Source organism: Actinocrinis puniceicyclus, from assembly GCF_018283645.1.
GTDB classification, from domain to species: Bacteria; Actinomycetota; Actinomycetes; order Streptomycetales; family Catenulisporaceae; genus Actinocrinis; species Actinocrinis puniceicyclus.
In genome coordinates this window covers 1-57,671 of the sequence record NZ_JAGSXH010000027.1, presented here as the reverse complement: position 1 = coordinate 57,671, position 57,671 = coordinate 1, and the positions used below count along the sequence as shown (strand labels likewise).

Sequence of the window (57,671 nt, the reverse complement as noted above, 5' to 3'; positions counted from 1 at the left end):
AGCCGCGGCGGCCGGCTCGACCCCTGGCCGACGCCGATCAGGCCGCCGTAGCCCCCCTCGCGCAGCGCCGCGTCGTCGAGCACTTCGATCGTCAGCCCCTCGACCCCGGCGGCCTGCACCGCGGCCTGGGCCGCCTGCGCGAACGCCTGCGGGAACAGGTGCGACGGTGGGGTGTTGACCAGGTCCCGGGCGGCCTTCACCGCGTCGGCGACCACCTGGGCGCGCTCGCCGGCGGCGATCGCCTCCGCACCTGGTTCGCCCGGGGTGACCAGCACCACGTGCGCCACCGGCGCCTTGCGGTCCGCTCCGTCGCCGGTCTTGAGCCCGTCGAACGAGTACGCCGCCAGCGCCGCGCCCAGCGCCGTGGCCTCCACCACCTCGGCTCCGCTCACCGGGGTGACCAGCGCGACCGTGCCGAACCCGGCCAGCGAGCGCAGCGCGGACCCGGCCGCCCGGCGCAGGTCTTCGAGGCCGGTCACCCCGACCACTTCGCCGTCCCCGGCCGAGCCGAGGCCGAGTCCGACCACCACCGGCGCGCGCAGGCCGCCCTGCGCCGGAACCCGGGTCACCTCGTCCGCCGCCCCCGTCGCGCCGAGCGCCTTGAAGGTGTGCGCGAGGCGGCCGCCGAAGGCCTCGTCCACCGGTTCGGCGCCCGGGGCGAGCATCACGCCGTCCTCGCCCTGGTAGAGGCCGATGACGAGCGCGTCGGCTTCGACACCGGCCGGCGGGCCGGACTGCAGTGAGATCGTGGTCACGTCGTGTCCTGTCCTGAGTTTGCGGGATGAGCCGCATCGTAATCGCACGCCCCCGGAGCGGGCGCCGAGGTCCCTGCCGCCGAAGCGCCGTCCCGGATACTGGACGGTAGGCTCGTCGCCATGTCACAGACGCCGCCGTCCCCGCACCTGCTCACCTCGCCGTTGCACGCCAGGCACGTCGCCCTCGGCGCGAAGCTGGCGGACTTCGGCGGCTGGCTGATGCCGATCGAGTACTCCGGGGTCGTCGGAGAACACGCGGCGGTGCGCACCGGCGTGGGCGTGTTCGACGTCAGTCACCTGGGCAAGGCGACCGTCGCCGGGAGCGCGACGGACGGCAGCGGCGCGACCGCGTTCGACTTCGTCAACGCCACGCTCGCCAACGACCTGCGCCGGATCGGGCCGGGTCGCGCGCAGTACACCCTCGCCTGCGACGAGGCGAGCGGCGGGGTGGTCGACGACCTGATCGCCTACGTGAAGTCCGAGCAGGAGATCTTCCTGATCCCGAACGCCGCGAACACCGCCGAGGTGGTGCGCCGGCTCGCTGCCGCGGCTCCGCCCGGGATCACCGTGACGAATCAGCACGCCGATTTCGCGGTGCTGGCGGTGCAGGGGCCGCGTTCCGCGGACCTGCTCGCCGCTCTCGGCCTGCCGGCCGGCCACGACTACATGGCCTTCGCGACGGCAGTGTGGAACGGCGGGCCGCTGACCGTCTGCCGCACCGGCTATACCGGTGAGCACGGATACGAACTGGTCTGCCGCCAGCCGGACGCCGACGAGCTGTGGACCGCGATCCTGCGTGCCGGGGAGCCCTTCGACGTCAAGCCGTGCGGTCTCGGCGCCCGCGACACCCTGCGCACCGAGATGGGCTATCCGCTGCACGGCCAGGACCTGTCGCTCGACATCACCCCGGTGCAGGCCCGGGTCGGCTGGGCGGTCGGCTGGAAGAAGGACGCGTTCTGGGGCCGCGAGGCGCTGCTGGCGGAGAAGGCCGAGGGTCCGCGCCGGCTGCTGTGGGGGCTGCGGCAGGTGGACCGGGCCATTCCGCGACCGCACATGGCGGTGTGGGACGCACCGGGACCGGACGATCAGGGCTCGGTGATCGGGGAGGTGACCAGCGGGACCTTCTCGCCGACGCTGAAGATCGGCATCGCGCTGGCACTGCTGTCACCCACCGCGGCCGAAGGCGACACGGTGTACCTCGACGTGCGCGGCCGGCGCGCGGCCTTCAGTGTCACCAAGCCACCGTTCGTGACCGCGTCCACCCGGTGAAGGCGGGCCGCGCCGGGTGAGCATGGCCACCCGCGCCGGTTGACTTCCGGGCGGGCAGCGCTCGGCCGCAGGCCATCAGGGTACCGACCATATGTAGGCACCCTGATGTTCTCGTGGGCTCATCTATATCGTGCCACTGATGCTTACAGGGTGACACGTGGCAATCGGGCCCCGGAGCGGACGCTGACTCCGGCCTCGTGCCGCGCTGCATCAGAAGCCGACCAGGGGAAGGCGGCGGCCACGACGGCGCCGATCACTCGTTCAGGCGTTCCGGGTGGCCCGCGGTCGTGGAGCCGGTGGACATTGGATCTCGCGGCCGACAAATACCTATATGTCCTGTCTACGATCGGAGATCGACGGATGCGACGTCCCCTGAGTCTCGCGCTCACCCCGCTCATCGCCCTTGCCGCGGCGCTGGCCACGACGCCCGCCAGCGCCGCCATGACCGCCACCGTCAGCGTGGTGCACGGGATCCCCAAGACCCCCGTGAACGTGTTCGTCAACGGCAAGGATCTGCTGCCCGACTTCCAGCCCGGCACGGTCGCCGGCCCGTTGTCGCTGCCGCCCGGCACCTATCACATCGCCGTGTTCCCGGCCGCCGACACCGCCGGTACCGGCACCCCTGTGATCACCGCGACCGAGAACCTGACCGCGGGTGAGAACGCCTCCCTGGTCGCCCACCTGACGAGCGCGGGCGCGCCCACCCTGACCGCCTATGCCAACGACACCAGCCCGGTCCCGGCCGGCCAGGCCCGCATCGTGGTGCGGCACGACGCCGCGGCGCCCGCCGTGGACGTCCGCGTCAACGGCCACGCGGCCTTCACCGGCCTGACCAACCCCGGTCAGGTCAGCGCACTGCTACCCGCCGGCACCGTGACCGCAGACGTCGTGCTCGCCGGTACCTCAACCGTCGTCATCGGCCCGGCCACGCTGAACCTGCAGGCAGGCACCGAGACGATCGTGTACGCCATCGGTTCCGCGACCGACAAGACCCTCGGCCTGGTCACCCAGACGATCACCGGACTCGGCGGGGCCCCGGTGGCCGTGCCCGCGGGCAGCGGCGGTCTGGCGGCCCCGGCCGCGCCCGCCACCGCTTCCTGGGTGTGGGGCCTGGCAGCCGCCGGCGCTCTCCTGCTTTTCGCCGGCTTGTTCAGCACGATCCGCCGCACCGTGCGCGCCCGCGGGTAGCCCGTGTTCCAGCGCAGTTCAGCGCCGCGCCGACGGCCGCTGCGGCCCACCCCCGGGTCGGCCGCGGTCGCCGGCGCGGCGCTCATCGCGGCGGCGCTCGCGGCGCACGCTGCGAGCGACCACCCGACGCAGCCTCCCTCGCTCAATCCCGGCGTCGCCACGTCCCTGGCCGCGCAATCGCCGCCGACAAGCGCCGGCCGCATGTCTGCCGCGACGGGCCGGTTGTCCCGGCCCGACCGGCTCGCCATCGCTTCACTGGGCATCGGCGCTCCGGTCGTGCCCATCGGCGTCACCGCGAACGGCGCCCTGGCCATCCCCTCGGACATCCACACCGTCGGCTGGTACCGGTACGGCCCGGCGCCCGGCGCCCTTGCCGGCTCGGTCGTCATCGCCGGACACGTCGACTCCGCCGGTCAGGGGCCAGGCGCGCTCTTCCCGCTGCGCGCCATCACGGTCGGCGCAGCCGTCACCGTGACGACAGCCGACGGACGCGCGTGGCACTATCGCGTCATCGGCCGCCAGGAATACCCGAAAGCCGCCCTTCCGCTGTCCGCGCTCTTCTCTCCCGCAGGCACTTCCCGGCTCACCCTGCTCACCTGTGGCGGACCCTTCAACCACCACACCGGCTCCTACCTCGACAACCTCGTGGTCACGGCCGTACCGGTGCCGTGACAGAGTGTTTCAAGCCGGGTTCGGCCATTGACGTGACCTGAGGCGGCCGGGCCGCGGGCGTTTCGCCAGCGCCCGCAGAGCATTGATATGACTGGCCCTGACACTGCGAAGGCGAGGCCCGCGCCGATCTGCACGGGGGCGCAAGCCGCGAGCCATGCCACGTGCACGCCGAGAGCCGGCAATTCTGCCGGAGCCGCGACAGTGCCACGCAAAATCGCGACAGCGGGAATTCGTGTCTGCGTATTCTGCTTCCGTCCCGGATATGGCCACGCGGGGCCGCAACCCGAGGAGTTCGCGAAATCCCCGATTCCGACATACCTCACCCGATCGGATGAACACGCGCCGGGTACTGGACAGACGCTGACTTCATGGTGATGCTGAGCCTTGTTTTCCACCGGAGGTTTGAGTGGTCACTGATACGGCACGTCACACAATGGCCGAGGCGGTCGGCGCCGACGCGGGAATGAGCCCGGCAATAGGCATGGCGGCGAGCGCCGCCGGAGGTCTCGTCGTGCTGCGCGACGAACTCGGAATTCTGTCCGTGATGCGTTGCCTGGACGCGGACCTGACCGTGGATCCCGGCTTCCAGTACGGCTTTCCCGCCGAAAGCGCGGCGCTGGCGGGGCTGAGCGATCCGCGCCTCGCACCGCCGCTCAGCTATGTGGCCGACGCCGCCGGGCAGATCGTCGCCACGGTGTGCCGGCACGTGACCGGAGTGCGGCTGTCGAAGGTGCTCGCGCAACTGCCGCGCGGACTCGACGTGCAGACCGCGTCGGTGGTGCTCAAGGACGTGCTGGCGGCCCTGGCCGCGCTGCACGCGCGCGGGGTGCCGCATCGGCGACCCGACGCCGGCCACGTCATCATCGAGCCCAGCGGCAACTGCGTCCTGGTCGACGTCGGCCTCGTCGCCCGCCCCGAGCCGCACGACCCGGCCGCGGCGATGGCCGCCGACCTGGAACTGGCCGCAGAGCTCTTCGTCACCTGCATGGTGACCGGTCGGCGGCTGCCGGACCATACCGCCCGGACCGGCTACTTCGCCCAGGGTGAGCTGGAAGGGGTCGCCGCGCGCATCTACGACGCAGTGCTCGAAGACGCGGGCGTGGCGCGCGGGCACGACGGCGAGGTGAAGGACCGCGTCCCGCGCACCGCGGCCTCGACGCTCAGCGCGCTGGAGGCCGCCGCCGCGGACTGCTTCGACGCGGGATGGGACGGGCGCGGCCGGGAACGGCTCGCTGCCGCGGCCAAGGATCACCGCTCCTCGCGCCGCCGCTTCCTGGAGTTCCGGCCCACGGGTCCCACCGACCATCGCTGGTCCCTGCGCGGCTGGCACGCCGGCGCGCCGCGGGCGCGCCGCAACACCCACCGGCTGGTCGCCTCCGCCGCGGTCGTGCGGCAAGCCCGCGAGCAGTTGGCCGAGCTGTGGTCCTGCCGGCTGCGGGCGCGCGGCGCGGGCAGCCACGCTGCGGGCGGGCGCGCAGGATCGACACTGCTGCGTTATCTCATCCCCCTGATCGCATTCCTGCTCGCCTTCGGCGTGGCCCTGATCCTGCTGGGCCTCTCCTCGCCCGCGCCGGCGCGCGGCACGATGGACCGGCCGGACCGGGGACACTGGGCCGGCGCGGCGAGCCACGTGGTTGCGAGCTCCTACCTGCGCAGCGACAACACGCAGTCAGGTAGCTGCGACGTGGCGCCGACGCCGGGACCGGCGGACCGTTGAACGCGGGCGGTCGGTAGCAGGCTGATGTCCTCGCAACGCCAACCGTTCTCCTCGAAGGCGCGCACGTCGGTGAGTCCGTACATGGTCAGCTTCGAGCCGGCGCCGCGCGACGCCCGGGTGAGAACCCGGGCGGAGTCGGTGGACAGCGCGTCGCAGATCCAGGACGCCGACGCGCCGAATCCGGCGAGCGTCCTGGCCAACCCGGCGAGTTGAGGCTCCGGCAGGTACGTCAGCAGCCCCTCGGCGAGCAGCAGGAGCCGCTCACCTTCCGTGCGCGGGCGCAGCGCCCGATCGAGATCGCCGAGGAACCGCAGGTCGCAGCGTACGCGCTCGATCGGGACGGCGGCCTCGGCCGGTGGCAGCAGACGGTCCTTGACGTCCAGAATCGACGCGACGTCGACTTCCACCACCCGGCAGCCGGGTGGCCACGCGCCGGGGTCAAGCCGGTAAGGCCGCGCGTCGAAACCCGCACCGAGATTGACGAACACGCCGGGAGCGCGGCGTTCCAGAGCCCGAGTCAGCATCGCGTCGATCGTGGTGGTTCGCGCCGCGACGACGGACAAGCCGCCGGTGTGCGCAGTGATGGCGCGCACGGAGGGCGGGCAGAGTTCTGCGAAACGTGCCGCGTATTCGTCCACCAGGTCGCACGCGGGGTCCAGTGTGGCCTCGGCGCGTGCCACGGCGGTCAGGTAGGCGGTCGCGGGGAGTTGCTCGTTCATCGGCGGCGGTCCGCCTCGGCCGTCCTCACGCTATTCCCACCGGAAGAATCGCACCGCGATGCCCGCGCCGACGACGCTCACGGCCAGCAGCACCGCGATGTCGAGCACCGTGTTCGTCGAGGTGCCCAGCCATGCGTGTTGGAGCAGTCTGACCGCATACGTGGCCGGGAGCGCGTCGCTGATGTCCTTCATCACCGGGGGGAAGAGGCCCAGGGGGATGGTGGCCCCGGACAGGAAGATCATCGGGAAGTAGACGAGGTTCGCGACCGCGGTCGAGGCCCGTTCGGTCGGTGCGACGGCCGCTATAAGGCAGCCGATCGCGTACATCGTCACCGTGCCCAGGACGAGCGCTGCGATCGCCGCCGCAGGCGAGCGCGGCGCGTGCATCCCGAAGAAGGCGCCGCCCGTGAGCACGAGCAGCAGCGCTCCGATCAGGCTGAGCGCCAGGTTCACCGCGCCCTGCGCCGCGAGGAACACCCACGCGGGTGCGGGCGTGGCCCGGAAACCCTTCAGGATCCCGCGATCCCGGTACTCGGCCAGGCCGAGTGGAAAGCTCATCAACCCGGTGACCGCGACCACCAGGACCAGGTAGGCCGGGACGGACGAGTCCACCACGCCCCTGCCGTCGAACTGGCTCGACGGCTTGTTGCCGTAGATGCCGCCGAAGATGCACAGCATCATGACCGGGAACGCCAGCGCGAAGAACACCGGCGCGAAGTTGCGGGCCATCCGGCGGCCCTCGAAGCCGACGGTCGTCGTCAGCAGGGTCATGTCATTCCTCCTGAGCCGCGACCAGGCCGAGATAGGCGTCCTCGAACGTCGGCGCCCGGTGCGTCACCGCGGACGGCGGCAGCCCCACGGCGGAGACCGCCTCGATGATCCGGTTGTAATCCTCTGGGAAGCTCCCGGTCAGCACCGCCGTACCCTCCCGAGTCGGCGCGGGCGCGGCCACGCGGCGCAGGCCCAGCCGGTCGAGCTTCTCGCGCGCGGCGCCGTCGCGCCCGACGTCCACGGTGAAGGTCGCGGGGCCGCCGTGCTGCACGGTGATCCGGGCCGGGCTGTCGTACGCCACCGTCCGGCCTTCCCGCAGGACGACGACCTTGCTGCACAGGGCCTCGACCTCGTCCATGTAGTGCGAGGTGAGCAGGACCGCGACCCCTCGCTCGGCCAACTCGCGCACCGAGCGCCAGGTGCCGCGGCGCTGCTCCGGATCCAGGCCGGTGGTCAGCTCGTCCAGGATCACCAGTCGCACCGCGCCGATCTGCGCGAGGACCAGCGCGAGGCGCTGGCGCATCCCGCCTGACAGGGAGCTGATGAAGCTGCGGCGCCGGTCGGCCAGGCCGTAGGAGGCCAGCAGTCCGTCGGCAGCCGCGGGCGCGTGGTAGATCGCCTCATACAGGTCGCACAGTTCGCCGACCTTCGTCCGGCTGGGGAACGAGGACTCCTGGAGCTGCATGCCGATCAGGGAGCGCACGGCCGCGCGATCGCGCAGCGGGTCGAGCCCGCAGACCGAGACCGAGCCGCCGGCGACCGCGTCGCGGATCCCCCCGACGGTCTCGGCGACGGAGGTCTTGCCCGCCCCGTTCGGGCCGACGAGCCCGACGATCTGCCCCGCCGCCACGGTGAACGACACCTCGCTGACCGCGGTGCGCGCACCGTAGGCGATGGTCAGGCGCTCGACACGGACGACAGGCTCCTGACCTTGATCCGCGACGGCGGAGTCGTGGCTCTGATTCATGGGAACGCTCCTCGGGGCGGCCCGGTGGGGCGCGCGCCCGACCCGCCGCGCGCCGATCCGGTGCTGACCGTGGTGTAGAACCCCGCGAACGAGGCGTGCAGGACGACGGCGGGCAGGATACTACCGGTGGCGGCGACGAGCAGGCAGCCGACCAGGCCGAGGGTGAGACCTGAGGTGCCCATCACAAATGCCTGGACCGGCGTGGAGACCAGCACGATCTGGCCTATCGTGAAGATCGCCGTGCTGACCGCGCAGGCGAGCGCGAATCCGCCGCCGCGGGCGCCGAGGCCGACGAAGACGGCGCCGCGGAAGACCAACTCCTCCACGACCGCGGCGGCCGCGGGCACGGCCCAGCGCGCGGATCCCGGCAGCGAGAGGATGGACGCGATCCAGCGGATCCGGGCGATCTCGCCCGGCACGTCCACGATCGGCCTGGCGCGGTAGAGCATTGATATGCACAGGATGTTCAGGCTCGACGTGCCGAAAAGGGCCAGCAGCAGGGTCAGCGCGTCCGAGGCCGTCGGCGCGCCGACCAACCGGTGCACCGAGAGGTGCGCCGCGGCGGCGAGCGCGAAAAGCACCGCCAGGCCCAGGCCCAGATAGAGCGCGGTGGCGAAGACGGCGAACGCGGCGTCGGGACGGCTGCCCGACCGGTCCGCCAACCACAGAGCCATGCGACGCCTGCGTGAGGCGTCGGCGAACGGAAGCCGGTAGAGCGCCAGCCAGGAGGCGACGGCGACGCAGCACCAGAGCACATATACCGGGACGCTCATGCTCTGGCCGCCTGTCTGGCACCGAGAGCTGATACGACAAGGTTCTGCGTGACGTGGGCGAGGAGCGGCACCACGACGCTGCCCGACGAGACCAACAGCACGCCGAACACGGCGCCCGTGGTTGCCTTCTGCGCGACGACGTTCATCCCGAAGAACACGTGTCCGAGCGCATACGCGCACGCCGCGGCGAGTATGGCCGCGGGGAGGACGAGGCCGAGACGCTCGTGCAGAATACCGATCCACAAACCGCGGTACAGCAACTCCTCGGCGATACCGGTTGCCACGACCGATGCCACGAAAGCGGCGTCCACGGAGCCCGACGCCAGCATGACTCCCAGGCGCAATCCGCGCTTTCCCCGCAGCAGGTACGGCGCGGCACCGAGCCCGAACTCCAGCGCCACGACGGCGCAGCCGGCGACCACCGCGCCCACGACCCACAGTGCGCCGACGGACCACGAGCTCAGATATCCGGGGCTGAATCCGCCGGTCGCCGCAACGGCGATCGCCGCCGCGCACACCGCCGAATAAGCTGCGGGAACGCCGTACGTGGCGGTGCGTGCCGCCCGGGCGGCGCCGTGTCCGCGCATGCCGAAGGCCGTCGCCACGCGGACGAGTTCGGCCGGGGCGATCGTCGCGGCAAGCACGAGGCACTCAAGGCAGAGGGTGCGGGACCACATGGGTCGCCCCTCCGTGGGCGCGCATGCGAGGGTGACCCTTGGCCGGGAAGCCGGGCAGGCACATGCTCAACAGCTCGGGGATCAGGACCCTGACCACCTTCCACGGGGTGTCGGCGAGCTCCGGCGGCGTGATGTCGAGGTAGCCGGCCCATTGGCTCACCCCGGCGATGTCCGCGATCAGGCGCCTGATCGCCGTCTCGTCGTCGACGGCGTAGGGGGTGAGGTCGCGAAAGGCGGCGCTTGCGCTGGTACGGCTCTCGACGGCGGCGAGCTTGCGCTCGGCGTCGCCGGGCCCGGCGAAGTAGAGCACGTTCGTGTCGAGGTCCGTGTACGACGAGCCGTTCTGCGCGAGATGCACGCTCGGCAGATCGAAGACCGTGCTGAACATGCCGATCCCGAGGATCGCCGTGGCCTCGGCCGCCCCGCGCAGCAGCGCGTACCGCGGATCGGGGTCGGCCTGGAGGCCGAACGCGATGTACGGGAGCTTACGGTCGCGGCGCACCAGCGTGACCCCGACGTTCGGCAGCGGCAGCTCGGGCCGGCTCAAGTAGGCGGCCCGCACGTCGTACGGGCCGTCGGGGGCGAGTCCGCTGGCGGCGAGCAGGCCGCGCTCGGCGTCTTCGAGCTCGAGCAGCGGCACCTTGGCCTCGGTGTACCAGTTGAGGATGAACGCGTCGATCTGCACCGCTTCGATCAGCGCGCTGAGAAGAGCCTTGTCGAGTGAGACGTGCGCCGCGGTGCCGGTGGAGAAGGAGGGTGCGAACATCCGGTCGCCGTGCTTCTCGTCGGTGCGGAACCCGAGGAACATCAGCTGCGCGGGAACATACACGTCGCGACCCGGCTTCGTCAGCGACGGACACGCGATCCACGCGATGACGTCGTCCTCGGTCGGCGGATCCGGCGCGTAGCGGTGCAGCATGGCGCTCAGCCGGCGCTGTTGCTCGGCGTCGAAGAGCGCCAGGTACTGCGGCGGAACGCAGTCGTTGCGGGACGAGAGCGCGCGGTAGGAGGCGAACTCGACGCGGTGCCGGAACAGAGTCATCGCCATGATCGCCGCGTAGCGCTCGACGGACTCACCGGTCAGCCGCGTGATCGCCTCCTCGTGCGTGGACCCGTAGCCCGCGAGGTGGTACTGCATCTGCATGTGCGGATCGGCCATCGCCAACCGGTGGTACTGGGGCATCGCGGCCGTCGCGGAACGCAGGTACGGCTCGCCCCGGACCGCCGCGACCGAGACCAGCATGCCCGGCAGGATTCCGCCCTGGTTGCCGCCGAGCCTGGCGTACCGGCTCAGGGCGGCGGACATACCCGGGTATCCGCGCAACGGGATCCGGCTCACCGCGCCACCCCGAGCGCGTCGCGCACGTGACGGTCGATCACGACGCGGCTGTTGAAGTTGATCTCCTGGGCGATGTCCCGGGCCACGTGGCCGCAGGCCGGGCAGGTCGCGATCCGCAGCACGTCCTGGGCCTGCATCTCGTAGGTCGGCAGGTAGATGCTCAGAGCGCGGCCGATGAAACGCGAGGTGTCGACGGAGCGCAACAGCACGACCTCGTTGACCAGAAACGCGCACAGCAGCGACTCGACGCCGTTCGCGCCGCCCCCGGCCGGCTGCCGTGTGCCGGCCGCCGACCCGGCTCCGACGAAGGCGTGGTACCCGATGTGGTCCTCAAGCCGGGCCAGGGAGCGTTGCTCGAAGCATTCCAGGCAGCCGGTGCGGGGGCTATCGGCGCCGACGACGGTGGCGAACGGACCGTCGATCAGTCCCACGACGACCGGCTTCTCCAGGTGGCATGCCAACCGGTTGAGGTTGCGCAGGGTGAGCACCGAGGCACGGCTGATGCAGGCGACCAGCGAGGCGCACTGGTCGACGTGGGCGGTGAGGCGGGCGAGTGCGTCGGCCGCCGCCAGCCCGCCCATGCCGGAGGTCAGGTCGGCCGTACGCAACTCGTGCATGAACTCCTCCGGGAGTATCTGCACCTTGACGCCGAGGGCGGCGGTCTGTCCGGACACGTACTCGACGGCCGAGGGAGCGTCGGAGAAGAATCCGACCCCCGCGTCGACGGACGGCGCCGAGCCGTACAGGTCGAGGTTGCCCAGCAGCACCTTGGCCATGTCCGAGCCCCGGTCCGCGGGGCGGTCGTAGGCCAGGAACCCGCTCTGGCGCAGCTCCTGCAGCACCAGGCGGAGGTTGGCACGCTCGACCGGGGAGAGGCCGGGCGCGTCGTCGAAGCCGCCGGGAGCGGCCGCGCCGGTGGCGAGCGCGCCGAGGAAGGCGCCGAGGGCCTGCTGCACCGCCGGCGACTCGCCGCGCAGATCGACGGTGGCCTCCTGGAAGTTCCAGATGCCCCAGCGCAGCCGGAAGACGAGCGGCTCCGCGACGAGCAGGCGGACCGACGCCGCGAGAGTGAGCTCTGGTTCGACGGGGTGTTCGCCCGATCGATCGACGAGTTGAGCGGTCACTGGGGGTCAGACCTCTCCGTGTCCGAGGAGCGTGAAGTGGACCACGTGCCGTGTGGTGCCGTCGCAGTGCAGCAGGCGTTCCAGGCGCTGTTTGTCGTAGCCACCCTGGTCGCAGCCGATCATGCCGAGCGCTGTGCGCGCGAGGTGGATGTTCTGCGAGATCGCGCCCACCTCGATCAGCGCGAAGATCAGTCCGCTGTCGCCGTACTTCTGCGAATTGACATAAAGGTCGTACACATAGGCCAGCGCGAACGAGACGCCGTTCAGGTCGACGTCCGCGGCCCACAGCTGGTCGGACAGCGCCACCGGTCCCGGGCGGACCGGGAACAGGGTGTGACTGTGCGGCTGGTACTCGTAGCAGCCCGGGTTCAGCCCCTTGACGTTCTGCGCGATCACGGCCACCCGCACCGGATACAGGCCGCCGCCAGACGGCGCGTTGCGCAGCGGCACGGCCGCGTCAGGGTCCTGCGGCGAACCGACCGGAAGGCTTCCCGAGACGCCCTGTCCGTGCCAGAGGACGGTCGCCATTTCCTCGGTGGTCGCGGGCTTGCCGGAGAACGCGCGCTCGCTGCGCCTGGCCACGACCGTGGAGGTGAGCGCGCTCTTGAGCCGGCGGCGCTCTGGCAGCGCGATCGCGCCGTCGAGCCGCTCTGCCAGGTCGCTGTGCGCGCTGGACAGTACGGCGTCGTGCGCATAGTAGCGGGAGACTCCGAGGTTCATCCCCATGTCGCGTGAGCTGCGGCGGTGGTTGAGCAGCAGTTCCTCGCCCACGAAGGCGTTCACGGACGGGCTCCAGCGGCCCCGCACGACGGCTTCCGGCGCGCGGACCACGGTGGTGGCGCTGTGCAGGGAAACGGAGGTGTGCTGCTGGGAGAAGCCCGCAGCAGAGCTCAGATACGGGTGCTCGGCGAGATAACCGGAGACGGCTTCCTCGGAGTCCTTCATCGACATCTGCGTTCTTCGCCTCTCGATTCGAGTCCGTCATCCCCTGCGTCATCCCGTCAGGCGCCGACGGGAGCACTGCGAGACCGGGCGGGGCCCGGTGCCGGTCCCCCGCCCGGATGAGCTGTGGAACCGTGACTACCAGCTACAGCAGGACGTGCAACAGCAGTTGCCGCCGCCGCACGTCGTGCTGGCACCCGGTGCCACCTGGATGAAAGCACCGCCGGTGGCGGTGCTCCCGATCTGGCCGGAGAAACTCAACACAATGACTCACCTCCTCTTGAAATCGGCATCGCAGAAGCCATATGTCGCCGGATGACGGGCCGGAAACCTCGAACGATATAACGATTCGCATTCGCCGGACGTCGCGCATCATTGAACGACGTCTGTCTTTCCCGCGTTCGGCGCAGACGTTACACACGAGCGCATACCGGTGGTCGCGCACCTTGCGGCTGGATACGTTTCCTCCCGAAAAGCCGCAACCGATGCGAAATTAGCTGTCGAGCGCTCTTTCCGGGTAGTCACCATATTCGCGATGTCTCGCGGTCCGATTTCTCCTGACCGCTCTCGCTTGGTGAGCCAGTGCCCGGATTGTTCTGCGCTTGAAACGCCCGTCCAGGTCATCGGGGTCAACGGTTCGACTGATCACGATCGTAGACGTGGACTGACGCACTCGGGCCGCGGCCCCGCGGCCACGGACCACCGGCCCGCGGCCGGTGACCGGAGTCGTTCCGAGCGGATCCCCGCTCACAACTTCACGGCGAGCACGAGCATCGCGACCGAGCCGGCGGTCTCGACGAGTGCGCCGAGCACGTCGCCGGTGATGCCGCCGAACCGGACGACACAGCGCGCGAGCAGCAGCAGCGCGGCCGCGACGCCGAGCGGCACCGCCGCTGCGGCCAGCACGGCCGTCCGCGGATCGACGATCAGCCCCAGCGCCGCACAGGCCGCGGTCACCGCGAGCCCGGCGAGGACCGCGGCCGGTACGCGCACGGATCCCGCGACCCACATGCCGAGCCCACCGGGCCGCGCTGCCGGGACCGGCCTCGTACAGCCGGCCGTGATGGCGAGCCGCCCGGTCATCCCGGCGGCCAGCAGCGCGATCGCGCCGCGGTGCACGAAATAGTCCGCCGCCAGCGCACTGATCTGCACGGCGAGCACCAGGACCAGCGCGACCACGCCGAACGGGCCGACATCGGAACGCTTCATCACGGCCAGCGCCTGCTCGGCCGGCTGATTCGAGCCCAGGCCGTCGGCGGTGTCGGCCAGACCGTCGAGATGCAGCGCCCGGGTCTGCGCCGCCATCGCCGCGACCGCGACGACCGCGGCGATGACCGGCGAGCCGGTCAGCCAGTGCGCCAGTTGCGCGACCCCCGCCGCGACCGCGCCGACTCCGAGACCCACCGCGGGCGCGGCCGTCATCGCGACCCGCACCGTCGCCGGGTCGGCCCGCGGCGCTCCGGCCCGCACGATCGTCAGGGTACTGATTGATAGGCGCAGCCCGTCCGACAGCAGCCGGGAACGGCTCACCGCCTCGCCGTCCGCGGCGCCGGCATCATCGGCGGTGTCGGCGTCGGTGTCGGTGTCGGTGCCATCTGCGCGTTCCGTACCGTCCGCATCCGCATCCGCATCCGCGCCCGGCACCGGCTCCGCTATCCCTCCGTCTTCGTGCGCTTCAGTACTCATATCCGCCCGGACGGCCGATCAGAGCCGCGAACGCATCAACGGCTCGGGCAACCCCTCGTCCGCATACGAACCGGTCTCGGCGAGGATCGTGACCGCCGAGCGCAGCAACGGAAGCGCAAGCAGCGCGGCGCAGCCGCCGTCCGCACGCACCTTGAAGTCCAGCAGCGGCTCCAGTCCGAGCCGGTCGATCGCCTTCTGAAGCGCCGGCTCCGCAGACGCGTGCGCCGCCAGCTGCCAGTCCGGAGTGCGGAAGGCGATGCGCTGCGCCAGCAGCGCGCACGCCAAGCTGCCGATCCCGTCCAGCAGCACCGGGGTCCGGCGGATCGCCGCCTGCAGGATGAACCCGGTCGCCGCCGCGAAGTCGGGGCCCGCGGCCGTCGCCAGCAACTCGATCTGGTCCGCGATCGCCGGCCGCGCCGCGCGCATCGCGTCACGCACCGCCGCACACTTGCGGATCCAAGCCCTGTCATCGATGCCGCTGCCGCGACCGGTCACCGCAGCCGCGTCCGCACCGGTGAGCACGCCGATCAGCACTCCGGCCGGGGTGGAATGCCCGACGCCGAGCAGCGAGGGCATCAGCAGGTCGGCGCCCGAGTCGATCTCAGCGTCCGCGAGCGTGATCCCGAGCCGGAAAGCGGCCGCCGCCTCGTCCCTGCCGCAGGCCCGCTCCTGGTCGATGCGCCCGGTGCCGCGCCGGATCCGGCCCGCGGTCACCTCCGCGGGCAGATCGGCGAAGGCCGATGTGTCGCAGTCCACGGATACGTCCACCACGCGCACCGACGCCTGGTGCGTCCGGGCCAGCGCCTGTACCGGCCCGCCACCCAGCGAGATCCGGCGCACCAGGGCGGCGGTCGCTTCCGGCGGATTGGCGCTCACACCGTGCCGCGCGATGCCGTGATCGCCGGCGAACAGCACCACGCGCGCCTGTTCCAGCTGCCGGGGCGGGCACGCGCCCTGGACCGCGGCGAGCCACTGCGCCAGCGTCTCGATCCGGCCGAACGACCGCGGCGGCAGCGCGACCGTCTCCGCCCACCGCACCCGCGCCGCCTCGCGGGCCGCCTCGTCCGGCCGCGTCACACCCTCGGCGAACTTCTCCAGCTCAGTCGTGTCCATCGTCCGGGAGCCTAGCGCCTCAGCCGGAGCCCAGGGCGCCCGGACCCGGCTTCAGCCGCACCGCGATCCCGGCCACGACCAGCGACACCTCGTCGGCCACCGCGGCCACCGCCTGGTTCAGCCGGCCGAGCTCGTCGCGGAAGCGGCGCGTCCCGGCCGATTCGGGCACCACCCCGAAACCGACCTCGTCGCTGACGAGCACCACCGAGCGCGCCGAGTTCTCGAACGCGTCGACGAGGCCGGATGTCAAGCCGTCGAGCGCTTGCCGCGCGCCGCCTTCACGCCAGGCATCGTCGTCCCAGGCGTGCACCGCATCCATCGCGGCGGTCAGCCAAAGCGTGAGCGAATCGACCAGCACCGTCCGATCGGCGCGGATCAGCAGGTCGGCGAGCCCGGCCGGCGACTGGCCCAGTTCGACCGTGCCCCACGACGCCGGGCGCCGCTGCCGATGCCGCGCGATCCGTTCGGCCCACTCGTCATCCGCGTCGTAATGGGGAGCCGTCGCCGCATATAGCACCTCGTCGTCGTCCGCGAGCAGACGCTCGGCGAACGCTGACTTGCCTGATCGAGCCCCGCCGAGCACGAGGGCACGCCACTGTGCTTCGTTGGAATGCTGCGCCGCCTTCTGACGTAGCGGTGTCCAGGAATGCATTCGCTCGCCGCCTAGCTAAGGTAGGGGCCATGGCTTTCACATGGCGGTACGAGAACGCTGCCGGCGCCGAGGTCGAGCCGGTCGTCCCGGTCGAGGGCGAGCACGCCGCCTTCTCGACCCAGGGCGACGCGGAGACCTGGATCGGCGAGAACTGGCCGGAGCTGCTGGCCGCCGAGGTCGAGCAGGTCACCCTCCTGGAGGATGGGGCCGTGGTGTACGGCCCCATGTCGCTCCAGGAGTCCCCGCCCGCCTGAGCCGGGTGGCGGCGAAGCGGCCCAGGGGGCTTCGAAGCGGGCGCTTGGTCTGGTTTCAACCAGACCAAACTCCCGCTAAGGCCGCTTGGGCGGAGACACCGTCAGCTTGGGGTCGCGCCGCACGACCGGCTCAAGGATCTCGTCGATCCGCTTGAGCAGACCGTCGTCCAGCTTCACGCCGGCGGCCTTGACGTTCTCCTCGACCTGCCCGGGCCGGGAGGCGCCGATGATCGCCGCCGAGACGTTCCGGTTCTGCAACACCCACGCCACGGCGAGCTGAGCCATCGTCAGACCGGCCTCCTGCGCCAGCGGCGCCAACTGCCGCACCCGCGCGAGCACGTCGTCGTTCAGCAGTTCCTTGACGAAGTTGCCGCCGACCGGGTCGGTGGCGCGCGAGCCGGCCGGCGGCGGCTTACCGGGCAGGTACTTGCCGGTGAGCACACCCTGCGCGATCGGCGACCAGACGATCTGGCCGATGCCGAGTTCCTCGCAGGCAGGCACGACCTCGGCCTCGATCACCCGCCACAGCATGCTGTACTGCGGCTGCGAGGAGATCAGCGGGACACCCAGCTGCCGGGCCAGGTCCGCCGCCGCGCGGATCTGCGCGGCGTTCCACTCGGACACCCCGATGTAGAGCGCTTTGCCCGAGCGCACGACGTCGGCGAAGGCCTGCATCGTCTCTTCGAGCGGGGTCGAGTGGTCGTAACGGTGCGCCTGGTAGAGGTCGACGTAGTCCGTCTGCAGCCGGCGCAGTGAGCCGTTGATCGACTCCAGGATGTGCTTTCGGGACAGACCCCGGTCGTTGCGGCCCGGACCGGTAGGCCAGAAGACCTTGGTGAAGATCTCCAGGCCTTCCCGCCGCTGCCCCTTGAGCGCGTCGCCGAGGACGGTCTCCGCCCTGGTGCCCGCGTAGACATCCGCGGTGTCGAACGTGGTTATGCCGGCTTCGAGGGCGGCTCGCACGCAGGCGTGCGCGGCCTCCGCTTCCACCTGGTTGCCGTGGGTGATCCAGTTGCCGTACGCGATCTCGCTGATGACAAGGCCGCTGCGGCCGAGGTGTCGGAACTCCATGGGCCCAACGTACTCCGCCGCCGCAGCGTGGCTACTTCGCTTTCCCGGTGAAGGTCACGGTCGGCCGCGGCTGGCGCAGGAAGCGCGGCATCGCGGCGCGGGAGAAGGCGTAGAACCCGGATCCGCGCACGTTTTCCTCGCCGAAACGGGTCCGCACCTCGCGCTTGACCCGGAAGTTCAGCAGGATGCCGAACACGATCCCGACGACGACCACCAGTTCCATCGCGAACGAGGCGTAGATGTAGATCGAGGCGCTGCGCAGGATCAGGGTGAACCAGGCGACGACGACGATCGGCATCAGGAACTCCAGCATCCGCAGCCGGCCGTCCACGTAGTCGCGGATGAACGCGCGCGCCGGACCCTGGTCTCGCGCCGGGAAGTTCCTGGCGTCACCGCTGCGCAGCGCCTTGCGCTGCCGCTGATAAGCCTCGTTGCGCGCGGAACGCTCCGCGCGCCGGCGCTCCCGCGGGTCCGTCGGCAGCTGACCGAGCCGCGCCTTGCGGGCGGCCTCGGCTTCGCGCCTGGTCGGCGTGGGGCGGCCCTTGGGCTGGCTGTAGCGCTGGCCGGTCGTCGCGGACTGCGGCGCGGACTCTCGGGGCGCGTCGTCGGCCACGGCTTCGTCGGCAGAACGTCGTCGGAACACGAGGGAAGCGTAAACGGTCGGCGGCCTGGCACATAACCCGCACCCGCTGCGCAGCGCCGCGACGTCCCGGTGGCAGGATTCACTCAGCCTCCCGATCACTGTCGCGCGAGGGCGGTGCGGTCGGCCCGGTTTGGTTGGCCCAGCGTGGATGCAAAGAACTATCGTGGTCACTGACCGCAAAAGCCGCCGCACGGCGCCGCTTAAGGGGGACCTGGAGGGCCCATGGCCGATGGAGTCATGAAGCGCATGTCCTTGATCTTCAAGTCCAAGGCGAACAAAGCCCTGGACAAGTATGAGGATCCGCGCGAGACGCTGGACTACGCGTACCAGAAGCAGTTGGAGAACATGACCCAGCTGCGCCGCTCGCTCGCTGACGTCGCCACCGCGCGTAAGCGGATCGAGCTGCAGATCAAGCAGGTCCAGCAGGACGCCGGCAAGCGCGAGCAGCAAGCCCGCCGGGCACTGGAGATGGGCCGCGAGGACCTGGCCCGTGACGCGCTGACGCGGCGCGCCGAGGTGCAGCAGCAGATCGCCACGCTCACCCCGCAGCACGAGAACCTGGTCAAGCAGGAGGAGAATCTGACCAGGGCCGTGAAGGGCGCGCAGGCCAAGGTGGACGCGTTCCGTACGCAGAAGGAGACGATCAAGGCCAACTACACCGCCGCCCAGGCGCAGACCCGAATCGCCGAGACCCTCACCGGCATCTCCGAGGAGATGGGCGACGTCGGCATGGCGATCCAGCGGGCGCAGGACAAGACCGCCCAGCTCCAGGCCCGCGCCGACGCGATGACCGAACTGACCGCGTCCGGTGCGCTGGACGACCAGCTGGCGGCGCTGACCACCGGCGACGACATCGACGCCGAGCTCAACCGCCTCTCCGGCGGCGCCGGCGTGGACAACGAACTGGAGCGGATGAAGCTGGAACTGGCCGGCGGCGCGACCAAGCAGCTGGAGCCCGGCGCCTCGGGCGTGGCCAAGCCCGGCACGATCCAGGACGCGGAAGAGGTCAAGGAGGGCGACGCCAAGTGATCGTCCGCATCCTCGGCGAGGGACAGCTGACCCTCCAGCAGGACCACCTCGACGAGCTGAACAAGCTCGACAACGAGCTGTTGGCAGCCGTCCGTGACGGCGAGGACGCCAAGTTCCGCGCCGCCATGGACGCGCTGCTGGCGCGCGTGCGCGAACTGGGCGAACCAATGCCGGTAGAGGAGATCAAGCCGAGCGACTTCATCCTGCCCAGCGCCGACTCCTCGCTCGACGAGGTGCGGGACCTGCTTTCCAGCGACGGGCTCATCCCCGGTTAGGCCGGGGCCTGGGCGCTCGCCCCCGCGCCCGGGCTTCCGCATGCCCTCCACCCGGTCCGGGCGGGGAACTTCCCCGCCCGAAAGCCCGTTGTGCCTGATGACAGCACGGACCGATTCGATTCAGTCGGTCCGCGGACAGTTTCGGAAGGACGGCGACATCCGTGGCCAGGACGAGGTTCGCGCCAGACCGGGGTCTGACCTCCCGGATGGTCTTCGTCATGTTCCTCATCGGCGCGCTGGCCGTGGCGTTCGTCGCGGCCCTCGTCGCGTTCGTGCCCGCGCGCAGCCTGCCGGTGGTGCTGGTCATCGCCGGCGTGATCCTGTTCCTCCAGTTCTTCTTCTCGGACAAGATCGCCGCCTTCGCCATGGGCGCCCGCGAGGTGACCCCGCAGCAGTACCCCGACCTGCACGGTGTGGTTGACCGGCTGTGCGCGATGGCGGACATGCCCAAGCCGCGCGTCGCCGTCGCCCAGACCCCGATGCCCAACGCCTTCGCCACCGGGCGCAGCCCGAAGAACGCGGTGATCTGCGTGACCACCGGGCTCTACGACCAGTGGCGCACCGGCCGGCTGACCGAGCAGGAGTTCGAGGGCGTCCTCGCGCACGAACTCTCCCACGTCGCGCACCGGGACGTGCTGGTCATCACGATCGCCTCGTTCCTCGGCATCCTGGCGGGCCTGGTGGCGCGCATGGCGTTCTGGTTCGGCCTGGGCGGCGACCGGCGCGACGACCGGGACGGCGGGGTGCCGGTGCAGCTGATCATCCTGCTGGTCTCCATGATCACCTACGCGATCTCGTTCCTGCTGACGATGGCGCTCTCGCGCTACCGCGAACTGGCGGCCGACCGGGCCGGGGCCCTGCTGACCGGCAATCCCTCGGCGCTGGCCTCCGCGCTGCAGAAGATCACCGGCGACGTGGCCAGGATCCCCACCCAGGACCTGCGCCAGGCGCAGCCGTTCAACGCGTTCTACTTCACGCCGGCGTTCAACCGGGATACGGCCAAGACGCTGCTGTCCTCGCACCCGAGCACGGAGAAGCGCATCGCGCAGCTGTCCAAGATCTCCCAGCAGCTCGGTCACTGAGCCGCCGCCAGCCGCGTCCCAACCCGTCCGACCCACTCGACCAAGGGGCCCGCCCGTCATGGGATTCCTCGACACGCTGCTCGGCCGCACCAAGCCGGTGCAGCCCAACCTGGACCACCTGTTCGCGGTGCCCAACGCCGCGCTCACCCTGGAGGTCTCGCTCGGCTTCAAGCCGACCGGTTACGGCGCGGTCTGCTACCGCAAGGCGGAGGGCGGCGCCTTCGCGCAGGTCGAGGCCGACGTCGAGCAGCTGATCGAGGGCTTCGACGGTCCGAAGGTCGAGGTCTCCAAGGACAAGTACGGCTACACCTGGCTGCTGGTGCACCGCGAACCGGAGCAGATCTCGGACCTGGTGACGGACGTGCACGCGGTCAACTCCTCGTTGCAGGACAACGGCTTCGGCCCGTACCTGCTGTGCACCCTGCTCTCTTTTGAGGATCCGCAGGGCCGCCGGCTGGGCCTGGTGTACCTGTACAAGAAGGGCACCTTCTACCCCTTCGCCCCGCAGGGCGAGCCGCACCGCGACAACGCCCTCGAACTCCAGGTCAAGACGGAGATCGGCGCGGACCTGCCGCTGGAGAAGGACCTGGCGCGCTGGTTCCCGGTCTGGGGCGCTCCGGGTCTGTGACAGGGTCTGTGGCGGGCACGGCGTGGCGGAAACGGCCGGCCGGCGCGCCACGCCCCGTGTGACGGCCTCGTGACCGCGTCACACCTCTGCCACGATTCCCGCCGCGCGCTTGGCACCGTGCGCCGGTCAACCGCTACGCTCGTGCTCGACTTCGGCGATTGGCGGAGGGAAGCGCAGTGTCGGTCGAGCCGCAGCGGGCAGCCGGCGGTGTGGAACAGGGGACTCCGATCCTCCCGGGCCAGCGCAGTGGCGAGGACGGTGTGGATCCCAGCGACTCCTACGGATACGAGCCGACGCTGCCTTACGGCGTGGAGCCGCCGGCTCCGGGGCCGGGGCCCGTCGTCGGGGAAGGCCGTCCCTGGCCGTCCGCGCGCCGGCAGATAGGCACCGCGGTCGCGGTGCTCGGCTGGGCCATCGCCGCCTTCCTGATCGGTCACCGGTTCCTGCCCGACAGTGCCGGTATCGCCTCGCTGCTGGAGACCTGGCTGCCGTGGCTCGCGGTGCCCACCGCGCTGCTGCTGATCGCCGCGCTGGCTGCGCGTTCGCTACGCGCGCTGTTCGCCACCGTGGCGGCCACCGCGGTCTGGCTCGGCGGCTACGGCCCGCAGCTGTTCCCCCGCGGCGACCCGATCCCCGCGAACCTGCGGGTGATCAGCGAGGACGTCAACGCCTCCAGCGTGGAGTTGGCCGGGGTCGGGCAACTGGGCCCGAACCAGCACGCGGACGTGGTAGCGCTTGAGCACCTGACGCCCGCACTCGCGACGTCGTCGGCGTCGCAGAACCTGAATGCGGCGTACGGCTACCACGTCACGCAGTACGAGTTCGGAGTGTGGAGCCGCTATCCGATCGCGGACGCTCGCGGGGTCGACCTGGCGACCAGCACCACGGCCGCCGCGGACGACGCGAACGACGCGAATCCGAGTCTGGTCGCCGCGGTCCCGCACGTCGTGGTCGGCGCGCTGCGTGTGACGGTCACCACGCCGCAGGGCCCGCTCGTGTTCTACGTGGTGCACATCCCCCAGCCGGTGCTCGGCGACCAGGGTTTCGCGAAAGTGCGCGACGAGGCGGTCACCAGGCTGGCGAAGACGGTATCCGCGGACGCGGCGCCGAGGCTGGCCGTGGTCGGCGACATCAACGTCGCGCAGACCGACCGGCGCTTCTCCCAGCTCAGCTCCGGGCTCGGCCTGACCTCGGCGCAGGCGGCCGCGGGCAGCGGCTTCGGCTTCACCTGGCCCGCCGAGTTCCCGGCCGTGCGCCTCGACGACCTGCTGCTGCGCGGCGGCACGCCGGTGCGGTCCGTGGTGCTGCCGGCCCTCTCGGGAGGCAAGTCGCATCTTCCGATCGAGATCGACCTGCATCTGTAGCCGGCCCGGCCGGACCCGCTACGGCAGCGCGAGCATCTGCTCCAGCGCGAGCCGCGAGTAGCGCGCCGTCTCCGGGTCGACCGTGATCCGGTTGACCACCTTGCCGGCGACCAGCGATTCGAGAGTCCACACCAGGTGCGGCAGGTCGATCCGGTTCATCGTCGAGCAGTAGCACACCGACTTGTCCAGGAAGACGATCCGCTTGTCGGGATGCGCGTCGGCCAGGCGACGCACCAGGTTCAGCTCCGTGCCGATCGCCCACGCGGTACCGGGCGCGGCCGCTTCCAGCGTCTTGATGATGTACTCCGTCGAGCCGACGTAGTCCGCCTTCTGCACGACCTCGTGGCGGCACTCCGGATGTACGAGCACGTTCACGTCCGGAATCAGTTCGCGCACCTCGTCCACGCACTGCTCCGTGAAGCGGCCGTGCACCGAACAGTGCCCGCGCCACAGGATCAGCTTCGCCTCGCGCAGCTGAGCGTCCGTCAGCCCGCCGTTCGGCTTGTACGGGTTGTAGAGCACGCAATCGCTCGGCGCGAAGCCCAGCTGCCGGATCGCGGTGTTGCGGCCGAGGTGCTGGTCGGGCAGGAACAGGACCTGCTCGCCCTGCTCGTAGGCCCAGCGCAGGGCGCGCTCGGCGTTGGAGGAGGTGCAGATCGTGCCACCGTGCCGTCCGGTGAACGCCTTGATGTCGGCTGAGGAGTTCATGTACGAGACCGGGATCACCCGTTCGATACCGCGTCCGTCGCGTTCGGCGAGTGCGGTCAGCGTGTCCCAGCACTGCTCGACCTGCTCCGCGGTGGCCATGTCCGCCATGGAGCAGCCCGCGGCCAGGTCCGGCAACACCACCTGCTGGTCCGGCCCGGTCAGGATGTCCGCGGACTCGGCCATGAAGTGCACACCGCAGAACACGACGTACTCGGCCTGCGGGCGCGCCGCGGCGTCCCTGGCCAGTTTGAACGAGTCGCCGGTCACGTCGGCGAACTGCACCACCTCGTCGCGCTGGTAGTGGTGCCCGAGCACGAAAACGCGCTCGCCCAGCGCCGCTTTCGCCGCCGCGGCGCGCTGCACCAGGTCGGGGTCGCTCGGCGCGGGCAGGTCGCCCGGGCATTCCACGCCGCGTTCGCTGTGCGGGTCGGCGGCCTGCCCGAGCAGCAACAGCGCCAGCGGCGTCGCCGAGGGCTCGGCGAAGACCCCTTCGGCTTCGGTGGTGACGGTCACGGTGCCTCCCGCGCGTGCGGCACGCGGGAGAACGCCCCCTCATGCCTTTATCGTCGATCTGACGCTAACCATCGTACCTCAGCCGTCCGCCGTGCCGCGCTACCGGGCGGTAGACCGAAGCGGGTACCGCCGCAGCCGTTGGATTGTGCGACCATGGGGGAGAAGACAAATGGGCAACCGGCTCGCGGGGTAGTGGAATATTGGCTCCGGGCGGTCGCGTTGACTCTGGGAGCCCATGTCCGCGGACTTCGAAGGCAGGCAGAGAGCATGACGGTTGACACCACCACTACGCAGGACGGCATTATCCTGACTGAGACCGCCGCGACCAAGGTCAAGAACCTGCTCGACCAGGAGGGCCGCGACGACCTGTCGTTGCGTGTCCAGGTCCAGCCGGGTGGCTGCTCGGGTCTGCGCTACCAGCTCTTCTTCGACGACCGCGCGCTGGACGGCGACGTGGTCAGCGACTTCGGCGGTGTGAAGGTCGTCACCGACCGGATGAGCGCCCCGTACCTGGTCGGCGCGACCGTGGACTTCGTCGACACGATCGAGAAGCAGGGCTTCACGATCGACAACCCGAACGCCACCGGCTCCTGCGCCTGCGGCGAGAGCTTCAACTAGTCCTCTGCTCGTCAAGAGCAGTCGTCTCGTCGCTATAACGAAGCGGCGGTCGCGCGGCACTTCCGCGTCGGCCGTCGCTTCGTCGCTTCGTTTCGTCGCGTCCCGGAGCGTGTCATCCGTGCGGCGCGATCCGTGGACGACGCCCGGGGCCGACCTGCCGCCGACGCGCCGCGGCTCACATTCTGGCCCTGACGGAGGCGATCGTGAGGTAGGCCAGTTCGAACATCGTGCCACCCCATCGACTGTCTGTTTCATCCCGGTTTGCACTCCCACGCTAGTTCCCCGGCCTCAGTTGTCACGGGGTTAATACATCTCGGTTCGGTACACGTCAGCAGCTCTTTCCGAACTTCGCAGCGCGAGCTGGCGTTGGCCGAGGTCGACGACACCGACGACACCGATGTCAGCGGGGGAGAGGAAGCCTGAACCAGGCGACGGCCGTTGCCGCGTATTTGTCGCGATCAACGCGCGACAGTGGGATTCAGCGGGACGTAGTTGGAAGTCCACGCTCGCTCGGCTGAGGGCCGGAAACGGCTGCTGAGCTGCAAACTTCTGGAGACGCAGCAGGACCCCCGACCGTCACTACCCACAAATGACGGCGGGGGTCCTGCCTTTGTGCGCCGGATCCCGCATCCGTGCGCCGACGGATGGCTGCCCGGGATCCGCTACAGCGTCCGCAGGGCCGGGGGGAGAGCCCTGCGGGCGCGAGTCTTGTCAACCAACACCCCATCAGCAAGTCCTGCATCACTGAGTGTAATGCGGCTTCCTGCCTTCTGTAGAGTTAAACGGCCGTAAAGCCAGGCTGGTTCCCTGCTCCGACAAGATTTTTCGGCGCGCATTTGTCACGAAGAGTCACCAGCGTCCGGCTTGTCGGCCGCTCGCGCCGGTCAGGGGGCGAGACGGGCGCCGTTGGAAAGGTCGACGACGGGCCTGACGCCGACCGGGGCCGTCAGTTGAGCGGTGAAGATGCGCGGGCCGATGAACATCGGGCACATCACGCCCTTGCGCACCGGCAACTGAGCCAGCCCGACGTTGACCTGCGCCGCCGACTGCTGCACGACCAGCACGTAATTGCCGCAGGCACCGCCGCGCGCCATGATCTCGAGAGAGAGGGTGCGCCCGTCAGGAGACTTGGTCGCCTGTTCGATCGGCACATACTTGGCGTTCGGCGGCGGCGCGGTGACCTGAGTCGGCGTAGGCGTGGGCGTCGGCGCCGGACTCATCGGGCCGCCCGGATTGACCGAGGACGACGGGTTCGGCGAGGCGGTGGCGGAATGCGCCGGGACCAACGGCGCCGACCCGGCCGCGCTCGCGCCTGCCGCCTGCGCGGCCGGGGAATCGGCGGAGTTGCTGCTCGCGCAACCGGCCAGAGCGCCGGCAAGCGCGATCACGGCGAGCGCGGCCGCGAGTGAGGCGGCTCTTCGCCGGGGATTGTGGGCCATTGCGAACCATCCGTCCTTCTGTGGGTGCTGCTGCGTGGGCATCACGAACCCGTGGGCCGGGTCCGTCTCGATTTGGACGGCGGCCGGCGGCGGCGGGTTCCCCAAAGCCGCGCGCGCAGAACTCAGTGTTCGCGGCGCACCAGATAAGCCACCGCGCTCTCGCCACGCTCCGGGACCGGAGTCTCGCCGAGGTAACTGTGGCGGCGCAGTTCACTCCACGCCGGGATGTCGAGGCGCGCGGCCGGATCGTCGGCCAGCACCCTGATCGTCGCGCCGAGCGGTACCCGGGCGATCCGCCTGGCCAGTTCGATGACCGGGATCGGGCACATACGACCGAGCGCGTCGACCGTCTCGGGTTCGGCCCCGCCCGATCCGACCGCCTCCGGCACGCCGGCGCCGCTGCGGCTCTCCGCAGCCCCGGTTCCGTTACTCGGTTGGCCCCCCGCTTCGCGCACACCACCGGGCGCCTCGGCCCGCACCCGCGCGACCGTAGTCGGCAGCGCCGCGAGGAACCGGTCCACCTCCTCGTCCGTGATCCGCCACGGCAGCGAGACGCGGACGTTGCCGTGGCTGATCACGCCCATCGCTTCGAGCACATGACTCGGCGTGAGCGTCGAGGCGGTGCAGGACGAACCGGAGGAAACCGAGAATCCGGCGCGGTCCAACTCCAGCAAGAGCGCCTCGCCCGCAGCGTAGAGACACGAGAAGGTCACGATGTGGGGCAGCCGCCGCTCGGGATCGCCGACGATCTCCACATCGGGTACCGTGCGCCCGACCTCGGCACGGATCCGCTCGACCAGGGCGCGTTGGCGCGCAGCCACTGTTTCCCGCTCAGCCTCCCGCGCGCGCAGCGCGGCCGCGGCGGCGAGGACCGCCGGCACGTTCACCGGGCCGGGCGCGCGGCCCTGCTCCCGCTCGTCCTGCGGCCAGGCTGCGGCGAACCGCGTCCCCTTGCGCACCGCCAGCACCCCCACCCCGGCCGGTCCACCCCACTTGCGGGCCGACGCGCACAGCGCCGACCAGTGCTCTGGCGGCGGGATCCGGCCGAGCGCCGCCGCGGCGTCCACCAGCAAGGCGACCGGGCCGCCCGGCTGTCCTGCGGCATCGAGGCACGCCTCCCAGGCCTGCTCGACCGGTTGCACCGTCCCGACCTCGTGATTGGCGTGCTGCACGCAGGCCAAGGCCGCGCCGCCGCGCAGCGCCTGCGCGAACTCTTCCACCCGCAGTCGACCGAGCCGCGTCACCGCGACGGCGACATGCTCACCCCCAAGCCGCGCCGCCGTGTACTCGGCCGCGTGCAGCACCGCCGAGTGCTCGACCGCGCTGGTCACGATCCTCCGGCTCACCCGCGACCGACCCTGGGCCAGCCCGGCGACCGCGAGATGGAGGGCGGCCGTGCCGGACGTGGTGAAAACCGTCTCGTCCGGGCGCGCCCGCAGCACCTCGGCGACCGCCTCCCGCGCCGCGTCCAGCAGCATCCGGGCCCGGCGCCCCTCGCGATACAACCGGTCGGGATCCGCCCAGCCGTCCTCCAGCGCCGCGAGATACGCCTCGCGCGCCACCGGATCCATCGGCTCGCCCGAGGCCGCGTCAAGGAAGACCGGCGTCCCGGCGGCACTCATCGCAGCAGCATTACGCACAGCACCATTCAACACGCCGCCGTCCACCGTGGTACCGGACGGGTTGACGTATCGTCATCTCCGCGCAATTGCGGACGAAAAGCCCGCATCCGGTCTGCAATTAGCCCGTTCGCATGAGCCCGCGCCGCAGCCTCCCGGTACGGGGGGTACCTGCTCGCGGAGGCCGTGAACCGCTGGAGTAGGGTTTGGCCGCAGAACTGAACCCCTGCCCGCACTCCGGGGCCCGCGTCCGAGCTGTCGAAGGCGTGTAGGTGCCGGTGAGCAGGGCGAGACTCCGGGAAGGGTACGTTGAGTCAGTACGGCTCCGAACGCAGGCCGCGCGCGCTGAGCGATCCCGCTCGCGGGCGGCGGACCGCTGCGTCAAGACAGCGTCAAAGTGGCGGCGCTCCGGCCGCGAAGCGGCGACTGATCGCCCGCGCGGCGCTGGCCGGCGCCGTGCTGGTCGCGGCCTCCGGCTGCGCGAACAGCACCTTCACCCGGCTCGGCTTCCCCGACCCGGCCAGCGCCGAGGCGCCCACGATCCTGCACCTGTGGCAGGGATCCTGGATCGCGGCGTTCGCCGTCGGCGCCCTGGTGTGGGGGCTGATCCTCTGGACGTCCTTCTTCCACCGGCGTTCGCGGCACGGCATCGAGGTGCCGCCGCAGACCAAATACAACATCCCGATCGAGCTGCTGTACACGGCCGTTCCGACGATCATGGTCGCGGTGCTGTTCTACTTCACCGCGAAGGACGAGTCGCAGCTGCTCAAGATCACCTCGGACCAGGCCACCAGCATCAACGTGGTCGGGCGGCAGTGGAGCTGGTCGTTCAACTACAACTACGACGCCGCCACCGGGCAGCAGTTCTCGGCCGGCGGTCCGTCGGTGTACGAGGCGGGTACCCCCGGCCAGCCGCCGCATCTGTATCTGCCGCTCGGCGAGAAGGTCAAGTTCACGCTGACCTCGCCGGACGTCATCCACTCGTTCTGGGTGCCGGCCTTCCTGTTCAAGCTGGACGTGGTGCCGGGCCGGGTCAACCAGTTCGAGCTGACGCCGACCAAGCAGGGCGAGTTCATCGGTGAATGCGCCGAGCTGTGCGGCGTGGACCACTCCCGGATGCTGTTCTGGGTCGACGTGGTGCCGCCGGACCAGTACAAGGCGCACCTCGCCCAGCTCCAGCAGAAGGGCAACAACGGCCAGCTGCCGATCGGCTGCGGCCCGAACGCCGGAGTCGGCGAAGAGGGCATCCCGTGCCGTGTCGGCCCGATGACTGGCATCAAGGGAAAGAACGCTACCGGAGGGACCGGCTGGTGACCGCGATCAATGACCCGGTGGCCGCCGTACCCTCGGTGACGGCCTACCGCACCCGGCAACCCGGCTCGACCGTGGTCAAGTGGATCACCTCCACCGACCACAAGGTCATCGGGTTCCTCTACCTGATCACCTCGTGCGTCTTCTTCGGCTTCGGCGGGCTGCTCGCGCTGCTCATCCGTACCGAGCTGGCCCGCCCCGGCCTGCAGTTCCTCACGCCGGAGCAGTTCAACCAGGCGTTCACGATGCACGGCACGATCATGCTGCTGATGTTCGCGACGCCGCTGTTCGCCGGGTTCGCCAACGCGATCATGCCGCTGCAGATAGGCGCGCCGGACGTGGCTTTCCCGCGGCTGAACGCGTTCGCCTACTGGCTGTTCCTGTTCGGTTCGCTGATCGCGGTCAGCGGCTTCCTCACCCCGCAGGGCGCGGCGGACTTCGGCTGGTTCGCCTACTCACCGCTGTCCAACGCGATCCACTCCCCGGGCGTCGGCGGTGACCTGTGGATCATGGGCCTGGCCCTGTCCGGTTTCGGCACCATCCTCGGCTCGGTGAACTTCATCACCACCATCATCACCATGCGCATGCCCGGCATGACGATGTTCCGGATGCCGATCTTCGTGTGGAACACCCTGCTGACCTCGGTGCTGGTGCTGCTGGCGTTCCCGGTGCTGGCCGCGGCGCTGTTCGCGCTGGAGGTCGACCGGCGCCTTGGCGCGCACATCTTCGACGCGGCCAACGGCGGCGCGATCCTGTGGCAGCACCTGTTCTGGTTCTTCGGGCACCCCGAGGTGTACATCGTGGCGCTGCCGTTCTTCGGCATCGTCTCGGAGATCTTCCCGGTCTTCAGCCGCAAGCCGATCTTCGGCTACAGCGGCCTGGTGTTCGCGACCATGTCGATCGCGGGCCTCTCGGTGACCGTGTGGGCACACCACATGTTCACCACCGGCGCGGTCATGCTCCCGTTCTTCGCCTTCATGACCTACCTGATCGCGGTGCCCACCGGGGTGAAGTTCTTCAACTGGATCGGCACCATGTGGCGCGGGTCGCTCTCCTTCGACACCCCGCTGCTGTGGTCGGTCGGCTTCCTGGTGACCTTCCTGTTCGGCGGCCTGACCGGCATCCTGCTGGCCTCCCCGCCGATCGACTTCCAGGTGCAGGACTCCTACTTCGTGGTCGCGCACTTCCACTACGTGCTGTTCGGCACGGTGGTGTTCGCGATGTTCGCAGGGTTCTACTTCTGGTGGCCCAAGTGGACCGGCAAGATGCTCGACGAACGGCTCGGGAAGATCCACTTCTGGACGCTGTTCATCGGCTTCCACACCACCTTCCTGGTGCAGCACTGGCTCGGCGCGGAGGGCATGCCCCGGCGTTACGCCGACTACATGGCCTCCAACGGCTGGACCACGCTGAACACGATCTCGACGATCGGCGCGTACCTGCTGGGCATGTCGACCGTCCCGTTCCTGTACAACGTCTACAAGACGGCGAAGTCCGGCAAGAGGGTGACCGTGGACGACCCGTGGGGCTGGGGCCGCTCGCTGGAGTGGGCGACCAGTTGCCCGCCGCCGCGGCACAACTTCAGCTCACTGCCGCGGGTGCGTTCCGAGTCCCCGGCCTTCGACCTGCACCACCCCGAGGTGGCGCTGCGCGAGATCGAACTGGGCGAGCGCGGCCACGGCGCGAAGAAGGCGCTGGTGCGCCAGCGCTCGGCGGAGAAGGGCGAGTGACGCTGTGAAACTCACGGCTCGGATGTTCCTGATCATCGCGGTCTTCTTCTTCCTCGACGTGCCGCTCTACTGGTGGCTGTCGCACGACCCGACCGGCACCGCGGCGCTGACCATGGCCTTCGGGCTGTGCGGGATGATCTACTTCTACCTCGCCTTCACCGTGCGGCGAATCGGCCCGGGTCCGGAGGACCGCGACGACGCCGAACCGCACGAGGGCGCGGGGGAGCAGGGTTTCTTCTCTCCGCACAGCTGGTGGCCGTTCGTCCTGGCGGCCGGTGGCGCGGCGATGTTCACCGGTATCGCGGTCGGGTTCTGGATGTGCTACTTCGCTGCGCCGTTCCTGGCCTACGGGGTCTACGGCCTGGTTTTCGAGTACTACCGGGGCGAGAACAAGCACTACTGAGGCGGCCGTGGCCGGTCGTGGCGAGTAAACCTGAGCCCAGGCTGAATGCCAGGTCAGAGCGCGATCGCGGCGAGGTCGTGGGTGTGTAACAACTGTGCTTGAGGGCCGGTGCGGATCTACCGCACCGGCCCTGGCTCATTATGCTGGCGTCCGTGGGTAACCGCAGGTAGGTGGTCGGCGGCGCGAGCCAGGGGAGTTGTAGCGCGATGACGGATGGGGCCGGCTCCGGCATACCCGCAGAGGGCCGCGACGGACACGACCGGCACTATGGCGGACACGGTTCCAGGCAGGCGCCCGAAGACGGGCAGCAGCAGGAACGTGGCGACGCCGGACGACCCCCGGCCGGTCCGGAAGCCGAATCGGGTGATGCGGCGCTGTCGCCGGATGCGGAAGGAAACCACGATCAGGCGGCCCGTGACGACGCGCGACACGACCCGGCACCCGATGCGCCTACACGGCTGTTACCACCCGTAGGCGCGCAACCCCCCGCCGCCGACCCAAGCGCGCAGACGGCCGCCATACGGCACGTGCCGGTGCTTCCGGCCGCCACCTATTTCACTGCGCCCGCCCCGAACCACGCACCCGTTCCATACGCCGCGCAGTCCGCGTCGGAGCCTCCGGGCAGCTTCACCAGGGTGCACCGCCGCGGGATCATCGCCGCCGGAAGCCTGCTCGGTCTCGCCGCACTCGGCGGCGTCGCCGCGGCCGTGACCGGTTCGGGCAGCGGCCGGCGCAACGCCGGCTCCGGCGCGGGCGGCGGAAGCGGCGTGGCAGGCACGGGCTCCAGCGCAAGCCCCTCGCCCTCGCCGACATACCCGGCCCCGAGCTTCACCACCGTTCCCGCCAACGGCGAGTCGGGCGTGGACCCCTCCAAGCCGGTGACGGTCACCGTCGCGAACGGCACCATCACCTCGGTCCAGCTTTCCGGCGGCCAGGAGACCAGCGGCACGCTCTCCGGCGACAAGTCCACTTGGACGTCCAACGGCGTGCTGCATCTGAGCACCTCGTACCAGTTGCAGATCCAGGCCGCGGACAAGGGCGGCAAGTCCGTCACCAAAACCATCTCGTTCGCCACGCTCAAGCCCTCCGCGACCATAGGCGTGCTGGAAATGTGGCCGGGCAGCAGCGTCACCGTCGGCGTCGGGCAGCCGATCCGCGTGCAGTTCACCAACTACGTACCGGGCGCATACCGCGCCGATGTCGAGAAGGCGTGCGTCGTCAGCACCAACCCGCCGGTGGCGGGCGCCTGGCACTGGGTCGACTCGGACACGATGGACTGGCGGCCGCAGGACTTCTGGCAGACCGGAACGCACGTCACCGTCGCGCTCGGCCTTTCGGGGGTGCGCGCCGGCCAGCATCAGTACTTCATCCGCGACCACTCTCTGGATTTCACCGTCCGCGACACCGACCTTCGTCTGATCGTGGACACCAAGCAGTTCAAGGCCACCGCGTACCAGAACGGCCAGGTCGTGCGCACGTTCCCGATCGACACCGGAACCAACGACCCCCGCTTCATCACCTGGAGCGGCACGCTGGCCGTGCTCGACAAGGGCAATCCGGTGGAGATGAAGGGCGACTACGGAAACGGCGACAAGTACGACGAATTGGTGACCTGGGCCACCCAGATCACTTACTCGGGCACGTATGTGCATGCCGCGCCCTGGGACGGCCAGATCGGGCAAGTGAACTCGTCGCACGGTTGCATACACGCGCGCACCTCGGACGCGACCTGGTTCTACAACCTCGCCCACATCGGTGATGTGGTCCAGGTCACCGGCACGAGCAAGACGGTGGCTCTGACAAACGGATTCGGCGACTGGACCACGAGCTGGTCGTCGTGGCTGTCCGGCTCGGCGTACGGCGCGACGATCGGCGGCAAGCCCGTCTCCGGCTAGGCCAGGCCTGCAGAGGCACCGGCGCCGGCCCGCTCGCACCCACACGCGCACGGCCGATCCGCGGCGCAGATCACCCCAAGGTCCTGTGGCGCCGGTGGCCGTTCCTGATTACCGTTCGGTACAGGAGGCGACCACGCCTACCGGAAGTGGGAGCGTCGGCAATGGGTACGTGGCAGGTCGGACCGTTCGACAACGATGACGCGATGGATTTCTTCGACGAGGTCGAGGAGACACCCGACTCCGAGGTACCCCCGAAGCTGCGCGAGACCCTCGTCGCGGTGGTCGAGCGGCCGGGGAAGGTCGAACTGCAGGAGGGACACGTCGCGGTCGCCGCGGCCTGTCTCGTGGCGGCCGGCCGTTCCCGTGCGGCCGCGACCGGCAACTCCTCCGTCGATGCCTGGCTTACCGCGCACCGCCCGCAGGTCACTGCGGAGGATCAGCGCGTCGCCCTGGCCGCACTCGACCGGGTCACCGGTCCGGACAGCGAGTGGATGGCCCTTTGGGCCAACACGCCGTCCAGCGCCGCGCTCGAGGAGCGCATCGCGTCACTGCGTCAGGTCCTCAACGGCTGAACCAGCGGCAAGACCCATTCACTCGTCGGGATGAATCGCGTTCGCTCGTCGGGATGAATCGCTCGGCGCGTGCGTGCGCTGTAACGGCATCACCTCGGTTGTATCGCGAGGGGTTGCCGGGCGAGTTCGAGCCTTGATTGCGCTGCCGCCGACGAACGCCGCGACGTGCCTGAGCGGCCGTCACACCGCCCGGCTGGTTGCCTCGATCCAGCGGTCGAGCGCGGCCTGGGCCGCGCCGGAGTCCAGGGCCTCGTCCGCACGGGCGATGCCCGCGGCCAGCCGTTGCGTGAGCGCCGGCAGTTCGCCCGGGGCGACGCCGAGGCCGTCCAGCGCGGCGAGGGTGGCCCCGGCGCTGAGCAGCACCGCGTCGCGGACCGGGCCGCGTTCGCCCGAAAGCAGCTTGCGCACCACGGCCGCGTTGTACGCCGCGTCCGCGCCGCGCAACGCCTCCACCGGCGCGAAACCGATGCCGACCGCGCGCGGGTCGAAGCTCTCCTCGGTCACCACCCCGCCATGGGCGACCCAGACCGTCGAGGTCGAGGCGACCGTCAACTCGTCAAGCCCGTCGTCGCCGCGGAACACCAGCGCCGAGTTGCCGCGCTTGGCCAGTACGCCCGCCACGATAGGGGCCATGCGCCTGTCCGCCACGCCCACGGCCTGCGCCCGGGGCCGGGCCGGGTTGGTCAGCGGGCCGAGCATGTTGAAGGCCGTCTGCACGCCCAGCTCCTTGCGCGTGACAGCGGCGTGCCGCAGCGCGGGGTGGAAGACCGGGGCGAAGCAGAACGTGATGCCGGCCTCCAGCGCGATCTGGGCGACGCGGTCGATCGGCAGGTCCAGGCGCAGGCCGAGCGCTTCGAGTACGTCCGCCGCGCCCGAGGACGAGGACGCGGCGCGGTTGCCGTGCTTGACGACCCGCGCACCGGCGCCCGCCGCGACGATCGCGGACATCGTGGAGATGTTCACGGTGCGAGCCATGTCTCCGCCGGTGCCCACCACGTCCACGATCTGACCCGGCACGTCGAGCGTCTGCGCGTGCCGGTACATCGTCGCGACGAGGCCCTCGATCTCCTCGACCGTCTCGCCCTTGGTGCGCAGCGCGATCGCGAAGCCGGCGATCTGCGACGGGCTCGCGTCCCCGGTCATGATCTGGTGCATCGCCCAGGTCGCGGCGTCGCTCGAGAGCGCCTCGCCGCTCACCAGCGCGCGCAGTACCGAGGACCAGCTGTGCGCGCCCTCCGCCGCGATGTCCGTCGATGGTGACGTCATGATTCTGGCCCTCCTCCCGCGCTGTGCCCAGGTGCGGCCAGGGGTTCCCGGCCGTGCGCTCAGGCTACCCGCGGGCGCAACAGCGCGGCGGCGACATCCGCCAGACGGACCGGATCGATCGGGTGCGGCACGATCGCGTCCGCGCGCGCCCAGGTCGCCAGCCAGCCGTCCTGCGCGCGGCCGGTGAGCACGAGCAGCGGTGGGCACCGGTAGATCTCGTCCTTGAGCTGACGGGCGATCCCGATCCCGCCGGCCGGCACCGCCTCACCGTCGAGGATCGCCAGGTCGATGCGGCCGTGGCCCTTCGCGATCCCGTCCATGGCCTCGATCACCGCCGGCTCGGTCGCCGCCTCGCGCACCCGCACGTCGGGCAGGTCCGTGGCCGGCTTGGTGCCGAGGGCGGCGCGCACCGCGGCGCGCACGTTGGCGTCGTCGCTGTAGACGAGGACCGTCAGGGCAGTGCGGTGCGCCGGGGTGGCGGCCGCGTGGTCGACGGTCGACGGGCTGGACATGGGCCACTCCCTCGGGACGTATGGCGCTGGTGACGTAACCGCTGTGCCGGAGCCGATCGTAGTGCCCGGGCCGGACTGTGTGAACGAGGAGGTCCGTGGACGCCGCGGGACCACCCCCGATCCGGCTCGCCGACGGCTCGCCGGAACAGGGCGCCGGGGTATTAACGATTGGATTACGGGGCACGAATACGCGCGTGGCCACGGACGGTGGACGTTCGGCCGCCCGCCGGTCCCGCACTTCGCGCCGCGGGGCGGGCGGATCATCCCGGATGTCCGTTTCAAGCCGCGGCCACTACTCCGTTCCGGGGTAACCGGACCCGGCCGGACCGGTAACCAGGACCCCCTGCGTCGGGCCGATCGGGGCAGGGACCATAATGGCCGCCGTGGCGACAGCAACAGCAACCCAAGCCGCACCCGCGCACCGGGTGCCCAACCGGCCCAACCTGGTCAGCGTCGGGACGATCGTCTGGCTGGCCTCCGAGCTGATGTTCTTCGCGGCGTTGTTCGCGGTCTACTTCACCCTGCGCTCGGTCAACGGCGACGAGGTCTTCAAGGCGAACGCGGGGCACCTGAACGTGCCGCTGTCCGCCGTGAACACGATCATCCTCGTGTCCTCCTCGTTCCCCTGCCAGTTCGGGGTGTTCGCTGCGGAGCGCCACCAGGTCTCCCGGACCGGGTCGATCCTCAACTTCAGGCGCTACGGCATGCGCGAGTGGTACGCCTGGGCCTTCGTGCTCGGCGCCGTCTTCATCGCGCTGCAGGTGTACGAGTACTCCTCCCTGGTCAAGGACGGGCACCCGATCTCGGAGAACGCCTGGACCAGCGCCTTCTACCTGGCCACCGGCTTCCACGGGCTGCACGTGACGGGTGGTCTGTTCGCCTTCTTGATGGTGTTGGGGCGCACGTACAAGGCCCGTAGATTCAGCCATGACCAAGAGGTCGCCGCGATCGTCGTGTCCTACTACTGGCACTTCGTCGACGTGGTGTGGATCGGCCTGTTCAGCGTCATCTATCTGATCAAGTAACCAACGGACGCAAGCCTGATGAGGGAAACCAAGTCGTGAAATCGCTCTCCACGCGGCGACGCCACCCACTGGCAGCGTTCGTCGTCCTGGCGCTCGGGCTGGCTTTCGCCGGCACGTTGTTCGCCGCCTTCGTCTCCCCCGCCGCCAGCGCGGACACCGGGGAGAGCGCGGCGCAGCAGCTGGCGAACGGTAAGGCGCTGTACATTTCGTCCTGCTCAAGCTGCCACGGCAAGAACGCCGAGGGCACCGGTCTGGGCCCGTCGCTGGTCGGTGTCGGCGCCGCCTCGGTCGACTTCCAGGTCTCCACCGGGCGCATGCCGGCCAAGCAGCTGGGCGCGCAGGTCGAGGCCAAGCAGAACATCTTCAGCACCCAGCAGATCCAGGATATGGCCGCGTACGTCCAGTCGCTGGGCGGCGGGCCGCAGATCCCGGCGGCCGGCCAGTACGCGTACGACGCCAACGCTGTCGCGCTCGGCGGCCAACTGTTCCGGGAGAACTGCTCGCAGTGCCACAACTTCGCCGGCGAGGGCGGAGCGCTGACCGACGGCAAGTTCGCGCCGAAGCTCACGCAGACCAATCCGCAGCAGATCTACGAGGCCATGCTCACCGGCCCGCAGAACATGCCGGTCTTCAGCGACAAGGTCATCCCGCCGGCCGAGAAGCAGGCGATCATCTCCTACCTGCTCAACAGCCGCAACGAGCCGAACTACGGCGGCGCGGGCCTCGGGCGTCTCGGGCCGGTCTCCGAGGGCCTGTTCATCTGGACCGTCGGCCTGATCGCGCTGCTGTTGTGCGCGGTGTGGATCGCGGCGCACACGACGAAGGCGTCCGCTCAGAAGGCCGCGCAAGCGGCGGCCGCGGGCAAGGCGGGGAAGTGAGCAAGAGCGATGACTGCTGACGAGAACGGGCACCCGAACCTGACTGAGCTCGGCTACGACGAGCGCAGTCCCGTCGCGGTGGACGAGCACGGCCACGGCCACGAGGTCGAGCTGCCCGAGGACCCCTTCGCGGATCCGGGCCTCGAACCGCACCGGCCGCGGGCCACCGACATAGACGAGAAGGTCGCGCAGAAGGCGGAACGGCAGGTCGCCGCGCTGTTCGCGCTCTCGGCGCTGGCCACCATCGGCTTCATGGTGGCTTACACCGAGGTGCCGCGCACCGCCGTGGTGAACTTCTTCCCGATCGGCGCCGTATCCGCGTCGAACTTCGCCCTCGGCATGCTGCTGGGCATCGCGCTGTTCTCCCTCGGCGCCGGTGCCGTCTACTGGGCCAGGACGCTGATGACGGACGTGGAGCTCACGCAGGAGCGCCACCTGCTCGAGTCCGGCTCCGAGGCCAAGGCGCAGGCGGTGGCCGAGTTCGAGAAGGGCGTCGCGGACTCCGGCATCAAGCGCCGGCCGCTCATCCGCCGAACCCTGCTGGGCGCGCTCGCGGTGCTGCCGCTGCCGGCGCTGTGGGTGCTGCGCGACCTGGGTCCGCTGCCGGGTGACTCGCTGCGCCACACCGCGTGGAAGGCCGGCGAGCTGATCATCAACGACAACACCGTGTCGATCGACGGCAGCACCGGGCAGGGTGTCAAGCCGGAGGACATCACCATCGGCACCCTGGTGCAGGGTCGGCCGAAGGCCGCGCTGACCGCGGGTGACCAGTACAACGACCTGATGGCGAAGTCCGCGATCCTGCTCGTGCGCCTGGACCCGGCGGACATCAAGAGCCAGCAGCAGCGCGACTGGGGATACCAGGGCATTGTCGCGTTCTCCAAGATCTGCACCCACGTCGGCTGCCCCGTGGCGTTGTACGAGCAGCAGACGCACCACATGCTCTGCCCGTGCCACCAGTCCACCTTCGACCTGTCCGACGGCGGCAAGGTGATCTTCGGGCCGGCCGCGCGCTCGCTTCCGCAGTTGCCGATCACCGTTGACGCCGACGGCTACCTGGTCGCCAAGAGCGACTTCGACCAGCCGGTCGGCCCGAGCTTCTGGGAGCGCGGATGACCGCGACGACTCCGCACGCCGCCGGGTTCGGCGACGGCACCGCCCCGAGTACACCTGCCGGCAAGGCCGCGGACTACCTGGACCAGCGCCTCGGCATCGCCGGCGCGGCGAAGAAGAACCTGCGCAAGATCTTCCCGGACCACTGGTCCTTCATGCTCGGTGAGATCGCGCTGTACAGCTTCATCGTGTTGCTGCTCTCCGGGGTTTTCCTGACCCTGTTCTTCACCCCGTCGATGAACGAGGTCACCTACAACGGCTCGTACACCCCGCTCGACGGCATCAAGATGTCCGAGGCGTACGCGTCGACCGTGAACATCTCGTTCGACGTGCGCGGCGGCCTGCTGATGCGGCAGATCCACCACTGGGCCGCGCTGGTGTTCGTGATGGCGATCACGGTGCACATGCTGCGGATCTTCTTCACCGGCGCGTTCCGCAAGCCGCGCGAGCTGAACTGGCTGATCGGCTTCGGCCTGTTCGTCATGGCGCTGCTGGAGGGCTTCGCCGGCTACTCGCTGCCGGACGACCTGCTCTCCGGCACCGGTCTGCGCATCGCCGAGGGCGTCGTCCTCTCGATCCCGATCATCGGCACCTACGTCTCGTTCTTCCTGTTCGGCGGCGAGTTCCCCGGGCACGACCTGGTGCCGCGCCTGTTCACGATCCACATCCTGCTGGTGCCCGGCTTGATACTGGCGCTGATCACCGTGCACCTGATCCTGGTCTTCTACCAGAAGCACACGCAGTGGGCCGGTCCCGGGCGCACCAACGAGAACGTGGTCGGCCTTCCGCTGCTGCCGGTCTACATCGCGAAGGCGGGCGGGTTCTTCTTCCTGGTCTTCGGCATCATCTCGCTGCTCGCGGGGCTGGTGTCGATCAACCCGATCTGGACCTACGGCCCGTACGTGCCCAACGAGATGACTGCGGGATCCCAGCCCGACTGGTACATCGGGTTCCTCGAAGGCTCGCTGCGAATGATGCCCAACGTGGAGTTCAACTTCATCGGGCACACGCTCTCGCTCAACGTGCTGATTCCGGCGTTGATCGTGCCGGGCATACTGTTCACCGGGCTGGCGGTATATCCGTTCATCGAGGCCTGGGTCACCGGGGACCGGCGCGAGCACCACATCCTGGACCGGCCGCGCAACGTGCCGACGCGTACCGGGATCGGCGTGGCGGGCTGCACCTTCTACGGCGTCCTGTGGGTGGTGGGCGGCAACGACCTGATCGCGACGCACTTCCACCTGTCGCTGGAGTCGATCACCTGGGCCGGCCGGGTGGTGGTGTTCGTCGGGCCGGCGTTCGCGTTCTGGATCACCAGGCGGATCTGCTACGGCTTGCAGCGCGCCGACAGGGAGAAGGTGCTGCACGGCCGCGAGGCGGGCGTCATCGTGCGCTCTCCGGAAGGCGAGTTCTCCGAGGTCCACGCCCCGATCTCGGACGGGGACCGCTATCGGCTGACCGCCCACGACGTGCACCGTCCGCTGAGCATCGCCCAGGCGGCGGACGCGAACGGCATCCCGGCGCCGCGGTTGCGCCGCGCGAAGCTGCGCGCGAGGTTCACCCGCTGGTACTTCGGTACCCGCGTGGAGAAGCCGTCCACGGAGGAGTACCGCGAGTCGATCACCAGCGGCCACCACTGAGCGACCCAGGCCGTCGGGCTGCGACTGTCACGCCTGCGGCCCCCCTCCCGATCCCGGGACGCTGTTGGCGGATTCGTGGTCCGTGTTCGTTCGTGATATCGGTCTCCAGGACCTGTGACCGGGTCCTGGAGACCGATGCGTTTGGGCGTGGTCGTGTCTTTGCGGGTGTGAGGAGCCGGGTGGGGGTCCTGCCGAGACGGTGACGCTGCTGCTGGGCGCGATCGATGCGCCTGATGCGCCGGCATCGGTGCGGGAGCTGCCCGCCGTGCAGTTGCTGCGCCGTGGTCTGACGGTCGCGCACGAGGCCTGACTTACCGCGGGTCTCGGCGCCTATTGCGTTGTGGAGTACCGTTCCCAGACGGTCTGTCTGGTGACGCCGAGAGCCGCTCCGATCCGGGACCAGGCGACCCTGCGTTCCCGCAGGAGGTCTACCAGGGCTTGCAAGCTCAGATCGACCTGGGTGCTCACGGCGGCGATCGCGGGCAGTCGGTCCAGGATCTGCTGGTCGTCCATGTCGCTCCAGTCGGGGATCTCGGGGGGCGGCTGCGCTGCCTCCACCTGCGCCTGCGCCAGAATGTTGATACAGATCTGGACGCATTCGTCGCAGATGTAGACGCCGGGCCCGGCGATCAGCTTGGACACCTCAGGCGCGGGCTTGATGCAGAAGGAGCAGTGGGTCGCGGGCAGGTGGATGGCGGGGGTGCTGCTCATGGCTCTCCTCGACTCGAGTGCGTCAGGTACTTCCTGACAGCTCTCGTGGCGAGACTAGCCCGTCAGGCGCAACCTGACAAGCTGTCGGCGACATTGAACGCGACCACGCCACCCAATCCGCCACCCGCCGCCGTCACACGGAGCGAACAAACAGCTGCGTCCACCGGATCGCCGGTGGACGCAACAGGACTCGCCGGCCGCGTCCCGATCCCGGGAGGGCCGCAGGCGTCCAGAGGTCCGTTGCGGCGCCGGGGGATGCCCGGGCCCGGGGCCGCCCTCGGCTACTCGTCGAATCCGAGCGAGAAAGCCGCCTCAAGATCGTGCGAGGAGTAAGCGCGGAAGGCGATGTGCGTCTCGGTGCGCACGATCCCGGGAACCTTGTTCAGCCGTCCGGGGATCACCTCGGCCAGTTCATCGTGTGCCCGCACGCGCACGACGGCGATCAGGTTCCACTCGCCGGTCACCGAGTACGCCTCGCTGACGCCTTCGATCGCCGAGACCTCCTGCGCGATCTCGGGAATCCGGTCGACATCCGTCTTGATCATGACAATCGCTGTGACCATGTCGACACCTTAAGGCCGGGGCCGTGCGCCGTGTTAGCTGTGAAGCTCCGCACTGCGCGTCGGCGAGCTCGGCGAGCTTGCCATCACGGCGGTGCCGAAGCCGTGCTCGGGATCGGTTGCCGGGGGTCCGGGCCGGTTGTCTTCGGCTCTGCGCCGTCGATGTTCGCCGGAGGCTGACGGCGCGGCAGCAGCAGCGGGCTGGCGAGGATGAGCAGCCCCGCCGCCGCGAGCGCCGCGCGTGGGCCGGTGATGTCGGCGACCAGGCCGCCGAGGGCGCTGAAGGTGGCGATGCACGCCTGCTGGCCGATCGACCAGGCCGACAGGGTGCGGGCGACGAGCCGCGCGGGGGTGTGCTCGAGCCGGTAGGTCGCGAGCACCGGGGTGAAAAGGCTCATGCTCACGATGATCGCGAACTGGACCGCCATCACGGTGACGAGGCCGGCGACGCCGTGGCCGACGAAGGCCAGGCCGATCAGCCACACGGCGCGCAAGGCGCCGACGGTCCGCAGGACCCGGTCGCGGCCGCAGCGGGCCACCACACCGCGGGCCAGCCGGGAGCCGATGAGCCCGCCGACGCAAGGCGCGGCGAAGGCGAGACCGTACTGCCAGGGCGGGAACCCGAGCCGGCGCAGCAGGAGCACGGCCAGCAGCGGCTCGGTGGCCATGATCAATCCGGAGACGAGCACGGTGTTGAGGTAGAGCGCCCGCAGTCCGGGATGGGTCAGGATGTGCCGCCAGCCGTCGAGCAACTCGCCGGCGCGGCGCGGGCTGCGGCCGGGCGCGCTCGGGTGTTCTTCCCGGCCGCGAATCGCGGTGAGGCCGAGTGCGGAAAGCAGGTAGCTGAGCGCGTCGGCCACCACCGTGATGACCGGCCCGAACAGGCCGATCGCCGCGCCGCCCAGCGGCGGCCCGACCGCGATGGAACTCCAGGTCGTCGACTCGAACCGCGCGTTCGCCACGAGCAGGTCCTCAGAGCGCACGAGGAGCTTGAGATAGGCGCCCCCGGCGGCGTTGAAGGCGATCTTGGCCGCGGCGACCACGGCGGAGACGACGAACAACTGGACGAGCCCGAGCCGGCCCAAGGCGTAGGCGACCGGAACCGTGGCCATCGCCGCGAAGCGGGTCAAATCCATCGCGATCATCACCGGCCGCTTGCGGTGAAACTCCACCCAGGGCGCCAGTCGCACCGCGATCAGCGCGCCCACGGCCGGCCCCACCGCGGACAGCGCGGAGACCTGCCCCGGCCCGGCGTGCAGCGCCAGAACGGCGATCAGCGGGAAAGCCCCGAACCCCAGCCCGGACCCGTAGGCGCTCACCGCATACGCAGCCCAGAGCCAGCCGAAGCGCCGCCCCAGGGATCGTCCTGCAAGCCGCGCGCCTCCCCCTTTACGACCCCTACACGACACAACCCGCAGTCGGATCGCTGCGAATCAAATCAAGGCCGGGAAGGAGGATCAAACAAGCGGCGCGACAGCGAGCCACAAATGGTTGGTTGTCCCGGTATGGTCGCCCGGGTGGACCGCGACGCCGTGCGCACCTTCCTCGCCGCAGCGGGCCCCAGCCGGTTCCAGTCGGCCGCCGTGGGGCAAATGGGCGACTGCGCGCACGTAGGTGTCACCTAGGTGACTCGTGACACACAGCCGGCGCGTTATCTGGGCGGATTGGGATAACGCTTCGGGTACGGGTTTCCAGTGCCGTACGGGTCATACGGACCCCATCCCGGCGGCGGCTCGACCCTGCGCCCGCGTTGCCGGTCGGTGGGCGGCGGACCAGCCCGTCCGCGTCCGGCGACGAGCATTATGTACAAGAAGCCTGCGATGAAGCCGGCGACGTGCGCGACGTACGCGACCGTGGTGTCCGTCGGCTCGCCGAGCAGGTGCTGGACAGACGGCAACTGCAGGACGAACCACGAGCCGAGCACCGCCCACGCCGGAAACCGCAGCGGGATGAAGAACAGGAACGGCACCAGGCTCGTCACCTTGGCCTTCGGGAACAGGTACAGATACGCACCCAAGACCGCCGCGATGGCGCCCGACGCACCGACAAGAGGCGTTACCGCAGCGGGATTGATCGCCGCGAAGGCATAGGCCGCGATATAGCCGCCCGCCAGATAGAACAGCAGGAAGTGCAGCCGCCCGAGCCGGTCTTCTACGTTGTTGCCGAAGACGTACAGGAACAACATGTTCCCCAGCAGGTGCAGCCAGCCGGCGTGGATGAACATGGCGGTGAGAACGGAGACGGCCGGCACCTTGTGTGGTAGCGGACCGAGAACGCAGATCCGCTCACCCGCGTTCGTGTCGACCGAGATCGCGGGTTCCTGCGCGGGCGTGAGCTGTTGGTCGTGCATCAGCTCGTACGGGATCGCGCCGTGCTCGACGAAGTAGCGCTGCTGCGCGCACGCCTGCGCCGGTGTCGGGCTGCCGATGACGGAGGCGCTCGGACCGACCAGGAACACCAGGAAGTTCAGCGCGATCAGCGCGTAGGTGACGTAGGCGGTACGGCGCACCGGATTCTTGTCGTGAATCGGGATCACCACGCAACCGATTGTGCCCGCTTTTTCGGGCGTCAGGAGCGAAGGCGGCGCGCGCGGAAGCGCGTGACGAAGCCCGCGTCTGGGAATCCACCCTCTACCCTTGAAATATGAGAGGAGCTGAAGTGGACGGCGAGGAGCGGGAGGCGCAGGACCCAGGCTGCGCTGAGCCGTCGTCGCCCGACAGCTCCGACCAGCGGCTGCAGGCCGCTTCCGAACGGCTGGCCGCGCCGCTGAGCGAGGCCGTGCGCCAGCGGGTGGTTTCGCTGGCGGCGGAGACCGCGGGAGTGTTGCCGCCCTCCCAGCTGCCCACCGCGCTGCGCCCCTTCGCCCGTTTCACCCCCGCCAAGCGTGCCAAGCTGGCCGCGACCCCGCTGGCCGCCGCGGTGGAGACCGACGCAGTTTTCCGCGAGCGGATCGCCGACCGGGTGCGCGAAGCGTTCCCGGAAGTCGTCGCGGCTTTCCACGCCGGCGTGCTGCCGGCCGCGGCCGACCCGCGCGACGTGGCCGCGCTCGCCTACCTGGTGCGTCCGGCCGGATGGCCCGACGTCGTGCAGGAGGCGGAGCGGGCCGCCCGTGACGCCGAACGCGCCATCGCGGACGAACACTTGGGCGACGAGGTGGCGCGGCTCAAGGCCGAGATCGACGCGTTACGCGACGCGGCGAAGGCGGATGTCGAGCGGCTCAAGGCCGACGTGGCCGCTGAGCGCCGCGAGGGCGACTCGGTACGTCGCCGCAACCGGCAACTGGAGGCCGACATGCGACGCGCGCAGGCCGAGGCGCGCCAGGCGCACGCGGAGTCCGAGGCGGCCCGAGCCGAGGCGGCCGCGGCCGTCTCCCAGGCCGACAGCGAGTTGCGCCGGGTACGCGGCCGGCTCGCCGACGCGGAGGCCGCGCTGGAGGCCGCACGACGCAGCGTGCGTGAGAACCGCAGCGCGGGGGAGGTGCGGCTGCGCCTGCTGCTGGAGACCATCTCCGAGGCCGCCACGGGTCTGCGCAGGGAACTGGCGCTCTCCCCGACCGAACAGCGCCCGGCGGACAGTGTCGACGCGCTGCGGCCCGCCGCGCCCGGAACCGGCGACATCCAGGGCAAGGCCCGCGCGCACGACGACCCGGCGATGCTCGACCAACTGCTCGCACTGCCGCGCGCTCATATGATCATCGACGGCTACAACGTCACCAAGACCGCTTACCCGACGCTGTCGCTTCATGAGCAGAGGGTGCGGCTGCTGCGCGGCCTGGGTTCCATCGCGGCGCGCACGGGTGCCGAAATCACCTGCGTCTTCGACGGAGCCGAACTCGGCGGGCCCGTCCCCGTGCCGCAGCACAAAGGCGTCCGCGTCCTGTTCTCGCATCCCGGCGAGATCGCCGACGAGCTGATCCGTCGCCTCGTCGCCGCTGAGCCGCAGGGCCGCCCGCTCATCGTGGTCTCGTCGGACCGCGAGGTGGCCGACGGCGTGCGGCGCTCCGGGGCCCGGCCGGTGCCGTCCGCGATGCTCGTGCGGGCACTGGCACGCGGCTGACACCATACGCTCGCCGGACGTTGGCGCACGGTGGCGCACGGTGGCGCACTGAGTCGAACGGGTGACACGTCTTTGCGCTCGGAGTCACGTAGTCGCTACGTTGCGCACTCGGTCCGCTGATTCGGGGGTGGCCGGAGTCAGGTATCCGCGCGGACAGCAGGGCCACAGCCGAGCGTGAGAGGAGTGACGCCGATCGTGGCGTCCCGCAGACGCGTGAGCTCTCGTACCTGCCTGGTGCGTGCCACCGGGGTCGTGGCCGCGACCGCCGCTGCCGCCATGGTGCCCACAGTCGGGCACGCCGACCCGGCGCAGCCCGGGATCGCCGGAGAAGCACCGGGCTCCGGCCCCGACGCGGTCAAGGCCGAGGTTTCCCTGCTGTACCAGCAGGCCGAGGCCGATACACAGGCGTACGACGCGACCGAGGAGCGCATCGCGCGCCTCCAGGCCGCGGTCGCCGAGTCCGGGGCGCGCGCTGCCCAGCTGCGCGGCCGGCTCGCCGCCGCCACCGGGGCGCTCGGCCGCCTGGCCGCCGCGCAGTACCGCGACGCGGGCATGAGCCCGACCATGGCCCTGGTCTTCTTCGCGCATCCGGACAGCTACCTCGCCCAGGCCGGGGCGAACGACCAGTTCGCCGAAGCCCAACACCAGCGCGTGGTGCAGGCGCTGCGGGACCGGCAGGCACTGGACGAGCTCGAGCGGGACTCCGCGGGCGAGTTGGCGGACCTGGGCGCCGCGCAGAGACAGCTGGCCGTGCACCGCGCGAGAGTCGAGCTGGAGCTCGCCCGCGCTCGCGACCGCATCTCCGGGCTCGATGCCGCCGACCGCAGCCGGGTCGCGGCCCTGCTCGCCGCGGGAGACGGCTTCGGTTTCGCGCCCGCTGCGGGGACAGGCGACGGGCTAGGCAGCAAGGTGGGTGCCGCGGCGCCGTCGCTCAGCTCGCTGCTCTCGGCGGTCGGCGTGCCCGCGGCCGGCGCTGAAGCCGCCGCGGGTGCCGCCGCGCCCGACCCCGACGCGAACCGGGCCATCACGGCGGTCTCCGCGGCTTACGCAGAACTCGGCAAGCCGTACGTGTGGGGAGCGACCGGGCCCGCAGAGTTCGACTGCTCCGGCCTGACCCAGCACGTCTGGGCCGAGGCGGGCGTGCGGCTCCCGCGCACCTCGCAGGAGCAGGCGGACGCCGGCCGGAGCGTCCCGCTCTCCGACATCCGGCCCGGCGATCTGGTGATCTACTTCGCCGGCCACACCCACGTGGGCATCTACGTCGGGAAGGGCCTGGTGATCCACGCCCCGCGGCCCGGGTCGGTCGTGCAGTTCGTTCCGCTGAACGCGATGCCGGTGGCCAAGGTGGTACGGCCGGAGGGCTGAGCGGGCGTCGCGTTGTAGGTTCTCATTAGATCTTTCGGTTTCTCGCGGGATTTTCGTCACCGTGTCGTCTGCGAAAGATCGCTGAGAATCGAGGCCCAGGCTCGGATTCCATGTTGGCGGCTGGCGTTGTGAGCGATGTATCGCTCGGCGGAGTGAATCGCGGTCGTGCTGCTTCCTAATGTGCGCATGGCGCTCCATGTTCACGTCATGGCTCGTATATCAGAGGCCCGGGTCGGGCTGCCGTGTCCCGCGCAGCCCGAGGACGTGGTGGCGCGCTTCCGCGGGAGCGATGGGCGTTTCGTGGACGCGACCTTGGACCGGTTGCCGGTGGATGACGTGCTGGCGGGCCTGCCTGTCCGGGAGTTTCGCTGGTATCGCGGGAGACGGCATTACTCGGGGTGGTACTGGGCTGCCACGACCGCCGGTCATGTGGTGTACGAGTCCAGGCTGGAACTCGCGCGGATCATGTTGGCCGATCGGGATCCGGACGTGGTGGCGATGGCGGCTCAGCCGGTGTGGCTGGCCGGAATGGATGACGGCCGCGTACGTAGACACGTTCCAGATCTGCTGCTTGCTCATCGGGGCGGGCGTCTGACGTTCGTGGACGTCAAGGCCGCCTCACGGCTTGCCGATCAGCGGGTGGTCGCGCAGTTCGCGTGGATGAAAGCAATGTGCGCCCGGTTCGAGTTCGGTTTCGAGGTGTGGTCGGGGGTTGATCCCGTCGTGCTGGAGAACGTCCGCTTCCTGGCGGGGTACCGCGCGGTCGGGTTGATACGCGAGGAACTGGTCGGCTCTGTTCTTGCCGCGGCGCGCGAGCCGGTCCCGCTCGGGCAGGTGGAGCGGGTGGCGGCTCAAGGGGCTGATCGTGGGTGGGTGCGGCCGGTGGTGCTGCATGCCCTGTGGCGTGGGCTGCTCGATGCGGATCTGTCGAGGCCGCTCGATGTCTCGACGCCGGTTGCCGCTGTGGGCGGGATGCGATGACCGGGGGTTCGGTGACGGTCATGGTCGGTTCGACGGTGCTGCTCGACGGGGATGCGGCGCGGGTGGTGGAGTTCGATGGGCGAAGTGTCACCGTGCAGTTGGCGCGGGGAAGGTACCGCTCTGTCGCCCTGGCGCAGTTCGCCGCGCGGGTGCGTTCGCTCGATCCTGCTGTGGGCGCGGGGGTGGATCCGGGACTGGTGCTGGCGGGATGCTCGGCCGAGGAGTTGGCTCGGGTGCGCGAGATCGCTGGGCATGTGCGCGAGGTGCTCACGGGGTTCGCCTCTGGGCATTCGGGTGAGGCGGCGCCGGGTGAGCCGCGCCCGGCCTATGCTCCGGGTGTCTCGCTTACGGCGCGCTACGCGGCGAAGGCCGCGGAGTTGTCGGTGACCGCGCGCACGGTGGAGCGGTGGGCGGGGCTGTACCGGGAGTGCGGCGAGGCCGGATTGGTCGACGAGCGCGTGCGGCGGGGCCGGGGTTCGAATGTCGATCCGCGCTGGGAGGCTGCGGTGCGTGCGGAGTTCGCGGCGGGAGTGGCTGCTTCGACGCCGACGCGCGGTGCTTTGCTCACCCGGGTCACGTCGCGCCTGGAGCGGGAGTACGGGACGGGCGTGGTGCCGATTCCGTCGCGGGCCACGGCGTATCGGCGGTTGGCGGAGCTGGCGAAGGGCACGAATGCGGTGGCGGGTTCGGCCAAGGATCGCCGGTCGATCGCGCAGCGGCCCGGCGGTGCATATGGACGGTTGCGCGCAACTCGGCCGGGCGAGTACGTGGTGCTCGATACCCAGGATCTTGACGTGTACGCGATGGAGCCGGTTACCTGCCGGTGGGTGAAGGCGCAGCTCACGGTGGCGCAGGACCTGTTCGATCGGCGGATCGTGGGGCTGCGGGTGACACCGGTTTCCACGAAGGCGGTGGATGTCGCGGGCGTGCTGTTCGAGGCGGTGAGCGGCGATCCCGGTCGGCGCACCGGCTTGGCAGTGGTTGGCGCGGTTCCGGACCGGCTGGTGTTCACCGAGGCGGAGGCGCCGGATGCGTCGGTTTGGTGCCCGCCGGCGACACTGGTGGTCGACCACGGCAAGGCGTTCTTGTCGGCGCACGTGATCGGGGTGTGTGCGCGGCTCGGTATCTCCATACAACCTGCGAACCCGTATAAGCCTACGGATAAGCCGACGGTGGAGAGGTTTTTCAAGACCCTGCGCGAGGGCCTGATCCAGCATCTGCCTGCCTATAAGGGCCCGGATGTGCACAGCCGGGGCGAGGCCGTGCAGGAGCAGGCTTTCCTGTTCCTGCACGAGCTTGAGGACGTGGTCCGGGACTGGATCGCGACCGTGTACCACTGCGGGAAGCACGACGGGTTGGTGGTGGCCGACTGGCCGGGGCTCGCGCTCTCGCCGAACGAGATGTTCGAGGTCGGCCTTGCCAAGGCCGGGCGCCTGCGGCTGCCGGCCGACCCGGATCTGGTCTTCGAGTTCCTGCCGGTGTACTGGCGCACGGTCCAGCACTACGGGGTCGAGGTCGCCGGGCTGCGCTACAACGGTGCCGCGCTCAACGGATATCGGAACGCGGCGAGCCCGTATGGCGGGGCGGCGGGCGGGCGCTGGCCGATTCGGCGCAATGAGGACGATGTGCGCTTCGCCTATTTCCGGGACCCGGACGATGGACGGTGGCACCGGTTGGAGTGGGAGCACGCCGCGTTGTTGGGCAGCGCGTTCTCCGCGGAGGCCGCCCGCTACGCCCGCGGCTTGGCGGCGCGGGAGGACCGGTTCGCCGACCCGGTCGAGGCGCTGGCCGCAGTTCTCGAGCGGTGGAGCGTTGGACAGGTGGAAGGGCGGCGTGAGCGGCGGATGGCCGCGCGCCTCGCTGCCGAGCGGGCCGCGCTGCCCGGGCTCGAGGCGGCACGGGATCAAGAAGACGCGCCCGAGCCGGCCATCGACAGCGAGCGCGCGCCGTTGCCGCTGGCCTGTGGGGATGACGATGTGGAGGACGAGGTGGTCGACGACGTCGCCGGGTTCTACGCCGACGCGCTCGAGGTGCTGGAATGACCGGCTCCTACAGTCTTTCGCGCAAGGAGGGCTGGCGCCGGTTCGTCGAGGCGGCGCCGCGCCAGCGCCCGCTGCACCTGTCCGCGGCGCAGCTGGCCGGGCTCGGGGAGGCTGCCAGGTTCGAGCACGATGAGGCGCGCGCCGAGTGGCACGCGAACTTCGGCACGATCGCCACCCCGCAGCTCTCGGCCGTCTACGACGAACTGGAGTTGATCGTCGCTTCGAACCGGCAGGATTCGGACCGGGTCCGGGGCGCGGCGGTGATCGACGGGCAGCCGGGGCTGGGCAAGACCACGGTGGCGAACCTGTTCGCCCGCGACTTCGACCGGGTCGAGCGGCGCCGGTTCGGTGCGGTGACCGAGGACGGCGACGAGCGGATCCCGGTGTTCCGGGTGGGTCTGACCTCGAACACGACGCTGCGCACGCTGAACAAGATGATCTGCGAGTTCTACGGGCATCCGGGAGCCGACCGGGGAAGCGCGGCCCAGTTGGCGAGCTACGCGCTCGACTGTGTCTTGCGGTGCGATTCCCGGGTCGGGGTGATCGACGATATCCATTTCATCGACCAGCGCAGCCGGGACGGGATCGCGGTCAACAACCACCTCAAGTGGTTGGCGAACGAGCTTCCGGTGACCTTCATCTACGCCGGGGTGGGGCTGGCGGAACGCCGGTTCTTCGCCGAGGGCCTGACCGGCGCGGCCAGCGCACTGGCGCAGAGCGCCCGGCGCTGGACGCGCCTTCCGGTCGCCGCGTTCACCCCGGGCCAGAAACAGGAATGGCTGGCCCTGGTCAAGGCGATCGAGCAGCAGTTGGTGCTCGCCCGCGCGCATCCCGGCCAGCTCGCTGCCCTGGCCGAGTACCTGTTCGCGCGCACCGGCGGGCACATCGGCTCGCTCATGACGCTGATCACCCGCGGCTGCTACAAGGCGATCAAGACCGGCACCGAGGCGCTGACCCGCGAACTGCTCGACACGGTGCGCATCGATGAGGCTAGCGAGCAGGCCCGCCGCCCGGGCCAGGTCAAGGCGAAGGCCGCGGCGTGAGCCGGATCCGGCTGCTCCCGCTGCGCCGCGCGCCGCGGCCGGACGAGGGGATCGACTCGTGGATCGAGGCGCTCGCGGCACGCCACGCCATCGCCCCGGCGCACCTGCTGCCCCGCCTCGGGATCCCCGACGAGATGCGCCGCATCTCCCGGCTGGTCACCGAGCTGACGCCAGGGCAGATCGCGAGTGCGCAGAAGGCGAGTGGGCTGCCGGCCGGGACGCTCGCGCTGCTCGCGCCCGGCGAGCTGCGGATCGCCGGCTACTTGCGCACCGGCGGATCGCGCTACTGCCCGCAGTGCCTGGCTGCCTCGGACGGAATCTGGCCGCTGCGATGGCGCCTGGCCTGGGTCTTCGCCTGCTCCCGGCACGCGAGGCTGCTGCGCGACACGTGCCAGGAGTGCGGCGGCGTGCAGCGCGTGAACCTGTACGCCGGGCTCCGGAGGATGCTCCCAGCCTTCTGCTGCTCGCGGCCGGCTCCCGGAGGGGGACGGTGCGCGGCGGACCTGCGCCTGGCCAAGCCCGGCAGGCGGTTGACACCGCCGCTTGCCCGCACCGCCGGGTGGATCGAGCAACTGCTGGCCGACCTCGACGATCCTGGCAGCCGCGAAACGGCCGCCGCAGTACTCGCCGATCTTCCGACGGTCGCGCTGTGGCTGATGCGCCGGCACGCGAAGAGCGGCACGCTCAAGACCGATGCGCCGGTCCACGACGGGCTCGGAAGAGTGATGGAAGCCCGGCTGCATCGCGACGCGCTGCTCACAGCCGCGGTTGTGAGCCAAGCCCACCATGTGATGGCCGGCCCCGAGCACGAGGCCGTCGCGCATGTGCGCGAGGTACTACGCCGGCATCCGGGCGCGGCGCGCATCCCGCCACCGGGCATGGCGCGCGACCAGTGGATGGCCCTGGCCAGCGGATTCGACCGGCGGATGATCCGCGCCGCCGACCCGGACCTGATCGCGATCGACCGGCTGCGCATGAAATCGATGACGGTCACGCCGCAGCGGATCGCACGGCCGGTGCGCGGCGGCAAGACGCCGCCGGTCGGACCCGCGCCGCGGCGCGGACGCCTTATCCCGCAGGTGCTGTGGCCGGACTGGTCCGCGAAGCTGCTGCCCGCCGCGGGATTGGAGGCCGAGCAGTTCCGCACCGTGATAAGCGTGTGCCTGCTGATCCCCGCTACCGCCGGGCGCACCCTGTCCGACTTCGCCGCTCTGCTCAGCCCACACCTGACAAGCCAGCAGATCTCGGTGACGCTGCAGTTCTTCCGCGCCCTGCCCGGATCCCCGAGCGGGGACGCGCTTACCGAGGTCCTCGCAGTGCTCTGCCGCCTGGCCGACTACCTCGACGCCCATGGGTCGCCGATCGACTACCAGCGCCGCCGCGAACAGCTCCCCGCCGATCCGATCGACTGGCCAGCCTGGTGCGATCTCGCGCTGTCCGCAGGCACCCAGCCCGGAGCGCGCCCCGGACGGGCCCGCCACCTGCACGCCCAGCGCTACCTGCACCACCTGCTCACCGGATCAGACCTCTCCGACCCGGCCTACCCGCTGACCTTCACCGGTCCCGGCGACCGGATCAACTACCTCGGCTTCGCCCTCGCGCTCACCCCGCGGCTGCGCACGGCCCTGCACCAATACGCGGCAGGCCTGCTCGAGCAGCACGGCATCGATGAACCGGTCGCCTGGTCCCCGCCCGCCGAGACCGCCGAGCATCTGCCCTGGCCCGGCGTGGACCTCGATACCCTCGACCTCGAGGCGATCCGCCGCATCGTCATCGAGGACAAACGCCCGGTCGCCGAGGCGGCCCGCGCACTCGGGGTGCACAGCGAACACATCCGCCTGGCCATCGAGCGCATCGACCGCCCCGAACCGCAATGGTCGATCCACGGGCCCGACGCCTGGATACGCCGCCAGCGGGCCCCGCACCTGCTGACCCGCGACTTCTTCGAACACGAATACGTCCAAGGTGGACGGCGGCTCAAACAGATCGCGAAGGACACCGGCTACAGCCGCAAACTCCTGGCGACCTACGCCAAGGACGCCGGCATCACCCTGGCCAAGGCGATCGACCCGTTCCCGATCGACCCACAGTGGCTGCGCGAGCAGTACCACACCCTGCGACGGTCCACCGCCGACATCGCGCGCGAGCTGGACACCCACCAGATGAACGTCAACCACGCCCTGTACCGCCACGGCATCACCCCACGCCTGCCAGGAGTCCACAGCTTCCCCGAAATGATTGCCAAACTCCCACCCGGCATCCCCCGCGCGATCCGGCAGGCGGTGGAGGGCGGGCTGCGCGGCTGGGAACGCCTGCGGCGCTTCCAGATCACCATGCGCTTTCCCACCGCCACCACCGCGGGCACCTACCTCGGCATCACGCACTCATCCCTGATCCACCAGTTTCAGCGGCTCGAAGACGACCTCGGCACCGCGCTGTTCGACCGCGCCGTGATCGGCACACCCCAGCACCCCACCAAGGCCGGCACCCGCCTGCTGCGCCACCTCGAACGCGAGGACGTCAACGCGCTCATGGCCGAGGCGCTGCGCGACAGGCCCGGATTCGACCTCCCACCCGAAGACGTGCTCGATGCCGCTCACCGCGCCTTCGCCGCGCCGCAGCGCCCACGCCGCCCGCAGGCCCCCTACGACGACATCCCGGTCGCCCGCTACCGTATCCGCCCGCCGACCCTCGCCCTGCTGCGCCACCTGCTCCAGACCCCGGACCGCGAGTTCTACGGGCTCGAAGTCCACCAGGCGACCGGCATCGACATGGGAACGCTCTACCCGCTGCTTAGGAAGCTCGAGCACGGAGGATGGCTCACCAGCAAGCCGGAAGACGACGACGAGTGGCGCGCCGGAGCGCCCCCCGGCAAAGGACCGGGTAAACGCCGCATCTACTACCAGCTCACCCCCGACGGACACCGCGCCGCGCAACGCGAAATCGAACGCTGCGACCATCGCGACGCGGCCTGACCCTGGCGGACTTGCCCGAACCGCCGAACTGTCGGCGATGATCACCCGTGCCTGTGAGGAAAACGAAAGACCGCTGAGAACCCGCCGGAGATAGTCCGCGAGAAAACCAGCGAAAACCGCTGGCCGCCAGACCAGGGCACGACACCTACGGTGAGAACCTACACTGCTGTAGGGTCTCTCGTTCAACTTTTCGCTTTCTCATCGGATTTTCGCCTACTTTTCGCAGAATGAAAGATCGTTGAAGGCTGACCAGCCGCGGCGGCTGGACCACCCGGTTCTGCGACTGCACTCGGCCCAGCATTCATGCGCAGGCCCGCCGCCCCTTCGGAGGCGACGGGCAATCAGTTGCTGGCTGTGGTCGTCTTCACGGATCCCGGCGCCGTCAGGCGCCGGGCGTGGTGAGGATCGCCGCAGCTATGGCGTCGGGCGGCTGCATCAGGTCGATCGCCGGGTGGGCACCGCCGTCGAGCGGGACGAGCAGCCGCGCTGCCCATCCCTCGGCGGCGAGAACGGCCTTGTGCAGCGCGCCCGCGCGGATCGGCAGGACGGTCATCAGGACCCAGTCGCGGCGGCGGGCCGGCCCGTGCTGCGGGTGCCGGTGATGCTCAGCAAGACGGTCGCCGACCGCAGTGACCTGCTGGCGGTACACACTGCCGACGTAGCGGCACCAGCCCCGTGCATCCCAGGCTGCGTACACCGCGCTCGGCGCGGTGATCTCGCGCCAAGCGGCTTCGACCGTGGCCCGGCAGGCCAGACCGACGTCCGGGTTGCTGGCGCGGGCGAGGGCACCAGCATCAAGGAGTGGCGCCAGGGTGCGGACGACGGGTGCGAGCCGCTGACGGATCTGACCGGGGATCGGCACCGAACTCACTCGTCACCGTCCTCGTACTCGTCCTCGTACTCGTCCTCGCCCTCCGGGTCCGGCATCACGTCGGCCACGGGGCCGAACTTGATAAGGGTCTCGGTGATGCTGTTCAACTGCTGCCGCAGAGCGTCGACGCTGGTGGTGAGGCCGAAAACGTCGCGACCGCGGGGGTGGGTCTGAGTCATCTTGGCGAGCGTGAATGCGGCCTTGCTGGCGGCCTTGATCGCGTTCTCCAGGATCCTGCGCTGCCGCGCGTCCTCCGTTTCCGAAGTGCTGCCGCTCCCCCCCTTGCCGTCGAGCTTCTTCTTGAGCTCGGCGATCGACGCCTCGGCCTCCACCGGGCTGGCCGCGTAGACAAGGTCCCACTCGTAGTCGATGGAGACCATCGCGCCGGCCTTGTCGACAACCGGGGCGCCATCCTGCACCACTACACCGTCGATCTCCCGCACGACCGTGTGGAACTGCTTTGGCACGATGCTCGGATCGGCCGCGACGTGCGCGTAGGCGATGGAGTGGAGCATCCGCCTCCCGCCCTGTGTGCTCGCCAGCACCGCCAGCAGGGCGTTGGGGGTGTGCCGCAGCGGCGCGGTCCGCAGCTCACGGGCAGCGGCGAGCTTGGAACCGCGGTCGCGGGTGATAAAGCCGGAGAGGATCGCGGCGGTGCCGCCGAGCACGGTCAGCTCGGCCACGGCGTTAGCCTCGCCCCGCAGCGCCCGCTCGAGGATGTCGTCGAGGACCTTAAGGGCGTCGGCGCCGTGGGTCAGCTTCCAGTCCCGCTTCCACACCGTGTCGGTGATGGTGCCGCCGTTGCCGAGGGCCCGGACGAACTGGTCGATGGAGGCGGAGCTGCGGTAGGCCGACAATGCCATCGGTGCGATCCGCTCGCTCACCCTCTGGCGGTCGGCCTTGCCCATACCGAACTCCTGCTTGATGAGCCGGTTCATCCTGTCCGCCTGCCCGGCGAGTGCACACTGCTGGTGCAGGGCCGCCGACCACAGCCGGTGCGGCGGCAGGCCGAGGAGCTTGTGCATCGCAGCCGGGCCGACCTCGCCGAGCAGCACCTTGTACGTGTCGTCGTCGACCAGGTGCTCGCGCAGGGCGTGCCGGTAGACGCGCTGCATGCCCTGGGTGTTCTGCGCGCCCTCGTCCCACGGGGTGACGTGGACATGCAGGTTGGCTACAAGGTCGTCGCGGGCGGCGACCAGGTCGGGCAACGCGGAGCCGTCCTCCCCCATGGCGCCGACCACCACGATGGCCGGGAAGGTGAGGGTATGCCCCTCGCGGCGGGTCGCCTCGGTGAGGATCTTCTCGGCCAACCCGCGGCGCACTCGGGCGACCATCTCGGTCACCTTCGACCGCGCCGAGCGCTGGTCGGCTGGCCGACGCGGGCCGGAGCGGTCCACCGGGCCGATCACCGCGGCGACACACGCCGCCGCCGCCTCGTCGATGTTGCCGCCAGTGCGCGCCAGCCACATGCTCACGAGCCGGCTGTTGCCGTCGCCGGCGACGGTGTACGTCTCCTCGACGCCGTCGTCGTATTTGACGCGGACCAGGAACAGCGTCAGCGGTTCCTTGATGCCGTGCTGCAGCACGCTGTCGGTGTAGTCGTTCTTCTGCCCTTGGGCGTCGTATGTCTGACGCATGCTCTCGGTGATCGCGTCGGCCAGGGCCTGGCGGTCCGCCACCCGGACCACGAACAGCGCCCTCGGCTGCCCGGTCTCCTCGTCGGTGAACGTGTTGTAGACGATCGGAGCGTTGTTCGCGTGCTTGTCGTCCATCGCGGTGTGCAGCTTGTGCACCCAGCGCTGGTTGAGGAAGTCGGGCAGCACGTCCAGGTCGGTGAAGCGCCGGTGCGGCGGGATGGCGTACAGGGTGCCGCCGACGACGGGCTTGGCCATCAGCAGGCCGGCCTCAGCCGTGTCCCCGGTTGCCTCGACAAGCTTGCGCAGCAGCGCGGGGCTTACGGCGCCGCCGGTGACGACGTTCGCCGCGTCCTCGTCCAGCGAGTTCATCGGGTTGTCGAGCAGGGTCTTGCGGAAACCGCGCAGCTGCGTGACCGGCACCGGCTCCGGCACCTCATCGGGACGGCGCAGCAGCGGCGGAAGGCTCTCGTTCTCGAACGCGTCGAGGCTCATAAAAAAATGCCCTTCGAAGATCAGCGCGCCGCAGGCCAGGCCTGCTGTCCAGGGCGCCATGCCCAAGACTCCACTGCGCGCCGTCACGAGGGCGGCGGGCGTCGTCACAGCGCCCCACCGGCTCAGGGTCCGGCGTGTCACCATGCCGACCGGCGTTCCACGGGACTGGGCGAACTGCTGGTCCGCCAGGCCACAGGGCCCGGACTCCCCACCGATGGCAGGGGCCAGCCGTTCTTCACCCCGCAGATCCTTACCCTACGAGGTGCAGTTCCGTATAACCGGAGCGGTACGCATATGGTGCGGATGTACCACACCTTCATTATTCAGGGTAACGCAGCCAGTCTCCGGGCTCAACAACTTCGCCAAGGGCAGGGACCTCTGCCGTCCGGCGCCCCCGCCCGGACACGGTCCTTGCACCGTCAGACCCCACGGCACTTCCGTTCACATTTGATCTTGATGGCGCGTGGCGTCTTAGGTCAGGGCCTCGCCCTGTTTGAAGAAAACGCAAAATCGGCGAGAAATAGCGGCGTAAAGTTCGTGAGAGCCCTAGCGTCAGTGCAGGTCAGGTGACCACTGATGCAAAGTACCTTGAGAACCTACAGCTGCCTGTAGATCTACAGTTCTGGTGTAGGTCTCAGTCCAGCTGGCCGGGAGTTCGGCACATAGGCATCACCCTAATACTGGCTGGCCAAGGCTCTCACTCGATCTGGTGAAACCCCTCGATTGCGGACCCTGTCGGGTCGTCCAGCACAGTGGAACGTGTAAAAACCGCTCGGTGAGGCTCACGCTGGGGCTGACGGTGGTGATGTTCGGCCACGAATGATCTGGCCGTGTGCGATGTGGGCATAGACCGTGCGGGCCACTGCCCTAAAGTTAGGTCCAGTTTGACATGATTTCAGGTAGCTTGCGGGGCAAGGGTTTCAGCTTGATCACGATGTGGACTGGGTGTGGGAGGCAACGAAGCTCCTGGTAGAACGCGGGATGCC

The 57,671-nt window shown here is 70.0% G+C and carries 51 protein-coding genes (1 of these 51 running past the window's edge); 26 read left to right on the top strand and 25 right to left on the bottom strand.

The window, feature by feature from the left end; all coding sequences use genetic code 11:
- A protein-coding gene (locus tag KGA66_RS10530; RefSeq protein ID WP_211467231.1) for a leucyl aminopeptidase crosses the window boundary here: on the bottom strand, positions 1-755 show its 5' portion. 772 nt of this gene lie to the left of the window's left edge; only the first 755 of its 1,527 coding nucleotides appear in the window; its start codon is at positions 753-755; its stop codon lies beyond the left edge, outside the window.
- A 120-nt stretch (positions 756-875) separates the two neighbouring features.
- On the opposite strand from KGA66_RS10530, the gene gcvT reads away from it, so the two are divergent.
- From gcvT to KGA66_RS10510, 4 genes are all read left to right on the top strand, one after another.
- Positions 876-2,024 carry a glycine cleavage system aminomethyltransferase GcvT gene (gene gcvT / locus KGA66_RS10525; protein ID WP_211467229.1) on the top strand — a complete coding sequence of 383 codons (1,149 nt, stop codon included), beginning with the start codon at positions 876-878 and terminating at the stop codon, positions 2,022-2,024.
- Between the two features lie 360 nt (positions 2,025-2,384).
- Entirely contained in the window at positions 2,385-3,212 is an 828-nt protein-coding gene (locus tag KGA66_RS10520) for a DUF4397 domain-containing protein (RefSeq protein WP_211467227.1), read from the top strand.
- A 3-nt stretch (positions 3,213-3,215) separates the two neighbouring features.
- Positions 3,216-3,884 (top strand): class F sortase, encoded by a 669-nt coding sequence (locus KGA66_RS10515; protein ID WP_211467225.1) that lies wholly within the window; start codon positions 3,216-3,218, stop codon positions 3,882-3,884.
- Between the two features lie 433 nt (positions 3,885-4,317).
- Positions 4,318-5,601, top strand: coding sequence for a hypothetical protein (locus KGA66_RS10510; RefSeq protein ID WP_211467223.1), 1,284 nt, complete (start codon positions 4,318-4,320; stop codon positions 5,599-5,601).
- Here KGA66_RS10510 and KGA66_RS10505 read toward each other — a convergent pair.
- From KGA66_RS10505 to cobU, 11 genes are all read right to left on the bottom strand, one after another.
- A complete protein-coding gene (locus tag KGA66_RS10505; RefSeq protein WP_211467221.1) occupies positions 5,529-6,320 on the bottom strand; it encodes a class I SAM-dependent methyltransferase in 792 nt (263 codons plus the stop codon). The two genes, KGA66_RS10510 and KGA66_RS10505, sit on opposite strands and share 73 nt — an antisense overlap.
- A 30-nt stretch (positions 6,321-6,350) precedes the next feature.
- Complete coding sequence (locus KGA66_RS10500) at positions 6,351-7,091, bottom strand: ABC transporter permease (protein ID WP_211467219.1); 741 nt, start codon at positions 7,089-7,091, stop codon at positions 6,351-6,353.
- A 1-nt stretch (position 7,092) separates the two neighbouring features.
- Entirely contained in the window at positions 7,093-8,058 is a 966-nt protein-coding gene (locus KGA66_RS10495) for an ABC transporter ATP-binding protein (protein WP_211467217.1), read from the bottom strand.
- Positions 8,055-8,831 (bottom strand): CPBP family intramembrane glutamic endopeptidase, encoded by a 777-nt coding sequence (locus KGA66_RS10490; RefSeq protein WP_211467215.1) that lies wholly within the window; start codon positions 8,829-8,831, stop codon positions 8,055-8,057. The genes KGA66_RS10495 and KGA66_RS10490 overlap by 4 nt, the downstream gene beginning before the upstream one ends.
- Positions 8,828-9,508, bottom strand: coding sequence for a CPBP family intramembrane glutamic endopeptidase (locus tag KGA66_RS10485; RefSeq protein WP_211467213.1), 681 nt, complete (start codon positions 9,506-9,508; stop codon positions 8,828-8,830). Before KGA66_RS10485 ends, KGA66_RS10490 begins: the two co-directional genes overlap by 4 nt.
- Positions 9,483-10,847 (bottom strand): YcaO-like family protein, encoded by a 1,365-nt coding sequence (locus tag KGA66_RS10480; protein ID WP_211467211.1) that lies wholly within the window; start codon positions 10,845-10,847, stop codon positions 9,483-9,485. Before KGA66_RS10480 ends, KGA66_RS10485 begins: the two co-directional genes overlap by 26 nt.
- Positions 10,844-11,971 (bottom strand): hypothetical protein, encoded by a 1,128-nt coding sequence (locus tag KGA66_RS10475; protein ID WP_211467209.1) that lies wholly within the window; start codon positions 11,969-11,971, stop codon positions 10,844-10,846. Before KGA66_RS10475 ends, KGA66_RS10480 begins: the two co-directional genes overlap by 4 nt.
- Before the next feature lie 6 nt (positions 11,972-11,977).
- The gene (locus KGA66_RS10470; RefSeq protein ID WP_211467208.1) at positions 11,978-12,916 is read right to left on the bottom strand and encodes a SagB family peptide dehydrogenase; all 939 of its coding nucleotides are present in this window, start codon (positions 12,914-12,916) and stop codon (positions 11,978-11,980) included.
- Positions 12,917-13,660: 744 nt separating this feature from the next.
- Positions 13,661-14,557 (bottom strand): adenosylcobinamide-GDP ribazoletransferase, encoded by an 897-nt coding sequence (locus KGA66_RS10465; RefSeq protein ID WP_211467207.1) that lies wholly within the window; start codon positions 14,555-14,557, stop codon positions 13,661-13,663.
- A 60-nt stretch (positions 14,558-14,617) separates the two neighbouring features.
- Positions 14,618-15,712, bottom strand: a complete 1,095-nt coding sequence (locus KGA66_RS10460; RefSeq protein WP_211467206.1) for a nicotinate-nucleotide--dimethylbenzimidazole phosphoribosyltransferase — start codon at positions 15,710-15,712, stop codon at positions 14,618-14,620.
- Between the two features lie 19 nt (positions 15,713-15,731).
- Positions 15,732-16,364, bottom strand: coding sequence for a bifunctional adenosylcobinamide kinase/adenosylcobinamide-phosphate guanylyltransferase (gene cobU / locus KGA66_RS10455; RefSeq protein WP_211467205.1), 633 nt, complete (start codon positions 16,362-16,364; stop codon positions 15,732-15,734).
- A gap of 29 nt (positions 16,365-16,393) precedes the next feature.
- On the opposite strand from cobU, the gene KGA66_RS10450 reads away from it, so the two are divergent.
- Positions 16,394-16,618, top strand: a complete 225-nt coding sequence (locus KGA66_RS10450) for a hypothetical protein (protein WP_211467204.1) — start codon at positions 16,394-16,396, stop codon at positions 16,616-16,618.
- Positions 16,619-16,693: 75 nt separating this feature from the next.
- Here KGA66_RS10450 and KGA66_RS10445 read toward each other — a convergent pair whose 3' ends face one another.
- Together KGA66_RS10445 and KGA66_RS10440 are read right to left on the bottom strand one after the other, a co-directional pair.
- The gene (locus KGA66_RS10445; RefSeq protein WP_211467203.1) at positions 16,694-17,689 is read right to left on the bottom strand and encodes an aldo/keto reductase family protein; all 996 of its coding nucleotides are present in this window, start codon (positions 17,687-17,689) and stop codon (positions 16,694-16,696) included.
- Positions 17,690-17,720: 31 nt separating this feature from the next.
- The gene (locus KGA66_RS10440) at positions 17,721-18,332 is read right to left on the bottom strand and encodes a DUF3043 domain-containing protein (protein WP_211467201.1); all 612 of its coding nucleotides are present in this window, start codon (positions 18,330-18,332) and stop codon (positions 17,721-17,723) included.
- Between the two features lie 237 nt (positions 18,333-18,569).
- On the opposite strand from KGA66_RS10440, the gene KGA66_RS10435 reads away from it, so the two are divergent.
- The 5 genes from KGA66_RS10435 to KGA66_RS10415 all read left to right on the top strand — a co-directional run bounded on the left by KGA66_RS10435 (position 18,570) and on the right by KGA66_RS10415 (position 22,710).
- Positions 18,570-19,361 (top strand): PspA/IM30 family protein, encoded by a 792-nt coding sequence (locus KGA66_RS10435; RefSeq protein ID WP_211467199.1) that lies wholly within the window; start codon positions 18,570-18,572, stop codon positions 19,359-19,361.
- Complete coding sequence (pspAA, locus tag KGA66_RS10430) at positions 19,358-19,636, top strand: PspA-associated protein PspAA (RefSeq protein ID WP_211467197.1); 279 nt, start codon at positions 19,358-19,360, stop codon at positions 19,634-19,636. Before KGA66_RS10435 ends, pspAA begins: the two co-directional genes overlap by 4 nt.
- 161 nt (positions 19,637-19,797) lie before the next feature.
- Positions 19,798-20,718, top strand: a complete 921-nt coding sequence (gene htpX / locus KGA66_RS10425; RefSeq protein WP_312886846.1) for a zinc metalloprotease HtpX — start codon at positions 19,798-19,800, stop codon at positions 20,716-20,718.
- Positions 20,719-20,776: 58 nt separating this feature from the next.
- Positions 20,777-21,346, top strand: a complete 570-nt coding sequence (gene pspAB, locus KGA66_RS10420) for a PspA-associated protein PspAB (RefSeq protein WP_211467195.1) — start codon at positions 20,777-20,779, stop codon at positions 21,344-21,346.
- Positions 21,347-21,555: 209 nt separating this feature from the next.
- Entirely contained in the window at positions 21,556-22,710 is a 1,155-nt protein-coding gene (locus KGA66_RS10415) for an endonuclease/exonuclease/phosphatase family protein (RefSeq protein WP_211467193.1), read from the top strand.
- A gap of 18 nt (positions 22,711-22,728) precedes the next feature.
- Here KGA66_RS10415 and nadA read toward each other — a convergent pair whose 3' ends face one another.
- Positions 22,729-23,931: a quinolinate synthase NadA gene (gene nadA / locus KGA66_RS10410; RefSeq protein WP_211467191.1), complete on the bottom strand. Its 1,203-nt coding sequence runs from the start codon at positions 23,929-23,931 to the stop codon at positions 22,729-22,731.
- A gap of 267 nt (positions 23,932-24,198) precedes the next feature.
- Between nadA and erpA the strand changes: the two genes are divergently transcribed.
- Positions 24,199-24,549 carry an iron-sulfur cluster insertion protein ErpA gene (gene erpA, locus KGA66_RS10405; RefSeq protein ID WP_211467189.1) on the top strand — a complete coding sequence of 117 codons (351 nt, stop codon included), beginning with the start codon at positions 24,199-24,201 and terminating at the stop codon, positions 24,547-24,549.
- Positions 24,550-25,433: 884 nt separating this feature from the next.
- On the opposite strand, the gene KGA66_RS10400 is transcribed toward erpA, so the two are convergent.
- Positions 25,434-25,988: a hypothetical protein gene (locus tag KGA66_RS10400; RefSeq protein ID WP_211467187.1), complete on the bottom strand. Its 555-nt coding sequence runs from the start codon at positions 25,986-25,988 to the stop codon at positions 25,434-25,436.
- Positions 25,989-26,110: 122 nt separating this feature from the next.
- Entirely contained in the window at positions 26,111-27,610 is a 1,500-nt protein-coding gene (locus KGA66_RS10395; RefSeq protein WP_211467185.1) for a cysteine desulfurase/sulfurtransferase TusA family protein, read from the bottom strand.
- Between the two features lie 423 nt (positions 27,611-28,033).
- Between KGA66_RS10395 and ctaC the strand changes: the two genes are divergently transcribed.
- The 5 genes from ctaC (at position 28,034) to KGA66_RS10370 (ending at position 33,518) form a co-directional block, all read left to right on the top strand.
- Positions 28,034-28,921, top strand: coding sequence for an aa3-type cytochrome oxidase subunit II (ctaC, locus tag KGA66_RS10390; RefSeq protein ID WP_438822031.1), 888 nt, complete (start codon positions 28,034-28,036; stop codon positions 28,919-28,921).
- 5 nt (positions 28,922-28,926) lie between these two features.
- Positions 28,927-30,648: an aa3-type cytochrome oxidase subunit I gene (gene ctaD / locus KGA66_RS10385; protein ID WP_211467235.1), complete on the top strand. Its 1,722-nt coding sequence runs from the start codon at positions 28,927-28,929 to the stop codon at positions 30,646-30,648.
- 4 nt (positions 30,649-30,652) lie between these two features.
- Positions 30,653-31,051 carry a cytochrome c oxidase subunit 4 gene (locus tag KGA66_RS10380; protein ID WP_211467183.1) on the top strand — a complete coding sequence of 133 codons (399 nt, stop codon included), beginning with the start codon at positions 30,653-30,655 and terminating at the stop codon, positions 31,049-31,051.
- 527 nt (positions 31,052-31,578) lie between these two features.
- Positions 31,579-32,946 carry a L,D-transpeptidase gene (locus KGA66_RS10375; protein ID WP_211467181.1) on the top strand — a complete coding sequence of 456 codons (1,368 nt, stop codon included), beginning with the start codon at positions 31,579-31,581 and terminating at the stop codon, positions 32,944-32,946.
- Positions 32,947-33,107: 161 nt separating this feature from the next.
- On the top strand, positions 33,108-33,518 hold the full coding sequence (locus tag KGA66_RS10370; RefSeq protein ID WP_211467179.1) for a DUF4259 domain-containing protein: 411 nt from the start codon (positions 33,108-33,110) through the stop codon (positions 33,516-33,518).
- Positions 33,519-33,698: 180 nt separating this feature from the next.
- Here the strand turns inward: KGA66_RS10370 and trpD are convergent, their stop codons facing one another.
- Both trpD and KGA66_RS10360 read right to left on the bottom strand, forming a co-directional pair.
- On the bottom strand, positions 33,699-34,784 hold the full coding sequence (gene trpD, locus KGA66_RS10365) for an anthranilate phosphoribosyltransferase (RefSeq protein ID WP_211467177.1): 1,086 nt from the start codon (positions 34,782-34,784) through the stop codon (positions 33,699-33,701).
- Positions 34,785-34,843: 59 nt separating this feature from the next.
- A complete protein-coding gene (locus tag KGA66_RS10360) occupies positions 34,844-35,296 on the bottom strand; it encodes a hypothetical protein (RefSeq protein ID WP_211467175.1) in 453 nt (150 codons plus the stop codon).
- A 374-nt stretch (positions 35,297-35,670) separates the two neighbouring features.
- Here KGA66_RS10360 and ctaE point away from each other — a divergent pair, with 374 nt between their 5' ends.
- From ctaE to qcrB, 4 genes are read left to right on the top strand one after another with little or no spacing between them, the layout of a single operon-like run.
- A complete protein-coding gene (gene ctaE / locus KGA66_RS10355) occupies positions 35,671-36,321 on the top strand; it encodes an aa3-type cytochrome oxidase subunit III (protein WP_211467173.1) in 651 nt (216 codons plus the stop codon).
- 35 nt (positions 36,322-36,356) lie between these two features.
- A complete protein-coding gene (qcrC, locus tag KGA66_RS10350; protein WP_211467171.1) occupies positions 36,357-37,199 on the top strand; it encodes a cytochrome bc1 complex diheme cytochrome c subunit in 843 nt (280 codons plus the stop codon).
- A gap of 9 nt (positions 37,200-37,208) precedes the next feature.
- Complete coding sequence (qcrA, locus tag KGA66_RS10345; RefSeq protein ID WP_211467169.1) at positions 37,209-38,315, top strand: cytochrome bc1 complex Rieske iron-sulfur subunit; 1,107 nt, start codon at positions 37,209-37,211, stop codon at positions 38,313-38,315.
- A complete protein-coding gene (gene qcrB, locus KGA66_RS10340; protein ID WP_211467166.1) occupies positions 38,312-39,952 on the top strand; it encodes a cytochrome bc1 complex cytochrome b subunit in 1,641 nt (546 codons plus the stop codon). Before qcrA ends, qcrB begins: the two co-directional genes overlap by 4 nt.
- 330 nt (positions 39,953-40,282) lie before the next feature.
- Here the strand turns inward: qcrB and KGA66_RS32050 are convergent, their stop codons facing one another.
- The 4 genes from KGA66_RS32050 to KGA66_RS29955 all read right to left on the bottom strand — a co-directional run bounded on the left by KGA66_RS32050 (position 40,283) and on the right by KGA66_RS29955 (position 43,762).
- Positions 40,283-40,663: an Lrp/AsnC family transcriptional regulator gene (locus KGA66_RS32050; protein WP_211467164.1), complete on the bottom strand. Its 381-nt coding sequence runs from the start codon at positions 40,661-40,663 to the stop codon at positions 40,283-40,285.
- Positions 40,664-40,944: 281 nt separating this feature from the next.
- Complete coding sequence (locus KGA66_RS10330) at positions 40,945-41,226, bottom strand: Lrp/AsnC family transcriptional regulator (RefSeq protein WP_211467162.1); 282 nt, start codon at positions 41,224-41,226, stop codon at positions 40,945-40,947.
- Between the two features lie 83 nt (positions 41,227-41,309).
- A complete protein-coding gene (locus tag KGA66_RS10325) occupies positions 41,310-42,581 on the bottom strand; it encodes an MFS transporter (RefSeq protein ID WP_281416543.1) in 1,272 nt (423 codons plus the stop codon).
- 293 nt (positions 42,582-42,874) lie between these two features.
- Positions 42,875-43,762 (bottom strand): rhomboid family intramembrane serine protease, encoded by an 888-nt coding sequence (locus KGA66_RS29955; protein ID WP_211467158.1) that lies wholly within the window; start codon positions 43,760-43,762, stop codon positions 42,875-42,877.
- A gap of 104 nt (positions 43,763-43,866) precedes the next feature.
- Here KGA66_RS29955 and KGA66_RS10315 point away from each other — a divergent pair, with 104 nt between their 5' ends.
- The 6 genes from KGA66_RS10315 (at position 43,867) to KGA66_RS10290 (ending at position 53,685) form a co-directional block, all read left to right on the top strand.
- Complete coding sequence (locus KGA66_RS10315) at positions 43,867-45,279, top strand: NYN domain-containing protein (protein ID WP_211467156.1); 1,413 nt, start codon at positions 43,867-43,869, stop codon at positions 45,277-45,279.
- 213 nt (positions 45,280-45,492) lie between these two features.
- Positions 45,493-46,644 (top strand): C40 family peptidase, encoded by a 1,152-nt coding sequence (locus KGA66_RS10310; protein WP_211467153.1) that lies wholly within the window; start codon positions 45,493-45,495, stop codon positions 46,642-46,644.
- A gap of 186 nt (positions 46,645-46,830) precedes the next feature.
- Complete coding sequence (locus tag KGA66_RS10305) at positions 46,831-47,625, top strand: TnsA-like heteromeric transposase endonuclease subunit (RefSeq protein WP_211467151.1); 795 nt, start codon at positions 46,831-46,833, stop codon at positions 47,623-47,625.
- Positions 47,622-49,667: a TnsB C-terminal domain-containing protein gene (locus tag KGA66_RS10300; RefSeq protein WP_211467149.1), complete on the top strand. Its 2,046-nt coding sequence runs from the start codon at positions 47,622-47,624 to the stop codon at positions 49,665-49,667. Before KGA66_RS10305 ends, KGA66_RS10300 begins: the two co-directional genes overlap by 4 nt.
- Positions 49,664-50,710, top strand: a complete 1,047-nt coding sequence (locus tag KGA66_RS10295; protein WP_211467147.1) for an ATP-binding protein — start codon at positions 49,664-49,666, stop codon at positions 50,708-50,710. The genes KGA66_RS10300 and KGA66_RS10295 overlap by 4 nt, the downstream gene beginning before the upstream one ends.
- Entirely contained in the window at positions 50,707-53,685 is a 2,979-nt protein-coding gene (locus KGA66_RS10290; protein ID WP_211467145.1) for a TniQ family protein, read from the top strand. The genes KGA66_RS10295 and KGA66_RS10290 overlap by 4 nt, the downstream gene beginning before the upstream one ends.
- 382 nt (positions 53,686-54,067) lie before the next feature.
- On the opposite strand, the gene KGA66_RS10285 is transcribed toward KGA66_RS10290, so the two are convergent.
- On the bottom strand, positions 54,068-54,556 hold the full coding sequence (locus KGA66_RS10285; RefSeq protein ID WP_211467143.1) for a hypothetical protein: 489 nt from the start codon (positions 54,554-54,556) through the stop codon (positions 54,068-54,070).
- On the bottom strand, positions 54,553-56,745 hold the full coding sequence (locus tag KGA66_RS10280) for a hypothetical protein (RefSeq protein ID WP_211467141.1): 2,193 nt from the start codon (positions 56,743-56,745) through the stop codon (positions 54,553-54,555). Before KGA66_RS10280 ends, KGA66_RS10285 begins: the two co-directional genes overlap by 4 nt.
- Between the last annotated feature and the right edge of the window lie 926 nt (positions 56,746-57,671).

Excerpts from the sequence above, each read along its gene's own strand:
- gcvT (WP_211467229.1), top strand. The coding sequence starts at position 876 with ATGTCACAGACGCCGCCGTCCCCGCACCTGCTCACCTCGCCGTTGCAC.
- KGA66_RS10520 (WP_211467227.1), top strand. The coding sequence starts at position 2,385 with ATGCGACGTCCCCTGAGTCTCGCGCTCACCCCGCTCATCGCCCTTGCC.
- KGA66_RS10510 (WP_211467223.1), top strand. The coding sequence starts at position 4,318 with ATGGCCGAGGCGGTCGGCGCCGACGCGGGAATGAGCCCGGCAATAGGC.
- KGA66_RS10505 (WP_211467221.1), bottom strand. The coding sequence starts at position 6,320 with ATGAACGAGCAACTCCCCGCGACCGCCTACCTGACCGCCGTGGCACGC.
- KGA66_RS10500 (WP_211467219.1), bottom strand. The coding sequence starts at position 7,091 with ATGACCCTGCTGACGACGACCGTCGGCTTCGAGGGCCGCCGGATGGCC.
- KGA66_RS10495 (WP_211467217.1), bottom strand. The coding sequence starts at position 8,058 with ATGAATCAGAGCCACGACTCCGCCGTCGCGGATCAAGGTCAGGAGCCT.
- KGA66_RS10490 (WP_211467215.1), bottom strand. The coding sequence starts at position 8,831 with ATGAGCGTCCCGGTATATGTGCTCTGGTGCTGCGTCGCCGTCGCCTCC.
- KGA66_RS10485 (WP_211467213.1), bottom strand. The coding sequence starts at position 9,508 with ATGTGGTCCCGCACCCTCTGCCTTGAGTGCCTCGTGCTTGCCGCGACG.
- KGA66_RS10470 (WP_211467208.1), bottom strand. The coding sequence starts at position 12,916 with ATGAAGGACTCCGAGGAAGCCGTCTCCGGTTATCTCGCCGAGCACCCG.
- KGA66_RS10460 (WP_211467206.1), bottom strand. The coding sequence starts at position 15,712 with ATGGACACGACTGAGCTGGAGAAGTTCGCCGAGGGTGTGACGCGGCCG.
- cobU (WP_211467205.1), bottom strand. The coding sequence starts at position 16,364 with ATGCATTCCTGGACACCGCTACGTCAGAAGGCGGCGCAGCATTCCAAC.
- KGA66_RS10450 (WP_211467204.1), top strand. The coding sequence starts at position 16,394 with ATGGCTTTCACATGGCGGTACGAGAACGCTGCCGGCGCCGAGGTCGAG.
- KGA66_RS10445 (WP_211467203.1), bottom strand. The coding sequence starts at position 17,689 with ATGGAGTTCCGACACCTCGGCCGCAGCGGCCTTGTCATCAGCGAGATC.
- KGA66_RS10435 (WP_211467199.1), top strand. The coding sequence starts at position 18,570 with ATGAAGCGCATGTCCTTGATCTTCAAGTCCAAGGCGAACAAAGCCCTG.
- pspAB (WP_211467195.1), top strand. The coding sequence starts at position 20,777 with ATGGGATTCCTCGACACGCTGCTCGGCCGCACCAAGCCGGTGCAGCCC.
- erpA (WP_211467189.1), top strand. The coding sequence starts at position 24,199 with ATGACGGTTGACACCACCACTACGCAGGACGGCATTATCCTGACTGAG.
- KGA66_RS10400 (WP_211467187.1), bottom strand. The coding sequence starts at position 25,988 with ATGGCCCACAATCCCCGGCGAAGAGCCGCCTCACTCGCGGCCGCGCTC.
- KGA66_RS10395 (WP_211467185.1), bottom strand. The coding sequence starts at position 27,610 with ATGAGTGCCGCCGGGACGCCGGTCTTCCTTGACGCGGCCTCGGGCGAG.
- KGA66_RS10370 (WP_211467179.1), top strand. The coding sequence starts at position 33,108 with ATGGGTACGTGGCAGGTCGGACCGTTCGACAACGATGACGCGATGGAT.
- trpD (WP_211467177.1), bottom strand. The coding sequence starts at position 34,784 with ATGACGTCACCATCGACGGACATCGCGGCGGAGGGCGCGCACAGCTGG.
- KGA66_RS10360 (WP_211467175.1), bottom strand. The coding sequence starts at position 35,296 with ATGTCCAGCCCGTCGACCGTCGACCACGCGGCCGCCACCCCGGCGCAC.
- ctaE (WP_211467173.1), top strand. The coding sequence starts at position 35,671 with ATGGCCGCCGTGGCGACAGCAACAGCAACCCAAGCCGCACCCGCGCAC.
- qcrA (WP_211467169.1), top strand. The coding sequence starts at position 37,209 with ATGACTGCTGACGAGAACGGGCACCCGAACCTGACTGAGCTCGGCTAC.
- qcrB (WP_211467166.1), top strand. The coding sequence starts at position 38,312 with ATGACCGCGACGACTCCGCACGCCGCCGGGTTCGGCGACGGCACCGCC.
- KGA66_RS32050 (WP_211467164.1), bottom strand. The coding sequence starts at position 40,663 with ATGAGCAGCACCCCCGCCATCCACCTGCCCGCGACCCACTGCTCCTTC.
- KGA66_RS10330 (WP_211467162.1), bottom strand. The coding sequence starts at position 41,226 with ATGGTCACAGCGATTGTCATGATCAAGACGGATGTCGACCGGATTCCC.
- KGA66_RS10315 (WP_211467156.1), top strand. The coding sequence starts at position 43,867 with ATGAGAGGAGCTGAAGTGGACGGCGAGGAGCGGGAGGCGCAGGACCCA.
- KGA66_RS10305 (WP_211467151.1), top strand. The coding sequence starts at position 46,831 with ATGGCGCTCCATGTTCACGTCATGGCTCGTATATCAGAGGCCCGGGTC.
- KGA66_RS10300 (WP_211467149.1), top strand. The coding sequence starts at position 47,622 with ATGACCGGGGGTTCGGTGACGGTCATGGTCGGTTCGACGGTGCTGCTC.
- KGA66_RS10295 (WP_211467147.1), top strand. The coding sequence starts at position 49,664 with ATGACCGGCTCCTACAGTCTTTCGCGCAAGGAGGGCTGGCGCCGGTTC.
- KGA66_RS10280 (WP_211467141.1), bottom strand. The coding sequence starts at position 56,745 with ATGGCGCCCTGGACAGCAGGCCTGGCCTGCGGCGCGCTGATCTTCGAA.